The sequence below is a fragment of the Pseudomonas sp. Mn2068 genome (assembly GCF_049319725.1).
In the GTDB taxonomy this organism is placed as follows: Bacteria; Pseudomonadota; Gammaproteobacteria; order Pseudomonadales; family Pseudomonadaceae; genus Aquipseudomonas; species Aquipseudomonas gingeri.
In genome coordinates, this window is the sequence record NZ_JBMOUG010000004.1 from 172,519 (window position 1) to 229,357 (window position 56,839).

Here is a 56,839-nt window from a genome sequence, read left to right on the forward strand (position 1 = left end):
CCTGGTCCGGCCACACACGCCGGACCTCGGCGTGGGCGATCCACGGCATGGTTTCCAGCTCGGCGCGCATGCTCGCCAGGTCGATGGTGAAGAAGCTCGCCGCGACGTACGGCGCGATCCGCTGCTGCACCGCCTGCTGGCTGATGTAGCTGAGGTCGCCCTGGACGTTGATCTTGCTGATCGGCCGATCCGCATAGGGCAACAGGCGCTGGGCGCCCTCATAGGTGCCGAAGCCCAGGGCCACCAGCAACACCGGCCACATCAGGCGCTTCAGGAAGCCGAAATTGGCTTTTGGCAGGCGCACTGACATCGGCTCTTTAGCCACCATTCGGCTGGCACCCCGCGGCACCGGCTTGTTACGGCCGGAAGCGGGTGGCTGATGACGAATCTGCGCGCCGTGCATGGTTTAACCTCGCGGCTCTGATTGGCTGGCGGCATGAGCGGCAACGCTCTCGGCCAGGATCGCCAGCACCAGTTGCTGGAAATCCAGACCGGCCGCCCGTGCCGCCATCGGCACCAGACTGTGGTCAGTCATGCCCGGGGCGGTGTTGACTTCCAGGAACCAGAACTGCCCGTCGGCGTCCTGCATCACATCGGCACGCGCCCAACCGGCGATACCGAGCGCCTCACAGGCTTTCGCCGTGAGGTCCATCAGTTCTTTTTCCTTGTGACTGTCGAGGCCGCACGGGATCCGGTACTGGGTATCGGAAGCCAGGTACTTGGCGTCGTAGTCGTAGAACGAATGCGGGGTGCCGAGGGCGATCGGTGGCAGGATCTGCCCACGCAGGGTGGCGATGGTGAACTCCGGACCCTGGATCCATTGTTCGACCAACACTTGCGAATCGTAGGCGGCGGCGGCTTTCCAGGCGACGATCAACTCATCGACGCCGGTCACCTTGGCCATCCCAATACTGGAGCCTTCATGGGCAGGTTTGACGATCAAAGGGAAACCCAGTTCCGCGCCGGCGCGAATACAGTCGGCCTCCGAGCTCAACACGGCATGACGGGGCGTCGGAATCCCCAGGCTGTGCCAGACCTGCTTGGTACGCAATTTGTCCATGGCCAGGGCCGAAGCGAGAATGCCACTGCCGGTGTAGGGAATGCCCAGGCACTCCAGCAGCCCCTGCATGCTGCCGTCTTCACCGCCGCGGCCGTGAAGAATGATGAAGGCACGGTCGATCTTCTCGTGCAGCAGGCGCTGCAGGAAGTCGTCACCCACGTCGATGCCGAACGCATCGACACCAGCGCTCTGCAGGGCCTCGAGCACCGCATTGCCGGACTTCAGCGAGACTTCGCGCTCGGCGCTCTTGCCACCGAACAGCACGGCGACACGGCCGAAGGTCTTCGGCTCGAGGGTCGAGAACAGGTTGGCGTAGGCAGCGGTCATTTCGATTTCCCCGGGCTGACTGCGGCAACGGCGCCGGCGAACAACGAACTCTTGAGCAACTGCGGGGCGAGACCGCCGATATCACCGGCGCCCTGGCACAGCAGGATGTCGCCCGGCAGCAGCAACGGCTTGACCAGCGGGGCCAGTTCCACGCCACGCTCGATATAGATCGGGTCGAGCTGGCCGCGCTGACGGATGCTGCGGCACAGCTGGCGGCTGTCCGCCCCCGGGATCGGCTCTTCACCGGCCGGGTAGACTTCCATCAGCAACAACACATTGGCGTCGGCCAGCACCTGGACGAAATCGTCGTACAGGTCGCGGGTACGGGTATAGCGGTGTGGCTGGTAGACCATCACCAGGCGGCGTTCCGGCCAGCCACCGCGTACAGCCTTGATCACCGCCGCGACTTCGGTCGGGTGGTGGCCGTAGTCGTCGACCAGCATCACGCTGCCGCCGTCCACCGGCAATTCGCCGTAGACCTGGAAGCGCCGACCCACGCCCTGGAAGCCCGACAGACCCTGGACGATGGCCTCGTCGCTGATGCCCTCGTCGGTGGCGATGGCGATGGTCGCCAGGGAGTTCAGGACGTTGTGGTTGCCCGGCATGTTCACCGAGACGTTCAGCGGTTCGCGGTCACGGCGCAGCACGGTGAAGTGGGTCTGCATGCCAGCCTGGCGGATATTGATCGCGCGCACGTCGGCGTCTTCGTGAACCCCGTAGGTCACGGTCGGACGGGCGATCTGCGGCAGAATCTCGCGCACCACCGGGTCGTCCAGGCAGACCACGGCCAGACCGTAGAACGGCAGGTTGTGGAGGAACTCGACGAAGGTCTTCTTCAGTTTGTTGAAGTCACCTTCGTAGGTGTCCATGTGGTCGGCGTCGATGTTGGTGACCACCGCGACCAGCGGCTGCAGGTGCAGGAAGCTGGCATCGCTCTCATCGGCTTCGGCGATCAGGTAGCGGCTGGTGCCGAGCTGGGCATTGGTGCCCGCGGCATTCAGGCGGCCACCGATGACGAAGGTCGGGTCCAGGCCGCCGGCGGCGAACACCGAGGCGATCAGGCTGGTGGTGGTGGTCTTGCCGTGGGTACCGGCAACGGCAATCCCGTGGCGATAGCGCATCAGTTCGGCGAGCATCTCGGCCCGTGGCACCACCGGGATACGCCGCTCCAGGGCGGTCGCGACTTCCGGGTTGGATTTGTTCACGGCACTGGAAACCACCAGCACATCGGCGCTGGCGGCGTTCTCGGAACGGTGACCGATAAAGATCTGCGCGCCGAACGACTCGAGCCGGTCAGTGACCGGCGAGGTTTTCAGGTCGGAACCGGAGACTTCATAGCCCAGGTTCAACAGCACTTCGGCGATCCCGCACATCCCCACGCCGCCGATACCGACGAAGTGGATACGGCGGATACGGCGCATTTCCGGTTGCGGCATGGCTTTCTGATTCTCAACCATGGGCCACCTCCAGGCAGATCTCGACGACGGTGCGGGTAGCATCGGGCTTGGCCAGGCGGCGTGCGGTGCTCGCCATGGTGTTCAGTCGTTCCGGTTGCATCAAAACCTCTGTCAGGCGTGCCGCCAGGTCGGCGGCGCCAGTCGTTCTTTGCGGCAGCAGGAAGGCAGCGCCCTCCCCGGCCAAATATTCGGCATTGCGGGTCTGGTGGTCGTCGATCGCATGGGGCAAGGGCACCAGCAACGAGGGCAGACCGGCCGCAGCCAGTTCACTGACGGTCAAGGCGCCTGCGCGACAGACCACCAGGTCGGCCCAGCCATAGGCTTGGGCCATGTCTTTGATAAACGGCGCCACCTGCGCCTCGACGCCGGCCGCCTTGTAGCGTTCGGCGGTGACTTCGTCATGATTGCGGCCGGCCTGGTGGAAAACTTCCGGGCGGTATTCGGCCGGCACCTGGGCCAGGGCCTCCGGCAGCAACTTGTTCAACGGCTCGGCACCGAGGCTGCCGCCGAGGATCAGCAGGCGCGCGCGACGACCGGCGAGGGTCTGGCGCGGGGTTTCCAGGAACAGTTCGGTGCGTACCGGATTACCGGTGGTCCGACGTTTTCCAGAGGCGCCGAAGGTGTTCGGGAAAGCTTCGCAGACCCGGGCCGCCAAGGGCACCAGCAGCCGATTGGCGGTACCCGCCACGGCATTCTGCTCATGCACGATCACCGGTACGCCGGCCATGCGCGCGGCAACTCCACCCGGGCCGGTGACATAACCACCGAAGCCCAGCACGCAGACCGGCTGCAACTGGCGGATCACCTTGCGCGCCTGCCAGACGGCTTTGAGCAGGACGAACGGCGCCTTGAGCAGCGACAGCTTGCCTTTGCCCCGCAGCCCCGTGACGTTGATCAGGTGCAGCGGCAATCCGGCAGCCGGTACCAACTCGTTTTCGATGCCCCGTGGCGTGCCCAGCCAATGCACGGTGTAGCCCCGCGCCTGGAATTCGCGGGCACAGGCCAGCGCCGGGAACACGTGGCCACCGGTACCGCCGGCCATGATCAATACGTTAGCGCCCATGGGGAGTGTCCTCCGCAAAGTCGCTTTCATCGAATTCCATCTCTTCGCTGCCCAGGTGGGTTCGACTCTCCCACTCGATACGCAGCAACAGGCCGAGACAGGCACAGCAGATCACCAGCGAGCTGCCGCCATAACTGAGGAACGGCAAGGTCAGGCCCTTGGTCGGCAGCAGACCGACGTTCACGCCGATATTGATCAGGAACTGACCAATCCACAGGAACGCCAGGCCGTAAGCCATATAGGCGGCGAAGAACTGCTTGGCCTTCTCGGCCCACAGACCGATGTACATCGCCCGCACGCTGACGAACACGAACAGCGCGACGGTGCACAGGGAGCCGACGGCACCCAGCTCTTCCGCCAGCACGGAGAACACGAAGTCGGTGTGGGCTTCCGGCAGGTAGAACTGCTTCTGCACGCTGTTGCCCAGGCCGACCCCCAGCCACTCGCCGCGACCGAAGGCGATCAGCGCCTGGGTCAACTGATAGCCGGAACCGAACTGGTCGGCCCAGGGATCGGTAAAGGTGGTCAGGCGCGCCATCCGGTAGGGTTGCGCCTTGATCAGCACCACCACCGCGACCACTGCCAGCAAGACCATCAGGCCGAAGCGCAACAAGCCGACGCCGCCGAGGAACAGCATTGCCGCCGCCGCGCCCATCATGACCACGGTGGCGCCGAAGTCCGGCTCCATCAACAACAGGCCGGCCATCGGCAGCAGCACGATGAACGGCTTGAAGAAGCCCATCCAGCTTTCCCGTACTTCCTTCTGCCGGCGTACCAGGTAGCCGGCGAGATAGATCACCACGAAGACCTTGGCGATTTCCGAAGGCTGCACGTTGAAGAAACTGAAGCCGATCCAGCGCATCGAGCCGTTCACCTCACGACCGATGCCCGGCAGCAGCACCATCACCAACAGGCCGAAGGCGCCCACCAGCATCATGAAGCCCATGCGCTGCCAGGTGGCGATCGGCACCATCATCGTGGCGATACAGGCGCCCAGGCCGATGACCAGGTAGATGAGGTGGCGAATCATGTGATACAGCGCGTTGCCCGACTGCACGGCGGCCACTTCGGACGAAGCCGAGGTGATCATCACCAGCCCGAGGCCGAGCAACGCCAGGCAACCGGCGAGCATCGGGAAATCGACGTCGACGCCACGCCCGGTAATGATCGGCGATGGATAAGGCTTGATGATATTGAAGTTCATACCAACCCCTCCACGGCCTGGGCGAACAGGCGTCCGCGTTCTTCATAGTTCTTGAACATGTCGAAGCTCGCGCAGGCCGGCGACAGCAATACCGCGTCACCCGGCTCGGCCAGTTCGGCACAGCGTTGCACGGCATCGTCCAGGCTCTGCACACGGACCAGCGGCACGTCATCGCCAAGGGCCTTGGCCAGCAGCTCGCTATCCCGGCCAAGCAGGACCACCGCCCGGCAGTTGGCCGCGACCGGGCCGCGCAGGCCGCTGAAATCGGCGCCCTTGCCATCGCCACCGGCGATCAGTACCAGCTTGCCGGCGATGTCGCCGCCCAGGCCTTCGATAGCGGCCAGGGCCGCACCGACGTTGGTGGCCTTGGAGTCGTTGTAGTAATTCACGCCCTTCAGTTCGCGCACCCATTGGCAGCGGTGCTCAAGACCGGCGAATGTCCGCAGGCTCGACAGCATGGCGTCGAACGGCAATCCCACGGCATGCCCGAGTGCCAGGGCCGCGAGGGCATTGGACTGGTTGTGGGCACCACGGATCTTCAGTTCGCTCACCGGCATCAGGTTCTGGAATTCGAAAGCCAGGTATTTCTCGCCATTTTCCTCACGCAGGCCGAAGGCCTTGAAGTCCGGCTTGCCGAGGCCGAAGGTCCAGCACGGCAGGCCTTCGCTCATCAGCGGACGGGACAACGCATCCTGGCGGTTGACCACCACCTGTTTCGCCCCTCGGAAAATCCGGTGCTTGGCCAGGTGATAAGCCGGCAGGCCGCTGTAGCGGTCCATGTGGTCTTCGCTGACGTTGAGCACGGTCGCCACTTCGGCGCCCAACTGATCGGTGGTTTCCAGCTGGAAGCTCGACAGTTCCAGCACGTACAGCTCGACATCGTCGCTGAGCAGGTCCAGCGCCGGGGTCCCGAGATTGCCGCCGACCGCCACGCGCTTGCCGGCCGCCGCGGCCATTTCGCCGACCAGGGTGGTCACGGTGCTCTTGGCGTTGGAACCGCTGATGGCGACGATCGGCGCCTTCGCGTTACGCGCGAACAGCTCGATATCGCCGGACAGCTTCACGCCACGAGCCGCGGCCGCCTGCAGGGCCGGGGTCGCCAGGGCCAGGCCGGGGCTCACGTAGAGCTCGTCGGCGCGGCAGAGGAATTCGACGTCCAGCTCGCCACAACGCACTTCCACCTGTGGATAGTCACGACGCAGCGTGGCCAGTTCCGGTGGGTTGTCCCGCGTGTCGGCCACCGCAAAGGCAACGCCCCGGTTCGCCAGGAAGCGAACCAGGGACATGCCGCTCTTGCCGAGGCCGACAATGATGCGGAAGTGGTCAGAAGCGATCAGCGACACGTGTTCTACCTCAGCTTCAGGGTGGCAAGGCCGATCAACACGAGAATCACGGTGATGATCCAGAAACGGACAATCACGCGCGGCTCGGGCCAGCCCTTGAGTTCAAAGTGGTGGTGAATCGGCGCCATACGGAAAACCCGGCGGCCGGTCAGCTTGAAAGAGGCAACCTGGATCACCACCGACAGGGTTTCCATCACGAACACGCCGCCCATGATGAACAGGACGATTTCCTGGCGGACGATCACCGCGATGGTGCCCAGGGCGGCACCCAGCGCCAGGGCGCCGACGTCGCCCATGAAAACCTGGGCCGGATAGGTGTTGAACCAGAGGAAACCGAGGCCGGCACCGATCAGCGCGCCACAGAACACGATCAGTTCGCCCGCGCCCGGCACATAGGGAATCAGCAGGTATTCGGCGAATTTCACGTTACCCGACAGGTAGCAGAAGATCCCCAGCGCGCCGCCGACCATCACCGTCGGCATGATCGCCAGGCCATCGAGGCCATCGGTGAGGTTGACCGCGTTGCTCGAACCGACGATCACGAAGTAGGTCAGGATCACGAAGCCCACGCCCAGCGGGATGCTGACGTCCTTGAGCATGGGCACGATCAGGGTGGTTTCCACCGGAGTCTGTGCGGTCATGAACAGGAAAATCGCCGCGCCCAGGCCGAACACCGACTGCCAGAAATACTTCCAGCGGCTGGGCAGACCACGGGAGTTCTTTTCGATCACCTTGCGATAGTCGTCGACCCAGCCGACAGCCCCGAACAGCAGGGTGACCAGCAGCACCACCCAGACATAACGGTTGTGCAGGTCGGCCCACAGCAGGGTGCTGATACCGATGGACGACAGGATCAGCGCGCCCCCCATGGTCGGCGTGCCGGACTTGGAGAGGTGCGATTGCGGGCCGTCATTGCGAACCGATTGGCCGATCTGCAGGCTCTGGAGGGTACGAATCATCCACGGGCCGAGAAACAGCGACAGAGACAACGCGGTCAGCACCCCGAGAATCCCGCGCAGGGTCAGGTACTGAAAGACCGCGAAGCCTTTGTAGAACTGTTGCAGATACTCCGCTAGCAGCAGCAGCATTAATGCGTCTCTCCCTTATGCACATGAGGCGCAGGCCCGCACAAAGCCGCGACGATGTTTTCCATCGCAGCGCTGCGCGAACCCTTGATCAAAATGGTGGTATTGGTGTCTTGTTCGGCGCCCAGCGCCTCGATCAGATCGGCCTGGGTGGCGAAATGACGAGCCTGCTGGCCGAATGCGTTGACGGCGTGGACCATCATCGGCCCCACCGCATACAGCGCTGAAACCTTGCCGGCGGCATAGGCCCCTACTTCACGATGTCCCTGCTCCGCCCACTCGCCCAACTCGCCGATATCCCCGAGCACCAGAACGGTGCGGCCGGAAAAGCCGGCGAGTATATCAACGGCCGCGCACATCGAGGTGGGGTTCGCGTTGTAAGTGTCATCGATGACCCGCACGCCGTTGCTGGCCAGTTGCGCGACTGCCCGGCCCTTGACCGGCTGGACAGCTTCCAGCCCGGCAACGATGCCCGGCAGGGAAATACCCAGCGCATGGGCCGCCGCCGCCGCCGCCAGGGCGTTGGCGACGTTGTGGCTGCCCAACAGATTCAGTTGCACGGGCGCGCTGCCGTCGGGGCCGTGCAGTACGAACTGCGGGCAACCGCGCGGATCGCGGGAAATATCGCTGCCATGGAAGTCGGCGGCGCTGTTGCCCAGGGCAAAGCTCAGCACCTTGCGCGCACCGGCACGGGCTTTCCAGATGGCGAAGGCCTTGTCGTCCAGATTGAGTACGGCAACACCATCGGCCTGCAGGCCCTCGATGATCTCGCCCTTGGCCTCGACGATCTTGTCGGGGCCGCCGAACTCGCCGACATGGGCGGTTCCGGCATTGTTCAAGATGGCCACATGAGGCTTGGTCATGGCGACGGTGTAGGCGATTTCGCCGATGCGCGAAGCGCCCAGTTCAATCACTGCAGCGCTGTGTTCCGGCGCCAGTTCGAGCAGGGTCAACGGCACACCCAGTTCGTTGTTCAGGTTGCCGCGGGTCGCCAGCACCAGCCCTCGGGTACGCAGGATGCTCGCGAGCATCTCCTTGACCGTGGTCTTGCCGCTGGAGCCGGTGATCGCCGCCACCGGCCGGGTAAACCGGGCACGGTTCAGGGCACCCAGTTGGCCGAGCGCCAGGCGGGTATCGCGCACCAGCAACTGGGGCAGTTCGGTTCCCGGGACTTCACGTTCGACCAACGCCGCGACGGCGCCCTTGGCCGCCACATCGTTCAGGTAATCGTGCCCGTCGAAACGCGGACCGGTCAGGGCGACAAACAACTGGCCCGGCTGGATGGCCCGGCTGTCGATGCTCACTCCGGAGAAACTCGCGTCCGCCGAGACAAGACGCCCCGACAGGTCATTGGCGACGGCACTCAACTGCATGGCTTCAAGCATGTGCGGCCTCCCAGGCTTGCAGTGCCTTCGATGCCTCGACCAGATCGGAGAAGGCATGGCGTTCGCCATTGATTTCCTGGTAATCCTCATGGCCCTTGCCAGCCAGGACGATCACATCGTCGGCCTTGGCCGCGGCGATCAGTTCGGCAATGGCCAGGCCACGACCGGCCACGAAGCGGACGGCATCGGCGGCGACAAAACCCGCGCGGATATCGTCGAAAATCCGCAGGGGATCTTCGGTCCGGGGGTTGTCGTCGGTGACCAGCACGCTGTCGGCCAGGCGCTCGACCACTTCCGCCATCAACGGACGCTTGCCGCGATCACGGTCGCCGCCACAGCCGAACAGGCAGCGCAACTGCCCCTTGGCATGTGGGCGCAGGGCCAGCAGGACTTTTTCCAGGGCGTCCGGGGTGTGGGCGTAATCCACCACCACCAGGGGACAGGCGCCGCCGCCCAGGCGCTGCATGCGACCGGCCGGGCCTTCGAGCTGTGGCAGCACCCGGAGAATCTCATCCAGCGCGTAATCCAGCCCCAGCAATGCGCCCACTGCGGCCAGGACGTTGCTCAGGTTGAAACGCCCCAGCAGCGTGCTGCGCAGGTGGTGTTCACCTTGCGGGGTCACCAGGGTGGCGCGCACACCTTCGTCGCCGAACTGCGCATCGCGGCAATACAGATAGGCGCCGCTGTCTTCCAGGCTGTAGCTGATCAGCCGGGATTCGTGTTCCTGCGCTGCCAGCTGACGACCGAAATCGTCATCGATATTGATCACCCGGCAGCTCAGGTCGGTCCAGCCGAACAACTTGGCCTTCTCGGCCCCATAGGCTTCCATGGTGCCGTGGTAATCGAGGTGATCGCGGGAGAGGTTGGTCAGCACCGCCACGTCGAACGCCAGCGCGCTGACGCGGCCCTGGTGCAGGCCGTGGGAAGACACTTCCATGGCAATCGCCTTGGCACCGGCTTTCTTCAGGTCAGCCAGGGTCGCCTGGACGGCAATCGGGTCCGGCGTCGTATGCAGGCCGCTGTGCAGGGCACCATAAAAACCGGTACCCAGGGTGCCGACGATCCCACAGTGCTGGCCGAGCAGGTCCAGGGCCTGGGCAACCAGTTGGGTGACGCTGGTCTTGCCGTTGGTCCCGGTGACACCCAACAGGTTCAATTGACGACTCGGGTCGCCATAGAAGCGCCCGGCGATATCCGACAACTGTGCCGCCAGGCCCTTGACCGGGATCAGCGGGATATCAGTGATCGGCAGGACAGTGGCGCCTTCCACTTCATAGGCAACCGCCGCCGCGCCGCGCTGCAGGGCGTCGGCAATATGGCTGCGGCCATCGACCTTGCCGCCCGGCACCGCCAGGAACAGGTCGCCGGCACGCACTTTGCGGCTGTCGAGCGCCAACTCGCGAATCAGCAGATCGCGGCCGGCGTGAGGAAAGATCTTGTTCAGGCTCAGGGACATTAACCACGCCCTCCTTTTACAGGTACGGGTGCGGCAATGGCTTGCTGCTGCGGAATGCTCGACAGGTCATCCGGGCTGACGTTCATCAGCCGCAGGGTGCCGGACATCACCTTGCTGAAGACCGGAGCCGAAACCAGGCCGCCGAAGTAACCGGCCTTGCTCGGTTCGTCGATCACTACCACGATGGCGTAGCGCGGATCGCTCATCGGACCGAAACCGGCGAACAGCGAGCGGTAGGAGTTCTCGGCATAGCCCTTGGTGCCGACCGATGTCTTGCGCGCGGTACCGGACTTGCCGGCGACATGGTAGGCCGGGACTTTGGCACGCCAGACACCCCGCGGAGCCTCGATCACCTGCTGCAGCATGCCTTGCATGGTCTTGGCGACATTTTCCGGGATGACCTGGGTGCCCTCGGGCATCTTGTCGGTCTTGATCAGGGTCAGCGGGACGATCTTGCCGTTGTTGGCCAGCGCCGAGAACGCGTGCACCAGCTGGATGGCGGTCACCGACAGGCCGTAGCCATAGGACAGGGTCGCCGTCTCGGCCTTGCGCCACTCACGGTAGTTCGGCAGGTTGCCGACACGCTCGCCGGGGAAACCGAGGCCGGTGTCCTGGCCCAGGCCGACTTTCTGCATCACGCGGAAAATCGCCTCGCCACCGATATCGAAGGCGACCTTGCTCATCCCCACGTTACTGGAGTTGATCAGGATGCCGGTCAGGTCGAGCACCGGGCCTTCGGTCTTGGATACGTCACGAATGGTGTACTTGCCCAACTGCAGGGTGCCCGGATAGACCTCGACCGTGTCGGAAGGCTTCCAGCGCCCGGTTTCCAGGGCGGCACTCATGGAGATCGGCTTCATGGTCGAACCCGGCTCGAACACGTCGATCATCGCGCGGTTGCGCATCATCGCCGGCTGCAGGTTGCGACGGTTGTTGGGGTTGTAGGTCGGCTGGTTGACCATGGCGAGGATCTCGCCGGTCTTCACGTCCATGATCACCAGGCTGCCGGCCTTGGCGCCGTTTTCCACCAGGGCGTTGCGCAGTTCGCGGTTGGCCAGGTATTGCAGGCGCAGGTCAATGGACAACGCCAAGGGCTTGCCGGCCTTGGCGTTCTTGGTGACCTGGACATCCTTGATCAGCCGGCCGCGCCGGTCCTTGATCACCTGTCGCTTGCCCGGCACCCCGGCCAGCCACTCGTCGTAGGCCAGCTCCACCCCTTCGCGACCATGGTCGTCGATATCGGTAAAGCCGACCATGTGGGCCGCCACTTCGCCGGCCGGATAAAAACGCCGGAATTCCTCGATGCCATAGACACCGGGAACCTTAAGATCGAGCACGGCCTGGCCCTGCTCCGGGGTCAGGCCGCGAACCAGGTAGATGAATTCCTTGTTGGCCTGTTGTTCCAGGCGTTCGGTCAGCAGCTTCGGGTCCTGCCCGAGCGCCATGGCCAGTGCCGGCCAGCGGTCCTTGGCCAGTTGCATTTCCTTGGCGTTGGCCCACAGCGTGGTCACCGGCGTACTGACCGCCAGGGGCTCGCCGTTACGGTCGGTGATCAGACCACGGTGCGCGGGAATCGGGATATGCCGCATGCTGCGCGCATCGCCCTGGCCGATCAGGAACGCGCGGTCGATGACCTGCAGGTCGACGATCTTCCAGCCGATATAGCCGACCATGATCGCCAGCGCGCCGAGGACCACGCGGAAGCGCCACGGATAGAGTGCGCCCTCGAGTTTCATCATGGCGCCACCATCCTGACTTCGGATGGGCTGGGGATGCGCATCTTCAGTTGTTCGGTGGCCAGGGTCTCGATCCGGCTATGGGCCGTCCAGGTGCTCTGCTCGAGGATCAGGCGGCCCCATTCGGCCTGGGCCTTGTCACGCACACTCAGTTCGCCATACAACGAATTGAGCAATTGACGATTCCAGTGCGCGCTGTAGGCCACGCCGATGGCGGAGACCAGCACGGCGATAAACAGCAGGAACATGAAAAAGCTTCCGCCGGGAAGTGGCTTGGCGTAGAGCTTGCTCACCGCAACTTCTCCGCGACCCGCATCACGGCGCTGCGCGCGCGTGGATTGGCCTTGAGTTCGGCTTCGGAGGCGAACTGCGCCTTGCCGTGTACCTTGATACGCGGCTCGAACGCCTGATGACGTACCGGCAGGTTACGCGGCAGATTGTCACCCTCGCCCTTGACCAGGCGTCGCATGAACAGCTTGACGATACGGTCTTCCAGCGAGTGGAAACTGATCACCACCAGGCGGCCACCGACTTCCAGGGCATCGAGCGCCGCTTCGAGGCCGGTTTCAAGATCGCCCAGTTCATTGTTGACGTGGATGCGCAGCCCCTGGAAAGCCCGGGTAGCCGGGTTCTTGCCCTTTTCCCAGGCAGGATTGGCGACCTTGAGCACTTCGGCCAGGTCGGCGGTACGTTCGAAAGGCTTGATTGCACGGCGCTCGACCACGGCCCGGGCCATGCGGCCGGAGAATCGCTCTTCGCCATATTCCTTGAAGACACGGGCGATTTCTTCTGCCGGTGCCGTGGCGATGAACTCGGCGGCACTGATCCCGCGCGACGGATCCATGCGCATGTCCAGCGGGCCGTCGTTCATGAAACTGAAGCCGCGCTCCGGGTCGTCCAGTTGCGGCGAGGACACCCCGAGGTCGAGCAGGATGCCGTTGACCTTGCCCGCCATATTGCGTTCGACGATCTCCGAACCCAGCTCGGCAAAGCTGCGCTGCACAACGACAAAGCGGCCGTCTTCGGCCGCTAGCGCTTGCCCGGTGGCAATCGCCTGTGGATCCTTGTCGAAACCGAGAAGTCGGCCATCCGGCCCGAGCTTGCTGAGAATCAGCCGGCTATGCCCGCCACGACCGAAAGTGCCGTCCAGATAGCAGCCATCAGGACGTACGGCGAGAGCCTCGACGGCTTCGTCAAGCAGTACGGTGATGTGGTTGAAGCCGCTATCAATAGTCACAGGATCAGATCACGCAGTTCATCAGGCATCGCGCCCGGTTGTTGAATGGCCGCCAGGTCAGCTGCAGATACAGCATTCCAGGCGTCCTCGTCCCACAGTTGAAACTTGTTCAGTTGGCCCACCAGCATCGCGCGCTTGTCCAGCTTCGCGTACTCGCGCAGGCGCGGCGGCACCAGGAAACGGCCGCTGCCGTCGAGTTCGAGATCGACGGCATTACCAATCAGCAGACGTTGCAGACGGCGGTTCTCTTCCCGCAGCGACGGCAACGCACGCAACTTGGTTTCAATCAGTTCCCACTCATCGAGCGGGTACACACACAAGCAGGGATCCACCGCATCAATGGTGACGATCAATTGTCCGGAACTACGCGAATCGAGCTCGTCACGGTACCGGCTCGGCATGGCGAGACGGCCCTTTGCATCGAGACTGATAGCGTTAGCTCCGCGAAACACAGATGCGTTTCTCCAAATATTAGCGTTTTACGTTCAAAAAACCCACTTCATGCCACTTTCCGCCACTTGTGCACACTATAGGAATGCGCCCACCACACCGTCAAGGCGCGGTCCTAAGGAAAAGCCTTACAGAACGGAGATTTAGGAGCATAAAAGGAGACTTTGGGACAATTCGGAGAGGGTTTTGCCAGACAAACTTCATGCAGCTCAAAAATTTGAGGTCTGAAGTTAAAGTGATTTGTTAAGAGTAAGATTTTTTCGGTATTACAAATGCGCTTCTGCCAGCGATTGCGAGCAGGGAGGGAAAGAGGTGGAGAGTCGATCTGTAAGCCGGGTTCTGTCGAGGACAGTCATTCCTCTACGATGGCCATCACTGGACATCTTTAGCAACCTACCCGGTTCCAGCGCGGGCCACGCCTAGGAACCCTATTTGGTCTTGCTCCGAGTGGGGTTTACCTAGCCACGAACTGTTGCCAGACGTGCGGTGCGCTCTTACCGCACCTTTTCACCCTTACCGGCACCGAAATGCTTAGGCGGTTATTTTCTGTGGCACTTTCCGTAGGCTCGCGCCTCCCAGGCATTACCTGGCACTCCGCCCTATGGAGCCCGGACTTTCCTCCCCCCTCTAATTTTCATAGAGGGCAGCGACTGTCCAATCGACTCTCCGCCGCGAAGGTTACCGGCACATGACACGAAGGACAAGCTTTAAAGCCGCCACTGTCCCGATAAGCCCGGCCACAGGGATTCCGGTCACTTTACCCAGGAAAAACCCGACACCAACCATGGATCAATCCCACCTCCAAATAAGTCAGTCGTTTTTCTGTTTCTCGAGCGCGACCTGATACAGCACATTCTTGCGCACACCGGTGATTTCCGCCGCCAGGGCCGCGGCACGCTTGAGTGGCATTTCCTTGAGCAGCAGATCGAGGATACGCATGGCTTCGGCACCGACCGCATCGTCGGTTTCCGGCGCAGTCCAACCGGCAACCAGGACCACGCACTCGCCCCGTTGCTGATTGCTGTCGGCCTCGACAAAGCCGCGCAACTCGCCCAACGGCAAGCCCTTGAGCGTCTCGAAGGTCTTGGTCAGCTCGCGCCCCAGCAACGCCGGGCGTTCCGGGCCGAACACCAGCTCCATGTCCTGCAGGCATTCGAGGATCCGGTGCGGCGCCTCGTAGAAGATCAGGGTCCGTGGCTCTTCCTTCAACAGTTCCAGGCGCGAGCGACGTCCGACCGCCTTGGCTGGCAGGAAGCCTTCGAAGATAAAGCGATCGGACGGCAACCCGGCCGCCGACAGCGCCGCAATAAGCGCACAGGCACCGGGCACCGGCACCACCTTGATCCCCGCGGCCCGGGCCTGGCGCACCAGGTGATAACCCGGATCGGAAATCAGCGGCGTGCCGGCGTCGGAGATCAGCGCAACGTCCTCGCCCGCCAACAGCTTGGCGATAAAACGGCTACCCTCATCACGTTCGTTGTGCTCGTGACAGGCCGCCAGCGGCGTGGCGATACCGAAGTGCTGCAAGAGTCGCAACGAGTGCCGGGTGTCTTCCGCCGCGATCAGCGACACATCGCGCAGTACTTTCATGGCACGCGCACTGATGTCATCCAGGTTACCGATGGGTGTCGCCACCACATAAAGCGAGCCCATCGCGGAATTCAAAGCACCTGGAGCAGTCAAAGCGCACACCTCAAGAAGAACGAAAAACCCATTGTAGCGCGTAGAGGCCCTGCCGATACGCTCCACAACCGCAAGCCCGGCTGGTCCGACCGGGGAATTTGCCGTCACGGACATGCTTTGTACGACCTAATTTGATGGTTTCACGCCAGCAACATCGCGCCCCGGCCAGTGCTTGGGTACAATTCCACGCTAATTTGATCGAGTATCAGGAACACTTACATGATCGCTTGCCTGCGGCTGTTCTCTGCCCTCTGCCTTGCTGCCTTGTTGGCGGCATGCGCCAGCTCGCCCTCCTCCAGCCTTGGCGAACTTCCACGGACCCCGGATGCCACCATCGAGCAACTGCTCGAACAGGCCTCCACCAGCAAAACGCCGGACAAGGCCGCGTTGCTGCGACTGACCGCCGCTGATCTGGCCTACCGCCAGAAAGACACCGGTCGTGCGTCGCAGATCCTCGCCCAGGTACCGCTGGACCAGCTCAAGCCGGCCCAGCAGGTGTTTGCCAGCACCCTGGCCGCCGAACTGGCGATGACCCGCAACCAGCCCAAGGCAGCGCTGGCGGCATTGAACCATCCAAGCCTGGAACGCCTTGGCGAACTGCCGGTGGACCAGCAGATCCGCACCCAGACCGTCCGTGCCCGTGCCCTCGAAGCGGATGGCCAGACCCTGGCCGCGGCTCGCGAGCGTATCTTCATCGCGCCACTGCTCAGCGGCGACGCCGCCCGGGCCAACCACGAGGCGATCTGGGCATTGATCGCGGCACTGCCGACCGATCAACTGCAACCAACCGGCAGCGACGACCTCAGCGGCTGGCTCGGCCTGGCTCTGGCGGTCAAGACTTCCGGCACCCTGGAACAGCAGCAGGCCGCCATCGACACCTGGCGCGCGCAGAACCCCAAGCACCCGGCGGCCCTGCAATTGCCGCAACCGCTGGTCAAGCTCAAGGAACTGGCCAGCCAGCCACTGAACAAGATCGCCCTGCTGCTGCCGAACGACGGCCCGCTGGCTTCCGTCGGCAAGGCGCTGCGTGAAGGCTTCATGGCCGCTCATTACCAGGCCCAGCAGGCCGGACAAAAACCACCGGTCATCGAGTTCTATGACAGCTCGCGCCTGGGCTCCCTGGATGATTTCTATCGCAAGGCCCAGGCCGCCGGCGTGCAACTGGTGATCGGCCCGCTGGAAAAACCCCTGGTCAAGCAACTCAGCGCTCGCCCGCAACTGCCGATCACCACCCTGGCGCTGAACTACAGCGAAAGCACGCAAAACCCGCCGCAACTGTTCCAGTTCGGCCTGGCTGCCGAAGACGAAGCCCGTGAAGTGTCGCGTCGGGCCCGTGCCGACGGCCTGCACCGCGCCGCGGCCATGGTGCCGAAAGGCGAATGGGGCGATCGCGTACTGAAAGCCTTCCGCCAGGACTGGGAAGCCAACGGCGGCACCGTGGTCGGTGTCGAACACGTCGATCAGCCGGTTGCCCTGGCCCAGCAGATTGCCGACCTGTTCCAGTTGCGTCAGAGCGAAGGACGCGCCAAGAGCCTGCAAAGCACCGTGGGCGGCCAGGTCGCCGCCCAACCTTCGCGCCGCCAGGACATCGAGTTCATTTTCCTCGCCGCGACACCGCAACAGGCCCAGCAGATCAAGCCGACCCTGAACTTCCAGTACGCCGGTGACGTGCCCGTGTACGCCACCTCGCACCTGTTCAGCGCCACAGGCGACATCAACCAGTACAACGACATGAACGGCATTCGCTTCTGCGAAACCCCATGGCTGCTGGATGCCAACGACCCACTGCGCAAACAGGTCACCGCCCAATGGCCACAAGCCGGCGGCAGCCTGGGACGCCTGTATGCCATGGGCGTCGACGCCTACCGACTGGCCCCGCGCCTGGGTCAGCTCAAGGCCCTGCCGGACAGCCGCATCGAAGGCCTCTCCGGCAGCCTGAGCATGGATCAGGGACAACGGGTCGAACGCCAGCTGCCCTGGGCCCAGTTCGTCAGCGGCCAGGTCCAGCGCCTGCCGGACACACCGCGCTGATGCCCGATGGCCTGCACCTGAAAAGCGGCAAGGATGCTGAGAGCCTCGCGCTCCGGCATCTCGAACACCAAGGGCTGCGCCTGCTGGCGCAGAACTGGTTATGTAAACGCGGCGAGCTTGATCTGGTCATGCTCGACGGCGATACAGTAGTATTCGTCGAAGTTCGTTATAGAAAAAACACCCAATGGGGTGGCGCCGCGGGCAGCATCGATGCCCGCAAGCGCAAGAAGTTAATATTCGCGGCGCAGTATTTCCTGCAACGCGAGTCACGCTGGGCCAGTCGCCCCTGCCGTTTCGATGTGATCGCCATAGAGGGCGACCTGGAAGCAGCACCCCAGCTGAACTGGCTACGGAATGCCTTCGACAACTGACCCCTGGTTGTCGAGCCGGTTACTTTTCATTCACCGATTTTGCTCTTTGCTTTGCGGGCTGCACATTCTTGTGCCGGGCAGCCTCCGGGAAACCCCGGACAGCGCCCGCCCAGGCAGCTTGAAAACGCAGCATTGCGCGCGTAACGCTAAAGGCGCCCAGCCTGCAGTAGTTTTCAAGCTGCCTGGCAGCCGCCCTACTTAAGGTCACAATTAGATGGACATGCAATCCCGAATTCGCCAGCTTTTCCAGGCCAGTATCGACACCAAGCAACAGGCGATGGACGTTCTTGCACCTCACATCGAGCAAGCCAGCCAGATCATGGTCAACGCCCTGCTCAACGAAGGCAAAATGCTTTCCTGTGGCAACGGCGGCTCGGCGGGTGATGCCCAGCACTTCTCCTCGGAACTGCTCAACCGCTTCGAACGCGAGCGACCGAGCCTGCCGGCCATCGCCCTGACCACCGACAGCTCGACCATCACCTCGATCGCCAACGACTACAGCTACAACGAAGTCTTCTCCAAGCAGATCCGCGCGCTCGGCCAACCCGGCGATGTCCTGCTGGCGATTTCCACCAGCGGCAACTCCGCCAACATTATTCAGGCAATCCAGGCCGCACATGATCGCGAAATGGTTGTCGTAGCCTTGACGGGACGTGACGGTGGCGGCATGGCTTCGCTGCTGCTGCCCGAGGACGTGGAAATCCGCGTCCCCGCCAACGTCACCGCACGTATCCAGGAAGTCCACCTGCTGGCGATCCACTGCCTGTGCGATCTGATCGACAGCCAACTGTTCGGGAGTGAAGAATGACCGTTAATCGCCTTAGCCTGCTGGCTTTGACCCTGTGCCTGGGCATCAGTGGTTGCAGCTCGGTACTGACCGCAACCCGCGACGAGCCGATCAATGACGATCGGGGCACCCGCACCTTCGGCAGCAAGATCGACGACTCACTGATCCAGACCAAGGTCGAGGTAAACGTAGCCAAGACCGACCCGGCCCTGGAAGTGTCTTCCCATATCGTCGTGACCAGCTTCAACGGCATCGTCCTGCTGGCCGGCCAGACGCCCAGCGAAGAGCTCAAGGCCAAGGCCGAGCAAGCCGCCGCCGCGGTTCAACGGGTGAAGAAAGTGAACAACGAGCTGCAGGTCCTCCAGCCCTCCTCGTTCGCCGCCCGCAGCAACGACACCTGGTTGACCAGCAAGATCAAGGCACAGATGCTGACCGACAACACCATCCCCGGCTCGCGCATCAAGGTGGTGACCGAGAATGGCATCGTCTACCTGCTGGGCCTGGTCACACAACAGGAAGCGACCCGCGCAACCAACCTGGTGCAGGGTGTTGGCGGGGTACAGAAGATCGTCAAGCTCTTCGAGTACATCGACTGATCCGGCTCATCACTGTGGGAGCCGGCTTGCCGGCCTCATCGCTGGCAAGCCAGCTCCTACGGGGATCGCGACAGGTCGGAAATACGATGTAAAAAAGGCGCCTCGGATGAGGCGCCTTTTTTATTACTTCACTACCTTCAGGCTCGGCCGGCCGCTGGGACGCGGTGGCTCCGACCCCGACGGCGGACCGTCATCATCCGGCTCGACTTCTTCGTCGTCCTCCAGGGGCGACTCGAGATCGAACACCATGCCCTGGCCATTCTCCCGGGCATAGATCCCCAGGATGGCCCCGATGGGCACGTACAGCGTATGCGGCACACCGCCGAAACGCCCTTCGAAACTGACCGCTTCGTTATCCATGTGCAAGTGGCGCACGGCACTCGGCGAAACATTCAACACGATCTGCCCGTCACTGGCGAAACCCTGCGGCACCTGGACCGAGGGGTACTCGGAATTGACCAGTATGTGCGGGGTGCAATCGTTATCCACTATCCATTCGTACAGGGCACGAACCAAATAAGGACGACTGGAGTTCATCAAACGGCTCCTTAGCGCATATCGCGTTCGACACCAGACAGACTTGCCTGGAAAGCCTCACGCGCAAACTGGCGCTCCATATAATCGAGCAGCGGCTTGGCCGGCCGCGGCAATTCAATACCCAGAATCGGTAGACGCCAGAGTATCGGTAATAGACAGCAATCCACCAGACTTTGCTCCTCACTGAGGAAGAATGGCTTGTCGGCGAACAGCGGAGAAACCCCGGTGAGGCTCTCGCGCAATTCCTTGCGAGCCTGCACGCGTGCCGGCTCCTTGGTCCGCGAATCCAGGATCAGGTCCACCAATCCGCACCAGTCGCGCTGGATGCGGTGCATCAGCAGCCGGCTGTTGGCCCGCGCCACAGGATAAACCGGCAGCAGCGGTGGATGCGGGTAGCGCTCATCCAGATATTCCATCACCACCGTCGACTCCCACAACGCCAGGTCACGATCGACCAGGGTTGGCAGGCTGCCGTAAGGGTTCACTTCGATCAGCTTCGGCGGCTGACGACCCGCCTCGACACTGATGATCTCGGCGCTGACACCCTTCTCCGCCAGCACAATGCGCACTCGATGGGAATAGTGGTCGGCGGGGTCGGAGTAACAGGCCAACCGGTTGGTCACGCCCATGGCGGTCCTCCTCGCTTGTTGAAATTATCGGAAACGGAAAACGCGCGCGCCCAAGGGAAGCCTCCCGTAGCGGCAGGACCTGCGATGGATGACACCGTTGCCGGCTTCATCCTGCCTGTCCCACTTGCTACATCTTCAGAGGCACCCTTGGGCGCGCACGATTGACAGCTATATTACAACGTTATCAGTGCACATCCTTCCAGTATTCGCGCTTGAGCAGATAAGCGAACACGAAGAAGAAGGCCAGGTACAGCAAGACGTAGGTACCGATGCGCTGATGCTCCAGCTTCACTGGGTTGGCCGAGTAGGCCAGGAAGGTCACCAGGTTCTTGACCTTCTCATCGAACTGCTCTTCGGTCAGGCTGCCGCTTTTCGGCACGATGGTCAGCTGATCGCACGCCTCATGGGTCAATGGCGTACCGGTCAGCGGATCATACTGCTTCTTGCCGTCCTCGACGATCTGGACCTGCTTGCAACCGACGACCTGGCGACCTTGCAGGCCCACCAGCACGTTCGGCATGCCGACATTCGGGAAGACCTTGTTGTTCACACCCCATGGACGCGCAGGATCTTCATAGAAGGACCGCAGGTAGCCATACAGCCAGTCGGTCCCACGCACCCGTGCCACCAGGGTCAGGTCGGGCGGAGCCGCACCGAACCAGGCCTTGGCATCCGCCGGCTGCATGCCGATGTTCATGTGGTCGCCGATCTTGGCGCCGGTGAACACCAGGTTCTTGAGCATCAGGTCATGGGGAATCCCCAGGTCGTCGGCAACACGCTCATAACGCTGGAACTTGGCGCTGTGGCAACCCATGCAATAGTTGGCGAAGGTCCGCGCACCGTCCTGCATGGCAGCCTTGTCGGAAACGTCGATATCGACTTTTTCCAGTTCCGGACCACCATGTTCGGCGGCAAAAGACAGTACCGGCAGCGCCGCAAGCAACAAAACAGCAAATAGTTTTTTCATCAGCCAGTCACCCTTTCCGGAACCGGTTTGGTCTTCTCGAGCCGGGTATAGAACGGCATCAGAATGAAGTAGGCGAAGTACAGGAAGGTACAGACCTGCGACAGCAACGTACGCTCGGGGGTCGGCGCCAGAACGCCCAGCACGCCCAGGATCACGAACGAAATACAGAACACCACCAGCCAGATCTTGCTCATCCAGCCCTTGTAGCGCATGGACTTGACCGGACTGCGATCGAGCCATGGCAGGACGAACAGCACGGCAATCGCGGCACCCATGGCGATCACGCCCATGAGCTTGTCGGGAATCGCCCGCAGGATCGCGTAGAACGGCGTGAAGTACCAGACAGGGGCGATATGCTCCGGCGTCTTGAAGGCGTTGGCCTGTTCGAAGTTCGGTTTTTCGAGGAAATACCCCCCCATTTCCGGGAAGAAGAACACGATGGAACAGAAGATGAACAGGAACACCACCACGCCGACGATATCCTTCACGGTGTAGTACGGATGGAAGGCGATGCCGTCCAGCGGTACGCCGTTCTCGTCCTTGTGCTTCTTGATGTCGACGCCGTCGGGGTTGTTCGAACCGACTTCGTGCAGCGCCAGTACGTGCAACACCACCAGGCCGAGAATCACGATCGGCAGGGCCACCACGTGCAGGGCGAAGAAGCGGTTCAGGGTGATCCCGGAAATCAGGTAGTCACCACGGATCCACTGGGTCAGGTCGTTGCCGATGACCGGGATCGCACCGAACAGCGAGATGATCACCTGGGCGCCCCAGTAGGACATCTGCCCCCACGGCAGCAGGTAGCCCATGAAGGCCTCGGCCATCAGCGCCAGGTAGATCAGCATGCCGAACAGCCACACCAGCTCGCGCGGCTTCTGGTACGAACCGTAGAGCAGGCCACGGAACATGTGCAGGTAGACCACGATAAAGAACGCCGAAGCGCCTGTGGAGTGCAGCAGGCGCAGGATCGAGCCGTACTCGACGTCACGCATGATGTATTCGACGGAGGCGAACGCCTCTTCCGCCGAAGGGGTGTAGCTCATGGTCAGCCAGACACCGGTGACGATCTGGTTGACCAGGACGAGCAGGGCCAGGGAGCCGAAGAAGTAGAAGAAGTTGAAGTTTTTCGGCGCGTAATACTTGCTGAGATGGTCTTCCCACATCTTGGTCGCGGGGAAGCGAGCATCCACCCAATCCATGAACTTGCTCATTGCGCGTTCTCCTTGTCGACGCCGATGACGATAAGTTCGTCGGTCTCATAGGAATGCGGCGGAACCGGGAGGTTCAAGGGCGCGGGCTGGGACTTGTAGACGCGCCCCGCCAGATCGTAGTGGGAGCCGTGGCAAGGGCAGAAATAGCCCCCTACCCACTTGGGCCCCAGATCGGCAGGTGCCACTTCCGGACGGAATGTCGGCGAACAACCCAGGTGCGTACAGATACCGATCAGCAGGAGGATTTCCGGCTTGATCGAACGCGTCTCTGGATCAACGTAGGTTGGTTGTGTCGAGTTCTTGGACTGGGGATCGGAAAGTTGATCTTCGATCTTCTTCAGATTACCCATGATTTCCGGGGTGCGGCGAACGATGAATACCGGCTGGCCACGCCATTCAGCAATCATCTGCTGTCCTGGCTCGATCTTGCTGACATTCACTTTCACCGGTGCGCCTGCGGCTTTCGCCTTGGCACTGGGAAACCATGACCCCACGAACGGGACCGCAGCCCCCACCGCTCCTGCAGCCCCTACCACGGACGTGGCTGCTACGAGGAAGCGACGTCGGCCTGCATTCACGCCGTCATTGCTCATTCAGTCCTCTCCCATCAGCTTTGTGGCCTGTTAAATCAGGCGTCTACTAAGTAAAAACTTTGTACTTATAAAAATTTTGCCGAATGGTAATGAAAAGCCCCACCCCTGACAAGGTAATTACCGGGCCCACACTGCCCCAAGCCTTGTAGTATAGGGGGTCTACGGATGTGGCAAGTTGTCACAGCAAATATTTCGCCCATAAAAAAAGCCCGGTTCCACAAGGGAACCGGGCTTTTTCTGAAGCCGAGAGCGAATTAACGCTTCGAGTACTGCGGACGCTTACGCGCTTTACGCAGACCGACTTTCTTACGCTCAACTTCGCGGGCATCGCGAGTTACGAAGCCGGCTTTACGCAGTGCACTGCGCAGAGTCTCGTCGTAGTCCATCAGGGCACGAGTGATGCCGTGGCGGATTGCGCCAGCCTGACCACTCACACCACCACCGATGACGGTGACGTAGATGTCGAATTTCTCGACGGTCTCGGTCAGTTCCAGCGGCTGGCGAACTACCATGCGGGCAGTTTCGCGACCGAAGAAGGTGTCCAGGGTGCGGTTGTTGATGGAGATGTTACCAGTACCCGGACGCAGGAAGACGCGCGCAGTTGCGGTCTTGCGACGGCCAGTACCGTAATTTTGAGTCGCCGACATATTGAACTACTCCGTTAAATCTTCAGTTCTTGAGGCTGCTGAGCGGTATGAGGGTGCACAGCGCCCGCATAGACTTTCAGCTTACGGTACATGTCGCGACCCAGCGGGTTCTTGGGCAGCATGCCCTTGACCGCGGTCTCGATCACGCGCTCTGGCGCCTTGGCGATCAGCTTTTCGAAGTTGATCGACTTGATGCCGCCCGGGAAACCGGAGTGGGAGTAGTACATTTTATCGGTGGTTTTGGCACCGGTAACACGAACCTGCTCGGCATTGATGACAACGATGTAGTCACCGGTGTCGACGTGCGGAGTGTATTCGGCTTTGTGCTTGCCACGCAGGCGGCTCGCGATTTCGGTGGCCAGACGACCCAGGGTCTGACCAGCAGCGTCGACGATAAACCAGTCGCGCTTAACTGTTTCCGGTTTAGCAGTAAAAGTTTTCATTCTTTATAGCCTCAGGGGCCGCCTGTAAATAAGACGGCGGATCTTACTGAATAGTGCGTACTTTGACAAGGTCAAAGGCAGCCGGATACAGACGCTTTCGGGGGCTCGGGTCGGCGCGTCCGTTCAACGGCAAGATTCTTTGGCGGCGGCGCATCACTTCCACTGCATAAAGAGGTGCGTAATTATGCAGATTGCGAAAAAAATTTCAACCTGCTTTTATGGTCGTTTTCCCACAGGAGCAGCCAATGGAATACCGTCAGCTAGGCCGGACCGATCTGAACGTGAGTGCAATTTGCCTGGGGACCATGACCTGGGGCGAGCAGAACACCGAGTCCGAGGCCTTTGCCCAGATCGAGCGCGCCAAGGCCGCCGGCATCAACTTCATGGACACCGCCGAGATGTACCCGGTACCGCCCAAGGCTGAAACCTACGCCAGCACCGAACGCATGATCGGCAACTGGTTCAGGCAGCGCGGCGATCGCGCCGACTGGATCCTGGCGAGCAAGATCGCCGGTCCGGGCAACGGCATCGGCTACATCCGCGACGGCAGCCTCAAGCACAACCGCCAGCATATCGTCCAGGCCCTCGATGCCAGCCTCAAGCGCCTGCAGACCGACTGGATCGACCTGTACCAGTTGCACTGGCCGGAGCGCAGCACCAACTTCTTCGGGCAATTGGGCTACAAGCACAAGGCCGACGAGGACTTCACGCCGATCGAGGAAACCCTCGAAGCGCTGGACGAGCAGGTCAGGGCCGGCAAGATCCGCCATATCGGCCTGTCCAACGAAACGCCATGGGGCACCATGAAGTTCCTGCTCGAAGCCGAACGTCGCGGCTGGCCGCGGGCGGTGTCGATCCAGAACCCCTACAACCTGCTCAACCGCAGCTTCGAAGTCGGCCTGGCGGAAGTCGCCCTGCGCGAACAGTGCGGCCTGCTGGCCTATTCGCCGATGGCGTTCGGCTTCCTGTCGGGCAAGTACGAAGGCGGCGCCCGCCCGGACAAGGCTCGCCTGAGCCTGTACAGCCGCTTCAGCCGTTATTTCAACCCGCAGTCGGAAGCCGCGTGCAGCCGTTATGTCGCCCTGGCCCGTGAACACGGCCTGGACCCGGCGCAAATGGCCCTGGCGTTCGTGACCCGGCAACCATTCGTGACCAGCAACATCATCGGCGCGACCACGCTCGAACAGCTGGACAGCAACATCGCCAGCGCCGAGCTGAAACTGTCCGAGGAAGTGCTGGCCGGGATCGAGGCGATCCACAAGGATCATCCGAACCCCGCGCCGTAAGCGACCGCCCGTGCCGCTCGGGGCAGGCCCCCTCCCACCGATGCCAGATGACTGTGGGAGGGGGCTTGCCCCCGAAGCGCCTGTCGCTCTCAAGGACCTCTTCGCGAGCAAGCTCGCTTCTACAGGGATTGCGCCCTCCACCTGTCACAGCGAACGGGCAATGATCTCCTTCATGATCTCGTTGGTCCCCGCATAGATCCGCTGCACCCGCGCGTCCGCCCAGGCCCGGGCCACCGGATATTCCCACATGAAGCCGTAGCCGCCATGCAACTGCACGCATTCGTCGAGCACCTTGCATTGCAGGTCCGTGCCCCAGTACTTGGCCATGGCCGCCGTCGGCACATCGAGCTTGCCTTGCAGATGCAGCTCCAGGCAGCGGTCGACGAATACCCGGCCGATCTGGATCTCGGTGGCCATTTCCGCCAGCTTGAAGCGGGTGTTCTGGAAATCCGCGATGGACTTGCCGAAGGCCTTGCGCTCGCGGGTGTATTCCAATGTCCACTGCAACGCCGCCTCGGCCGACGCCAGGCCACCCACGGCCACCGTCAGGCGCTCCTGTGGCAACTCCTGCATCAGGTAGGCGAAGCCCATGCCGGCCTGGCCCAGCAGGTTCTCTTTCGGCACCCGGACATCCTGGAAAAACAGCTCCGAGGTGTCCTGGGCCTTCATCCCGACCTTCTCCAGACGCTTGCCCTTGGCGAAGCCCGGTGTATCGGCCTCCACCAGAAACAGACTGGTGCCCTTGGCCCCTGCCTTCGGATCGGTCTTGGCGACCACGATCACCAGGTCGGCGAGAAAGCCGTTGGTAATAAAGGTCTTCGAACCATTGAGGACGTATTCGTCGCCATCCAGCACCGCCGTGGTCTTCACCCCCTGCAGGTCGGAACCGGCACCCGGCTCGGTCATCGCAATGGCCGTGACCATCTCGCCGCTGACCAGTCGCGGCAGGTACTTGAGCTTCAGCGCTTCACTGCCGTAATGCAGGATGTAGGGCGCGACAATATCCGAGTGCAGCGAGAAACCGATCCCGCTCAAACCCAGGCGGCTGATCTCCTCGATCACCACCGCGCTGTAGAGAAAGTCCGCCGCCATGCCGCCGTAGGCTTCCGGCAAATGGGAACAGAGCATCCCCGCCTCCCCCGCCTTGTTCCACAGCTCACGGTCGATGTACCCGCGTTTCTCCCACTGAGCATGGAAGGGCTGCGCCTCCTGCTCGAGAAACTTGCGCACGCTGCTGCGAAAAAGCTCGTGCTCGGAACTGAACAGGGTTCTGGGAATCATGCGGGTACCTTGCAAACACGCGGAAGCCGGGATTGGCCCGTTGAGCCTATGCCAGTGTTTTACCTTGAACCACTGGACACATACGACAAAAAATAAGACGATCCAGCCGTCTGTTGACCACTTTCCCCTATAAGAACTTTCCACTAATAAGAACAATGGAATTATGGCTAATCCACTCTCGACGCCCTTGCGGCGCGTCAGCATCCTGGCTATCGATCGGGTATTCGCCTCGACCCTCATGCAGGCCAAGGATTTTTTCCATCTCGCCAGCCTGCGCTACGGCAAGCAGCTGGGCCAGGGCCTCACCCCGGTCTTCGAGACACGTCTGGTCAGCCCCGACGGCCAGTCCGTGCGCAGCTTCAGCGACGTCATCCTGCCCGTGGACGGCGGCCTGGAAAACGCCGATGTGATCGTTCTGCCGGCCTTCTGGGACGACTTCGACACACTCTGCCAGCGCTACCCGCAGGTCCTGCCCTGGCTACGTGAGCAACACGCCCGCGGCGCCGTGCTCTGCGGCGAAGCCACCGGTGTCTTCTGGCTCGCCGAAGCCGGCCTGCTCGACGGCAAGGAAGCCACCACCTACTGGCGGTTCTTCAACGCCTTCAGCGAACGTTTTCCCAACGTCTACCTGAACCAGGACAAGCACCTGACCGACGCCGACAACCTGTACTGCGCCGGCGGCACCACCTCGGCCTGCGATCTCTACATCTACCTGATCGAGCGCTTCTGCGGGGCCAACGTCGCCCAGGCCGTGGCCCGCGACATCCTTTATGAAGTGCAGCGCAGCTACGCGCCGGGACGCATCGGCTTCGGCGGCCAGAAGCTGCACCAGGACGTGATCATCCTGCAGATCCAGCAATGGCTGGAGGAGCACTTCGCCGACAAGTTCCGCTTCGAGGATGTCGCCCGCGAACACGGCATGAGCATCCGCAACTTCATGCGCCGCTTCCAGACCGCCACCGGTGACAAGCCATTGCACTATCTGCAGCGCTTGCGCATCGAGACGGCCAAAGGCCTGCTGTCCGGCACCCGCAAGAGCATCAAGACCATCAGCTACGAAGTCGGCTACGACGACGCCAGCTTCTTTGCCCGGCTGTTCCGCCAGCACACGGAGCTGTCACCGAACCAGTACCGGCAACAGTTCCAGCAGGCAGCCTGAAGCCGGACGCCGGCCCGAGGGCAACGGCGTCCCGTGGTTTCGTCGGGAACAGGAAGGTTCTGCTCAGACGTGGCGCCGGCAGGCGCCACGAACACGGTCTTACGGCTTGTGCGCCCGCGAGAGGAACTCGTGGGACTGCATTTCCAGCAGGCGGCTGAGGGTCCGCTGGAATTCGAAGTTCAGGCGACCACCGGTGTACAGGTCCTTGAGCTCGACTTCCGCGGAGATGATCAGCTTGACATTGCGGTCGTAGAACTCGTCGACCATGTTGATAAAGCGCCGGGCGATATCGTCGGTGGTGACGCTCATCTGCTCGACACCGCTGAGCAACACGGCATGGAAGATCTTGCCCAGCTCGATGTAGTCGTTCTGGCTGCGCGGGCCGTCGCACAGTTCGCGGAAGTCGAACCAGGCCACATCGTCACAGGTACGGATCGCCCGGATCTCGCGATTCTCGATCATCAGCACATCGTTCTCGACCGCCTGGGTGCACTCCGGCGTCAAGGCACGGAAGCTTTTACGCAGGCTCTCGTGAGCGGCTTCGTTGAGCGGGAAGTGGAACAGTTCGGCCTGCTCCAGATGACGCAGGCGATAGTCGACGCCACTGTCGACGTTGACGATCTCGGTGTTCTGCTTGATCAGCGCAATCGCCGGGAGGAAACGCGCGCGCTGCAGGCCGTCCTTGTACAGGCCGTCCGGCACGATGTTCGAGGTCGCCACCAGGGTCACGCCGTTCTTGAACAACTCTTCCATCAAGGTGCCGAGAATCATCGCATCGGTGATATCGGAGACGAAGAACTCGTCGAAACAGATGACCCGGGTCTCGGCGGCAAAACGCTTGGCGATGAGCGTCAGCGGGTTTTTCTCGCCGTGCAGGGTCTTCATTTCCTCGTGCACCCGCTTCATGAAGCGGTGGAAGTGCGTGCGGGTCTTTTCCTTGAACGGCAACGCTTCGAAGAAGGTATCGACCAGGTAGGTCTTGCCACGGCCGACGCCGCCCCAGAAATACAGGCCCTTGACCGGTGCCTGGTCTTTCTTGCCGAACAGTTTGCCGAGCAGGCCCGGCTTGTTCTGCGAAGCCGCGACCAGATCGTCGTACAGGCGCTGCAAATGGCGCACTGCCGTTTCCTGGGCCGCGTCGTGAAAGAACTCGGGGCGTTTCAGATCAGCTTGATATCGTTCTAGGGGCGTCATAATTTCGTTAGCAAGGTAACAAAAACGGGCGGTCACTTTAGCGACGGCCCGTGGGAATGGCAATCGGCCCTTGGTCGGGCCGACGTTCGATTAGTCCTGAACCGGGGTCAGGGCAACCCGCAAAGCCTCGATGGCCGCATCACGGGCCGCTTCGTCGGCGAAGATCGGGCTGTCCGCCACGCACTCGCCTTCCAGCCACACGCTGAAGCTATTGGCCTCGGTGCGGATATCCAGCGCCTGGCCCGATTGCAATTGCTTGGTCACCCCACCCGCCGTCTTGCCGTCGGCAAAGTTGCACGACAGCAGCAGTTGCTCGCCATCGGCAGCCAGCAGACGGAAACGGAAACTGTCGTCTTCCCGGAAGCTGACAAAACGCGCAGCCTTGGCGGCTTTCTTCTTGCCGGTCTCGGCGACCTGCACCTGGTTGACGAACGACCGCAGGCCGACCGCCTCGCGCAACTGGGCGAGGAACGGCGTGGCAACACTACGGGCTTTCTTCGCGCCGGCCTGGAGGATGTCTTCCAGGTCCGATGGGCGGGAAATCAGTTCGTGGTAACGCTCGCGCTTCTCGCTCAACTCACCGTCGAGCAACTGGAACAGGCGGTTCTTCGCCTCGCCCCAGCCCAGGCCGCCCAGCAGCTCATGGCGGAACTCGTCAGCTTGCGCGGCGGTGGAGAACGCCTGGAACAGGGTGAACAGGTGCGAGTTGTCCGGGTCCTTGGCTTCGCCCGGCGCGCGGGAGTCGGTGACGATCCGCGAGATCGCGTCCTTCATGTCCTTGGCGCTGGTGAACAACGGGATGGTGTTGTCATAGCTCTTGGACATTTTCCGGCCGTCGAGGCCCGGCAGCGTGGCGACGCTTTCTTCGATCAGCGCTTCGGGCATGGCAAAGAACTCCTTGCCCTGGCCGAACAGGTGGTTGAAGCGCTGGCCGATATCCCGGGCCATTTCCACGTGCTGGATCTGGTCGCGGCCGACCGGCACCTTGTGCGCGTTGAACATCAGGATGTCCGCCGCCATCAGCACCGGGTAGCTGTAGAGACCCATGGTGATGCCGGCGTCCGGGTCTTCACCCGACTCGACGTTCTTGTCCACCGAGGCCTTGTAGGCGTGGGCACGGTTGAGCAGGCCCTTGGCCGCGACACAGGTGAGCAACCAGGTCAGCTCGGGGATTTCCGGGATGTCCGACTGACGATAGAAAGTCACGCGCTCCACATCCAGGCCACCGGCCAGCCAGGTCGCGGCGATTTCCAGGCGCGAGCGCTGGATGCGCAACGGGTCATCGCACTTGATCAGCGCGTGATAGTCGGCCAGGAAGTAGAAGGAATCGGCATTGCTGTCACGGCTGGCAAGGATCGCCGGGCGGATGGCGCCAGCGTAGTTGCCCAGGTGCGGGGTGCCCGTGGTGGTGATGCCGGTGAGGATACGTGTACGAGTCGTCATGGGTAATCGCTTAGGTCAGACTGCTGTCAATTCAGGAGGCGCGGCAGGATCAGATCCTTCAGATCGGTCAACTTGCCATGAAAAAAGTGTCCGCATTCTGCCACTTTCAGCAGCTCATGGGGACGTTCAAGGGCATCGGACCAGTCGTAGACCAGTTGTGGATCGATCACTTCGTCGGTTTCCGGCTGGATCAGGGTCAGCGGGCAGCCTTCCGGCAAGCGGTCCACGGCACGCAGGCGCATCACCGCGGCAGCCACCAGGAACAGATGCTTGAGCGACTGACCACGGGCTTCCAGGCGGCCGCCGAGGGTCGCCGCGACAAAGCCACCGAAGGAGAACCCGAACAGCGTCAGCGGCAGTTCCGGGTGTTTCTCCAGCAACCATTGTGCGACGGCTTCGGCATCATCGACTTCACCGGTGCCCATGTCATGGCTCCCGGCACTGGCGCCGACACCCCGATAGTTGAAACGCAGGGTGATCAATCCGGCATCGCGGGCGGTGCGCTGCAGGGTCGAAACGACTTTATTGAGCATGGTCCCGCCCTGCACCGGGTTGGGGTGGCAGATCAGCGCCAGCCCGCGGGGCTCGGGGGTATCCAGGTACAAGGCTTCCAGTTGGCCGACCGGGCCATCGATGAACAAAGGGGTTTCGCGCATAAGCAAGGAATGAACTCCGTGACCTCTCAAGGGGTCGACTCGTCTAGCTAAAAGTCTCTGCCTGACATCATTGCGACCTTAAGATCGCGGTATACAGCGCAGGTCCGAGCCGTTAACGTAAAGCAAAGCCGTTTATAGAGGAAGGACTCGTGGAACACTCGCTCTTAGTTTGGTTGTTGCCGACTCTTGCCCTGGTTGCCGGTGTCGCCATTGGTTTCCTGGTCGCCCGTCTGGTGCCGAGTGCCGCGCCCAGCAGCACACAGCGTCAGCTGGACGATATCCAGGAACGTTTCGACAGTTACCAGAACGAGGTGGTCACCCACTTCAACAGCACCGCGGCACTGGTCAAGAAACTCACCCAGAGCTACCAGGAAGTGCAAGACCACCTCGCCGAGGGTGCCAACCGCCTGGCCCTGGACGAGCAGACTCGCCAACGCCTGCTCGCCGCCCTGCACGCCGATGCTGCACAGACACCACGGGAACGCCTGACACCGCCTCGCGGCAACCAGGAACCGCCGCGCGACTATGCCCCGAAAGCGCCGAACGCCCCCGGCATGCTCGACGAGCATTACGGCCTGAAGAAGTAACCCGGCTTCAAGCGCCACAAAAAAGCCCGCCCGATCATTGATCGGGCGGGCTTTTTTTACACCCTGAATTCAGTCAGGTGTCATGGGTACTGCTGGACCGGCTGGCCGTACTGCTGACCCTGCTGGTACTGCGGCTGGCCCTGTTGCTGATACTGACCTTGTGGCTGCTGACCTTGCTGGCCGTAATTCTGGCCAGGAATGGCCCGCAGGTTGACTTCCACGCGGCGGTTCTGCGCGCGGCCGTTGACATCGGCGTTGCTCGCAACCGGATTATCCGGACCGGCACCACGGGCCGACAGGTTGGCCCCGCTCACGCCCTGGGAGGTCAGGTAGTTGGCAACGCTCTGGGCGCGGCGCTGGGACAGGTCCATGTTCAGCTGGCGGCTGCCGGTGCTGTCGGTGTAGCCGACGATCTCGATCTGGTTCTGGTTGAACTCCTTGAGGGAGTTGGCCAGGTTGTTCAACGGCTGATAGAAGCTGCTGGCGATCGCATCGGAGTTGGTCGCGAACGTGATGTTGCCAGGCATGATCAGCTTGATCTGATCGCCCTGGCGCTGCACCTGCACGCCGGTGTTGGCCATGCTCGCACGCAGCTTGGCTTCCTGCTTGTCGGCGTAGTAGCCATAGCCGGCGGCACCCGCGCCACCGACCAGGGCCCCGATCAGCGCCCCCTTGCCACGGTTGTTGTGATCGATGGCGGCGCCCGCGACGGCACCGGCCAAGGCTCCAAGCCCGCCGTACTTGGCAGTTTTACTCATACCCGAGGAGCCTTGCTCCGCCTGTCCCTGGTTGTCATACGGGTTTTGCGATGCACAGCCGGACAGCATGGCAACGGCGGTAGCGACGATAATCAAACGACGCGAGGTGAACATGGATCTAGCTCCTACTCATTTGGGGTGCAAAGGCCGTTGGCGATAGACCGTTGCTGGCGTTGGAACACGACAGACGGTAAAAATTCCATGAAACCTGTCAGGCGCGAACAAACGGATTTTCACGCATCTCGTCACCCAACCGGGTATCGGGACCATGTCCGGTCACCACCGTCGCCTCCTCGTCCAGCGTATACAGGCGCTGCTTGATCGAACGCACGATGGTCGCCTGGTCACCACCCCACAGGTCCGTGCGCCCGACACCACGACGGAACAGGGTGTCGCCGGCAATCAACAGTCTAGCCTCGGAAAACCAGAAGCTCATGGAACCGGGCGTATGTCCCGGCGTATGCAGGGCCACGCCACAGCCACAGGCCAGTTCCTCGTCATCGGCCAGCCATCGGTCCGGCGACGGCACCGGCGTGTAGGGCACGCCGAACAGGCTGCATTGCATCTCCAGGTTGTCCCAGAGGAACTGGTCGTCCTTGTGCAGGTGCAGGGTGGCGCCGGTCTTCTCCTTCAGTTGTCCGGAGGCCAGGAAATGATCCAGGTGCGCATGGGTGTGGATGATGCTGACGACCTTCAGGCCCAGGGCCTCGAGCCGGGCCAGGATCAATTCGTGATTGCCCCCCGGATCGACGACGATGGCCTTTTTCGTGATCGGGTCGCCGATGATCGTGCAGTTGCATTGCAACGGGCCGACAGGGAAGGTTTCGCGGATCAGCGCGGGTTTTGCGAGGTCCATGAGGAGTTCCTGCAATAAGCGGGTCAGGCAATAAAAAACCCCTGAGCGGTCCAGGCGCCGAAGCATCCGGACCGACAAGGGCCGCATCGCGAAAAGTATAAGGGCCGCTCCCGGCCCCATCAAGAAAACGGCCCGGCCGCCACGTCCCGGGACGCGTCGCCACGCCCTCCCGCGCCAAATGCCGCCTGCAACTGCTCGACACTGCGCGTCAGCAGTTCCTTGAGTTCGGGCAGCCATTGCGGATCGCCCAGCACCCGGGCAACGGCAGCGGCATCGCCATACAACAGCTCGCGCTCCAGGGCACCGGCACGCACCGACAGCGCCTGGGCACCCATGGTCCCGGAACTGCCCTTGATCGCGTGCAACACGGCAGCCACGGCCGGCCCGTCACGGTCCTGCAGATGGGCGGGGAGCAACGCCAACTGTTTTTCCAGCTCCGTGCCAAAGCTGTACAACACGGTGCAGATCAGCTCGAAGTTGCCGCCGAAGCGGCTCATGATCGACTGACGCGGTTCGATCACCGTCTCCGTCGAAGCTTCCGGCGCCTCGCTCATCGTCAGCGGCCGGGGCGCTTCGCGTCCGGTCTGGATGCGCAAGGCCAGCACCAGTTCTTCCAGATCGATAGGCTTGCTCACATGGTCGTTCATCCCCGCCGCCAGGCAGGCTTCGCGGTCGCTGTTGGACGCGTTGGCGGTCATCGCCAGGATCGGCAACAGGGCGAACTGCGGGTGCCGGCGGATGTGTCGCGTGGCCTCCATGCCATCGATATCCGGCATCTGGATATCCATCAGCACCGCATCGAACGGTGTCGAGGCCGAGAGGACCATGCTCACCCCCTCCAGCCCGCCTTCCGCCAGGCTGACCTGGGCCCCCTCGCCTCTCAGCAGCTCATCGGCGACCTGGCGATTGAGGGCGTTGTCCTCCACCACCAGCAGGCGCATGTCGGCCAGGCGCCGGGAGCGGGCTACCGGCAAGTCCTGCACAGGCGGTTCACTCACGCTGAAGGCACGCTGGACCGCATCGGCCAACTGCCGGGGCGTCACCGGCTTGGTGAGGAAGCCCACGAAGGGGGCATCGCCCTCATGGTGCACATCCGCCAGGACTTCACGCCCATAGGCGGTGATCATGATCACCATCGGCGGCGGCACGGCCTGCTCCTGCAGACTGATCAGCCGGGCGGCGCTGAGGCCGTCCATGTCCGGCATGCGCCAGTCCATCAGCACCACGTCGTAGGGTTCGCCGCGCAGTTGCGCCTTGCGCACGCCTTCGACCGCCAGTGTGCCGCCACTCACCGTGTCCGCCGTCCAGCCCAGGGAGCGCACGGTACGCAACAACAGTTCACAGGCCATCGAGTTGTCGTCGGCCACCAGCAGGCGCATCGCCGAATCGACACCGGGGCACGACAGCCGCAGCGGTTCCTCACGGGCCACCTCCAGACTGATATCGAACCAGAACCGGCTGCCGACGCCCACTTCACTCTCGACCTGCAACTCGCCGCCCATCAGGCCCACCAGCCGCTTGCAGATCACCAGGCCCAGCCCGGTGCCGCCGAACCGGCGGGTGGTCGAGGCTTCGGCCTGGGTGAAACCGTCGAAGATGCGCTGCAGTTGCTCGGTGCTGATCCCGATGCCGGTATCGCACACTTCGATCCGCAACTTCACCATGTCCTCGAACCGTTTCAGTTGTCGGACACTGACCACCACCTGCCCCTGCTGGGTGAACTTCAGGGCATTGCCCGCCAGGTTGATCAACACTTGTTGCAGGCGCAGGCTGTCGCCCACCAGACTGCCGGGCAGGTCGGAATCGAGGTCGAACATGACCTCGACCTCCTTGCTGCCCTGGTTGCCCGCCAAGACCACCGCCAGGTCGCGCATCAGCGGTTCGAGTTCGAAATGATGCGGATCCAGACGCAGCTTGCCGGCCTCGATCTTCGAGTAGTCGAGGATATCGTTGAGCAGGCCCAGCAATGACTTGGCCGCCGTCTGGGCCTTGACCACGTAGTCGCGCTGACGGGCATTGAGGTCGGTGTGCTGCACCAGTTGCAGCATCCCCAGCACCGCGTTCATCGGTGTGCGGATCTCATGGCTCATATTCGCCAGGAAGAACGACTTGGCCGCACTGGCGCTGTCGGCCCGGTCCTTGGCCCGCAGCAGGTGCGACTCCAGCTCGCGCTGGGTGGTGATATCCCGGTTGATACCGGTGACCCGCAACGCCCGCCCCTGTTCATCACGCTCGATCTGCGCACCGGCCTGGATGAAGCGTATGCGACCGTCAGGCCCCTGCAGCCGGAAGATCGGGTCATAGACCCGCTCCCCGGCTACCGCCGCCGCCAACTGCGCGGCCACGGCCTCGACGTCCGCGGGGTGGACCCGCTCGTACCAGTGGGCATAGTTCAGCCCGTTGTCACGCAAGCTCGTCGGCTGGCTGTAGAACTCGAACATGCGGTCGTTCCACTGCAGCGTGTTGTCCGCCAGCGTCCAGGTCCAGATACCCAGTTCGGCGACATCGGCGGCCATCAGCAACTGGTCGCGAATCACCCGGGTCGCCTGCAGGCTCAGTTCCAACTGGTGCTCGGCCGCCTTGCGCTGGGTGATATCGACGGCGATGCCCAGGTAGCCGGTCAGTTGCCCCTCGTCGTCGCGCAGGGAGGTCACCACCAGGGTCACCGGGACATGGGAGCCGTCCTTGCGCACATAGGTCCACTCGCGGGTTTCCGAGTGTTCGAATTCCGGCTTGTGGGCAAAGACCCTGAAACCTTCGATGACCTGCGCATACTCCACACTGAGCTCGGCCCCACGGTCGATGACTTCCTGGGCCACGTGAAGAATCGCCGGGGTGGCCTTGCCCAGCACTTCCTCGGCGCGATAGCCGAGCATGTGCTCGGCACCTTCGTTGAATACACTGATCACTCCATCCAGGTCGGTGGCGATGATCGACACCTCGGAGGCCGAACGCAGCACGCTGCTGAACAGCAGGTTGATCCGCCGCAACTCCGCGGTCCGCGTCGCCACCTGCTCTTCCAGGCTGGAGTTGAGTTCGAGAATCCGCGCCTCGGCGGCCTTCTGCGCGGTGATATCGCGCAGGATCTTCGAGACGCCGCTCACCCGGCCAGCGGCATCGCAGATAGGCGAAACATTCACCGAGACATTGACGCGACGATCGTCCTTGCAACGCCGCAGGGTATCGAAGTTGGTGATCGTCTCGCCCCGGGCGATACGCGCCAGGATCTCGACCTCTTCCGAAGCCAGTTCGGACGGTACGATCAGTTCCACCAGCGGCCGCCCCACCGCTTCCGCGGCGGTATACCCCAACAGCGTCTGCGCACCGCGGTTCCAGCTGGTCACCACGCCCTGCAGGGTCGTACCGATGATCGCGTCGGCCGAGCTCTCGACGATCGAGGCCAGGCGCCCCTGTTCGGCGATCACCTGCAGGCGGCGCTGGGAACTGACCCCGGCAATGGCGGCCAGCGCCGCCACCAGCAGGGTTGCCAGCACGCCGAGGGCAAACACCATCGTCGGCGATAGCAGATGCAGGCGCTGCACGAACAGAGGCAGGGCCTCCAGTTCGATCTGCCAGCGCCGCCCATAGACCTCCCGCTCCACGGTGTGGGTAAGCAGCCCGGTCGGCTGCACGTCCGCCTCATGAAGCGTCTGGTAGAACTGCACCGCCGGCCCTGGCCCGGTGATGTCCCTGAGCCGCAGGTTCACCGCCTCGCTTTCCGGGATCAGACCGGCCAGGACGCTCTCGATCAGCAACGGCGCATAGCTCCAGCCGACAAGCGCGGCCGCCCTCTCGGCCTCGTTTTGCGGCACGACACCACTTTTATAGATCGGCAGCAGGATCAGGAAGGATTGTTGTGGCTTGCCCACTGCCTGTACCAGGGTGATCGGCGAGGTGAGGCGCACCTCCCCGGTCCGCGCGGCCATCCGCGCCGCCTCGGCCCGGTCAGGCTGCGAGGCGATATCCAGGCCGAACGCCGGTGCCTGCCCGGTGCCGGGTTCCAGGTACTGGATGACATACAGGTCGCCCTCGTGTGGCGCGAACTGGCGAATGCTGAAGTCCGGGGCACCGTCGGCACGGGCGCGTCGCAGGAATTCATCGAGGTCCTGCACCCGCACCAGGCGGATAAAACCGAATCCGCGGGCACCGGGAAACTCCCGCGGCACGTCGCGCATCAGGCTGTAGCGATGGAACGTCTCGCGGGTAATGCCGTCCTCGCCGGCGGTGACAACCGCGCCGCGGGTGCCGCGCAGGCCGTACTGGTACAACTGCAGCCGGCTGGCCACCGACTGCACCGCGCTTTCGGCGGCGGCACCGAGGGCCTCGCGGGTGCGCTGCTCGTTGCTGTGCTGCAGGATCAGGCAGCCCACGATAGTCGCCACCAGCCCGAGGGCCAGGAGCAACACGACACGTCCATTCAGGGCATACAGGCTGGCTCGTTTCAACGCAGGCTCCCTTGATGACTACGGTGATCCCGAAGGCCGGGATATCGCTGATCGACAATCGCGGCCCATGCGCTCATGGCGTTTGCGGCCAGGCGGACAACACGTCGCAGATCCGGGCAAACGGAACCGGCCGGCAGTAGAGATAGCCCTGCATGATCCGGCAACCGTGTTCCAGCAGCAGGTCAGCCTGCTCCCGGGTCTCCACGCCTTCGGCGACGAGTTCCAGGCCCAGGGCCTGCCCCAGCTTGATGATCGCCTCGACGATGGCCAGGTCGCTCTTGTCGGTGAGCATGTCGCGCACAAAGCTCTGGTCGATCTTCAGGACATCGATGGGAAAGCGCTTGAGATAGGCCAGGCTCGAATAACCCGTGCCGAAATCGTCGATCGCCACGTGCACACCCAGGGCCTTGAGTGCCACCAGGGTTTCGCGGGCGTTGTCGATATCCCGGGCCAGCACCCCCTCGGTGATCTCCAGTTCCAGCCACTGCGGCGCCAGGCCGGAGTCGAGCAGGATGCCCTTGACCATGCCGAGGAACGACTCTTCGCGAAACTGCACAACGCTGATGTTCACACTGACGCAGATCGGGTGGCCCAGTTCGTGGAGTTTGCGGGTGTCCTTGCAGGCCTGGAGCAGCACGTACTTACCGATGGGAATGATCAGCCCGGTTTCCTCGGCCAGGGGAATGAAGTCCGCCGGCGGCACCAGGTTGCCATTGCCGTCGTGCCAGCGGATCAGCGCCTCCATGCCGACCACGCGGTGCTCGCGGGCATCGACCTTGGCCTGGTAGAAGACCTCGAACACCCCGTCTTCGATGGCCTCGCGCATATGCCGCTCAAGCAGGTGCCGGGCGCGCATGCCACTTTCGATGGCCGGGGAAAAGAACTGGTAGCAGTTACGCCCGGCCTGCTTGGCCTGGTACATCGCGGCATCGGCGTGACGGTACAGTGACTCCAGGTCGTCGCTGTCCTCCGGGAAGACCCCGATACCGATGCTCGCGCTCAGGTCATAGCGGTTGCCCTGCAACGAAAACGGGCTGGAGATGGTGGTCAGCACCTGTTCGGCGAAATCGCCCACGGCCTCGAAACCGTCCACCTCCGACAGCAGGATGATGAACTCGTCGCCGCCCTGCCGGCTCAGCGTATCCATGCCGCGCAGGATCATCGACAGGCGCGTGGCGACATACTTGAGCATCTGGTCGCCGACCGAGTGCCCCATGGAGTCGTTGATGGCCTTGAAGTTGTCCAGGTCCAGCAACAGCATCGCCAGCCGCCCATGATTGCGCCGGGCCATTTTCAGCGCCTGCTCGGCCCGGTCCTGCAGCAGCATGCGGTTGGGCAGGCCGGTCAGTGCGTCATGATTGGCCAGGCGCTTGGCTTCGTTGCGCAGGGTGATATGGGCATTGATATGGGCCCTGGCCACCGGCAGGTTCAGGGGTTTCTGGATAAAGTCGATCCCCCCGTAGCCCAGGGCCTGGAGCTCATAGTCGGCCTGGGCGTGGGAGGTGACGAAAATCACCGCGGCGTCGGACAGCTTGGGGTCGGCCTTGAGTTCCTTGCAGACCTCGAAGCCGTTCATGCCGGGCATCTCGATATCGAGCAGGACCACATCCGGGCGACACTGACGGGCCACGCGCAAGGCTTCTTCGCCGCTGGTGGCGACATACACCTGCGCCAGGTCCCGCACCGACTCGCTGAGAATGAGCGCATCCGTCTTCTGGTCATCGACGATCAAGACGACCGGAGCGGGGCTGAAGGTGATCTCGCGCATTCCTTGCTCCCAGGCAATTCCCTTGTGATTCACGACCAAAGAGCACTGATAGGCCCTCTACCCTCAAGCCGACACAGGACATGCCGCGTACTCAAGGCACAGCAAGAAAGCTCAGGCGTGTATTGGTTATAGCGCAGACAAGGCATATAGCCACCCCTGCCGGAGGGATTCTTCACCGGTCTGCCAGCCGGACCGCAGGTGTCACGCAGACTGTCAGCGCGGCTCGCCCAGCAGCCCCAGCTCCTGCGCCCGCGCCACGGCCTGGGTACGGCGCTCCACCCCCAGCTTGCTGTTGATATGGCTGGCGTGGGTTTTCACGGTGTGCAGGGAAATAAACAGCTGGTCGCTGATTTCCTGGTTCGAGCAACCCTGGGCAATCAAGTGCAGGACGGCCAGTTCGCGGGTACTCAGGTGCTCACTGTGCGGCAGGCTTTCCACCGGCTCGCGCACGGTTTGCGCCGGCAGCAGTTCCAGCAGGCTCTGGCGCAGGGGCGTATCGGGCCCCAGCAACAGTTGCTCGCGCATCCAGTCCGGATGGGCCGTGGCCAAGGCCTGGAACGGCAGCAGGGCGCCACCGGTGGTCGCTTCCACGGCACGGGCAAACAGCGAACGGGCCCGAGCCTCCCTTGACCCGGCCAACTCCAGCATCACCAGCTGGTTCCAGGCCAGCATGCTCAGCAGTTGCCCGCCGCTGACCTGGCCCTGCTCCACCAGTTTGAGCAAGCGTTGCCGGGCCGCCTCGGGCTTGCCCTGGAGCGCCTCGAGCTGTGCCTGTTGCAACTCGATATGTGCCGGCAGTTGCGGATGGAACTCGGGGGCGGCAGCCGCCTGCTCGCCGTTGTAGGTCTGCCCCAGGCGCCCGAGCCAGGCTTCGGCCAGGTCGACCCGCCCCTGTGCCAGCCACAGCTCGCATTTCACCAGGGTAATCATCGCCAGATAATAGATCGGCGGGACATCCCAGATATGCATCAGCCGTTCGGCTTCGGCGAGCTCGGCAAAGGCCTTGGCGAACTCGCCGTTGCGGCCCTCCTGGTTGGCGATCACACAGTGCCCCACCAGGACACTGATATCGCGGCAGGCCCGCGCTTCATGCAACCCGGCCAGCAGGCGCTGGCGCCCGGCTTCAGGTTGCAGGCGCAGGTTCAGCAGATAACCTTCGTACAAGGTCAGACGTGCCCGCGCCGCATACAGGCGTTGCGCGGGCAGGCCCTCCAGGCGCTGCAAGCCCTGGCGGACTTCATCCAGCGCCCGCAGCACTTCGCCGCGCGCCTGCAGCACCCGTGCCCGATCGTAATGGGCCAACGCCTCGAACAGCGGGTTGCCGACCCGCTGGGCCAGCTCCAGCGACTCACGGTTCAGCGCCCGTGCACGCCACAGGTCACCCTCGGCGATCGCCAGGTTGGACAATGTCGACAGGCATACCAGGCGCTGGCCGTAGCGCTTGTGGGGCAGGCTGAGCAAGGCTTCGCCGCAATAGGCCAGGGTCAGTTCGCGGTCGCCGCGCCCCCGGGCAATGATGCCGCTCAAGGCCAGCCACTGGGCCAGCATGGATTTCTGCGCCGTGGCCGAGGGCGCCGGCAGGAAGTTGCTCAGGTGACTGGCCAGTTCCTGCGCCGCATCCAACTGGCAGGCCAGGCCCAACGCCCAGGCATACAGGACGATCAACCGTGGCGAGCTGATCAGCAGGCTGTCGGGCAGGTCCATCTTCCAGCGCAGCAGCATGCCGACATTCTGCTCGGCCAGCAGTTGTTCTTCGGACAGGTTCTGCACCAGGTTGGCCGCCACATCCAGGTGACCGGCACGCAACGCCTGCTCCACCGCTTCATCCAGCAGGCCCTGGGCACTGAACCAGCGGCAGGCGCGCAAATGCAGGCTGGCGGTCGGGACCAGGGTATTGGTCGCGGGACGGGTGCGCAGCAGGTCGGAAAACAGGTGGTGATAGCGAAACCAGCGGCCGTGCTCGTCCAGCGGCACCAGGAACACCTGATGGGATTGCAGGTAGTCGAGGATCTGCGCACTGTCGTGGGATTCGCGGATGGCGTCGCACAACTCGCTGCAAAACCGCTCCTGGGGGGCGGTGTCGTAGAGGAACGCCTGGACATGCGCCGGCAGGAAGTCGATCACCTCTTCCAGCAGGTAGTCGCGGATCAGCCCTTCACCGCCGTGCAGGACCTGGGGCAAGGTGTTGTCGTCAGTGGCCTGCGCCGCCGCCAGCAACCAGAAACGCAACCCGGCGACCCAGCCTTCGCTGCGCTCGATCAGGGTCTGCAGGGCTTCGCCACGCAACGAGCTGCTATGGCGGTCGAACAGGGCCATGGATTCGCCGAGGGTCAACCGCAGGTCCTGCTCGTTCAACTCGAGCAGTTGCCGCGACAGGCGCAGGCGCGCCAGGTGCCACTCGGGGCGTTGCCGGCTGGTGACCAGCACCAGCAATCCGGCGGGCAGGTGATTGAGGAAAAACTGCAGGCAACGATCCAGCACCGGGCCCTGGGCCAGATGGTAATCATCCAGCACCAGCAACAACGGCGTGCTGGCCGACAGATGCACCGCCAGCTCGTCGAGCAGCCCATCCAGCCACTCTTCGAAGGCAAACGGCTGGTGCCGCTGGCGCATTTTCAACAGCCCCAGCGCCTGGCCGCCAAGGTGCGGGAAGTACTGCTGGAGGCCATCGAGCAGGCGTTCGAGAAAACGTCCGGGATCACTGTCCCGTGAACTGAGCCCCAGCCACAGGCTCTGCCAATGCCCGGGCAGGCTCTGGCAAAACTCCACCGCCAGCGAACTCTTGCCAAAACCGGCCGGGGCACTGACCAGCAGCAGACGACCTTCCAGCCCGGCACTCAAGCGCTCGCACAGGCGCGGCCGCAACACATAACCCTCGGGCAATGGCGGTCGGTAGAAACGTCCTTCGAGTGCAGGTATGGCAGGCCCCATTGGACCTTGCATACGGGACAGATCAGTCATGGCCGGCTCTTGTTGAACGCTGTTATCGGCGGGGCGCATCAGCGCAGACTAGCGGTAAACGTCGCCGCACTGAAGGCTTTTTATCGTAAATGTGTCGAAATGCCTTTATCCGGAAATATCTCGCCACAGTTTCCCGCCGGACAAAAAAACGCCCCGAACCGGTCGGGGCGTTTTCAGCAGAGGATGCGCCTCTGCCCTGCAACGGGTATCAGCGAACGCCGTCCTGGCGCAGGGCCGCCGGGGTGAAGTCGCTGGTGGTGGCGGTGAAGCCGAAGTCATACGCCTGCTTCTCTTCGTTCTTCATGCCCAGCGCCAGGTAGCGGCCGGACTGCAGGTCGTAGAGGGTTTCCAGGGCATACCACGGCACTTGCTTGTCGTAGTAGTTCTCGGCATGGGCCTCGGCCACGCGCCACAGTTGACCACGACCGTCGTAATGGTCGATCACCGCCGCCTGCCAGGTGTCTTCGTCGATGTAGAAGTCACGCTTGGCGTAGATGTGGCGCTGGCCTTCCTTCAGGGTCGCGACCACATGCCAGACACGGCGCAGCTCGTAGCGTGCCAGGTCCTGGTTGATGTGGCCGGCCTTGATGATGTCGGCGTACTTGAGTTTCGGATCGTCGAGCTTGTAGCTGTCGGAGGCGATGTACATCTCTTTCTTGCCTTCAAGCTTCCAGTCGTAGCGATCCGGCGCACCGTTGTACATATCCAGGTTGTCGGAAGTGCGCAGGCCGTCGGCGGCGGTACCCGGACCGTCATAGGAGACTTGCGGGGCACGACGTACACGACGCTGGCCGGCGTTGTAGACCCATGCCGAACGCGGCTCCTTGACCTGGTCGAGGGTTTCATGGACCAGCAGCACGCCACCGGCCAGACGCGCCGGCGCGGTCACTTTCTGCTTGAAGTAGAACAGGATATTGCCCGGGTTGGCCGGATCGTAGTCCTTCATCTTGTCGCGGAAGACGAACTGGTCCTGGAAGTACACCAGGCTGAACGAACCGTTGGCCTGCGGCGTGGCCTGGGTCACCAGGCGGGTCACGCTGCCGCCACGATAGCGGGTGATGTGGTTCCAGATCACTTCCACACCGCTTTTCGGGATCGGGAACGGCACGGCGGTCTTGAAGTTTTCCAGGCCGTTGCCGCCGCTGACCAGATTGGTCTTGGTGGCGTTTTCCTTGATGGCGGCGAACACGTCATCCGGCACGGTGGCGCCGCGATGGGACGGGTAGACCGGCATCTTGAAGGTGTCCGGGTAACGCTTGAACATCGCGTATTGGCCCGGCGCCAGCTGGTTCTTGTACTGCTCGACGTTCTGCGCGGTGATGGTGAACAGCGGTTTTTCACTGGCATACGGGTCGGACAGGAAACCCTTGCTGTCCACCGTGCCAATGTTCTTCGCCATCGGCGCCCAGGCCGGAATCGTACCTGCCGCGTTACCGGCCTTTTCCGCGCCCATCGGGGTCAGGGTGGTGCCCAGCTTCGCCGCTTCATCGGCGGACACCGCCGCCATCACGCCGGTGGCCAGCAACGACAATCCGAGTACGCCGACCTGCAACAGATTCTTGGTTATCTTCATGTTCTTGTTCTTCCTGAAATTCAGCGTACTTAGAAGTTCACACCGACGCTCAGCGCCACGAAGTCACGGTCATCCACCGTGCTGTAGTCGCCACCGAAGAAGTTGGTGTACGCCAGGCTCGCGGTGTAGGTGTTCTGGTATTCGGCATCGAGGCCCAGGCTGACGGCCTTGCGGCCTTCCTCGAAGTTGCCGCCAGGGCCTGGCGAGTAACCGTTGACGTCATGAGACCAGGCCACGTTCGGCTTGAGGTTTACCCCGGCGAAGACATCCGGATACTCCCAGATGGCCCGGGCGCGATAGCCCCAGGAGGTCGCGGTAGTGAAGCCGTCGTTGTTGCAATTGGCAGTGCGGTTGTCCGCACTCGCGCCGGGACCTGCTCCCTGGATGGTGCCTGCGTTGAGGGTCGCACAGAGCGGACCTGCGCCAGGGCCAAATACCGGATCACGTCCGTAACGGGCCTTCGAACTGCTTTCCAGGCCACCGACATGAGTCACGCCCACTTCACCGACCAGAGTAAGGCGACTGGCGCCCATGACCTGATCAAAAAAGTGCGTGAAGGTTGTCTGGAACTGGGTAATTTCCTTGCGACGATAACCATGCAGGTCCTGGTCCGGTACGCCTTTCAACGGTGAGGCAGCACTCAGGTTTGGTAACGGGGTGACGCCGGCATAGAGAATATCGGTGGTGTTGAGTTGAACAGGCGCATTTGGACGGTAGCTGAGCTCACCACTCCAGGCCGTACCGGTAGGCAAGGTGGTGGAAAAGCTCAACCCGTACAGGCGTATGTCTTCTGGGTACTCAATAAAGTATTTGGAGTTACCCGCGATAGCCAGAGGACGTAAGGCCGCTGCCGCCCCTGGCAGGAATGTCACGGCACTCGAGTAAGCGGAAGCCGGTGCCCCTGTAGCGCTGAAAATTGGCGCCCGGCTGTGGTAATTCATGAAGTAGGCACCAAACTCGGTGTCCAGCGGCTCAAAGTTATAGTGAAAGGCAACACCAAACTGACCGCTGTCTCGTGCATCGCGATCCGCACCACGCTTGACCAGTACCCCTTCCTCATTGATATCGAGCCCGAATCGGGCCAATCCCGCCAGGGCGCCCGGAGTAGCGGCAAGGGTTGAGCGCTTGGACAGCAAGCGCAGGTTATCCGAACAGCCGTCGGCAACCACATCCGGCTGCGAGAAGAATGTGCCGCAGTTATCCACCACGGTCTGGTCCCATTCCAACTGATAGAACGCCTCGGCCGACAGATTGTCGGTCAGGGTCTGGGACACATAGAACATGTTGACCGGGATCAGGCCTTCCTTGATCTCGGCACCCGGACGGCGGAATGCCGACACGTCGATCGGGTTGATGGAGTTGATGCCGCCACCGATAAAGGTGCTTTCACCCCAGCTCACCACCTGCTTGCCGAAACGCACGGAACCCGGCTGATCGGCGATGGAGTAGTTGTGGTACACGAAGGCGTCGAGAATCTGCCCGCCGGACGACTTGGCGCCTTCCTTGCGGTTGTCGTTGCTGACGTTCTTGAAGTCCAGGTCTTCATCCTGCAGCTTGAAGTCGTACCAGTACTTGCCGCGCACGAACACGCCGGTATCGCCGTATTTCAGTTCCAGGTCATGGATGCCCTTGAAGATCTTCGAGAAAGTCTGCCCGGCCTTGAAGTTCAGGTGTCCGTCATCGGAGGTCTGCGACAGGCCCTTGCCGCCGTTGTTGACACCGATCAGATCCTTGTTCGGATTCTGTGTCGACCAACTGGCGCCCAGGGACAGGGACGAGTCGAAACTCCCCTCGATTTCCCCGATATTGAAACTGACGCCGAATGCAGGGCCGGCGAGCGTAGAGGCGAGGCTGACGGCCAGGGGCAGCTTCGCCCGGCGCCAGAACTGGTTTACTGAGATCATCGACGCTACTCCATGTGCTTTATTGTTATGGCAGATATCCAGAAACGCCCGGGGCAAACAGCAACCATCACTCCCCACTCACCCAGGGCGGCATCGCTGTATCGCGCGCCTGCTCCGTTCCTGAAAAATCCTTGAGCGGACTATAGCCAGCAGGTAGTACTGCTTGATCCCTCTAAAGTGTGATTTGCAGTCACCAACCACTCTGGAACAGCCCTTTCGCCAAGCTCGCCGATACCGGCTCGGCAAGAATGGCTGAAAAAACCGATTTGGCAAGGCAAGCGCTTGCTTGGTGGGGCTGCCACGCCCTTTCGGGCGTGGCAAGGAGGACTCAAAGAGTCGAGAGGAAGGTACTGTTGCTCGCCTGCCATTCGACGATGTCGAGGCGGATGCGCTTCTTGTCGAGCTTGCCGACGCTGGTCTTGGGAATTTCAGTAACAAGGGCGATCTGGCTCGGGATCGCCCACTTGCTCAGATGGCCCTGCTCAACGAACGGCTTGAGGTGCTCCTTGAGTTCCCGGGCGCCGATCTCATGGCCCTCGCGCAGCACCAGCAGGGCAAACGGGCGCTCGCCCCATTGCGGATCGGCGATCCCCACCACTGCTACTTCGCGTACCGCCGGATGGCGGCTGACCAGGTCTTCGAGGGCCAGGGACGAGACCCACTCGCCTCCGGTCTTGATCACATCCTTGATCCGGTCGCGGATGTCGATCACCCCCATGCTGTCGAGCGTCGCGACATCGCCGGTGTGCTGCCAACCCCCGGCCCAGAGCTCCGCGCCCTTCTGCGGTTCGTTGAAATACCCCTCGCTCAGCCAGGGCGCCCGCAGCACCAGTTCACCCTGGCTTTCCCCGTCGGCCGGCAGGAAGTTGCCCTCGGCGTCCATGATCGCCGCTTCCACCAGGGGACCCGGCACGCCGGCCTTGATCCGGTAGGTGGTGCGTTCGTCCTCGGTGCCCGCCATCAACTCCTCGTTGAGGTGGGCGCAGGAGACCAGCGGGCCGGTTTCCGACATGCCGTAGGCCGCGGTCAACTGGATGCCGCGGGCCTTGGCGGCTTCGTACAGCGTGCGGTTCAGCGCGCTGCCGCCGATCACCATCTTCCAGCCCTTGAAGTCAGTGCCCTGGGCCGCCTTGGCATTGAGCACCATCTGCAGGATGGTCGGCACGCAATGGGAGAACGTGACCTTCTCCTTGCGCCACAGCTCCACCAGGAACTCCGGATCGTAGCGACCCGGGTAGACCTGCTTGAGCCCGAGCATGGTCGCCACATACGGCAGGCCCCAGGCATGCACGTGGAACATCGGCGTGATCGGCATGTACACGTCATTGGTGCCCAGCAGGCGCACGCTGTCGACACTGCCCATGATCGTCGCCACGCCCATGGTATGCAGCACCAGTTGCCGATGGCTGAAATACACGCCTTTCGGATTGCCGGTGGTACCAGTGGTGTAGAACGTGGTGGCGACCGAGTTCTCGTCGAAATCCTGGAAGTCGTAGACCGGGCTCGCCGCCGCCAGCAACTGCTCGTACTCGCCGACCAGGTTCGGCAGGTCGGCCGTGGTGACGTCGGTATCGGTCAGCAGCAGGGTTTTCTCCACCGTGGTCAGGTTCCCGGCAATCGCCTGGTAGAGCCCGACGAACTCGCTGTTGACCAGCACGAAGCGGTCGACCGCGTGGTTCATGGTGTAGAGGATCTGCTCCGGCGACAGGCGCACGTTGATGGTGTGGATCACCGCACCGATCATCGGAATGGCGAACATGCATTCCAGGTAGCGATGGCTGTCCCAGTCCATCACCGCCACCGTGTCACCGGCCTTGACCCCGGCCGCCGTCAGCACGTTGGCCAGCCGGGCGACACGCTCACTGAGGGTCGGATAGCTGTAGCGCACCTTGTCGCGGTAGATGATTTCGCGGGTCTTCTCGTAACGGCTGCCGGACATCAGCAACCGCTTGATCAAGAGCGGGTATTGATACGCACCTTCGGCGGGTGGAATTACGCGGGTCTGCAACATGGACGTCCCTTTGTCTGACTGCACGGTCGTGGCTAAAGATAGGCACTCTAGAGCCGTCGCGCACGCGCTAAATCACCCAAAGGAATGATTTGCAGACAGACGTGAATGCTAGCTTTAAGCCAGCATCCACACTGAAACCGTCATATTTCAGGCGACCTGCCCGGCAGGCTGCTGGGCCGGGGTTCTTGGAAACACCAGCGCGGCGATGAAGGTCAAGGCGCCGAACCCTGCCAGGATCAGGTACAGCCCGGCAAAACCCTGGCGTGGCTCGACATAGGCGATCAGGGGAATCGCCGTGGCGCTGGCGCCGAACGACAGGCAGTAACGCAGGGCGAATACCCGTGATTGCCATTGCGGGGCCACGAAGTTGGCGACCATCGCGTCATTCACTGTTACCTGGCCGAACACCACGAACATCAACGCCGCCCCCAGGACCATCACCGACAGGCCATCAACCTGGGCCAGGCCAAACAGCAACGGGGCCTGGCACAGGGTCAGAAGCACGAACGGCCACTTCAGGCTGACACGGTCGATCACCCGACCGATGCTCAACTGTGCGACAGCCCCGAAGGCATAGGCCAGGCTGACGATCAGCCCCAGGGTCTGTGGCGACGCGAACAACTCATGCAGGCGCTCCTGGAACAGTTTCGGGTAAGTCATGGTGGTGGCGTTGAACACCACACCGCCGGTGGCGGTCACCAGCGCCAGCACGGTAAACACCATGACCATGGAAATCTGCTGGCCATTGGCGCCCTTGAGCTTCACATGAGGGCGCACGGGAATCGGCTCCTCACGCACCTGCAAGGCAAACAGCACGCCCAACAGGAGCGAGATGGCCCCTGGAATGATAAACGCCGCGCGCCAGCCGAAATGCGCCACCAGCAGTCCGGTGATCAAGGCGGAAAACGCCACCCCGAGGTTGCCCCACATGCCATTGATACCGATTTCCCGACCGCGGTTCTGGGCGTAACTGACCAGCATCGCGGTGCCCACCGGGTGATAGATCGCGGCAAACACACCGATCAGGGTCAGGCCCAGGGTCAGCATCGGGGCGGTGCTGCTCAACCCGGTAAACACCGAGGCCGCGCCGATGCCGAAAAAGAACAGCAGCATCATGCTGCGACGACTCCAGCGATCACCCAGCCAGCCCGCCGGTAGCGAACAGGCGCCGAAGGCAATGAAGCCGCCCAGGGACAGGCCGATCATCCCGGCGAAATCCAGGCCGAAGGTCTGGCCCATGCCGAGCACGGCTGCGGGGAAGATCAGCATGAACATGTGATCGATCACATGGGCGGCGTTGATGTAGCGGATTACGTTTCTGGGTTGATTCATCACGGCACGCTTCAGGAAAGTTATCGGTGCCTTATGCTAAGTTGGCCATAAAGTGCATTTCTGCCATATAACTCATCAAACCAGACAGACTGGAAGAAGCGGACATGTTGATCAGTCACTTCCTGCACGGCCCCGTCAGCGCTCATCCCCGCGACTATGCCGACGGCGCCCACCAGGAATTGCACCGCCACGAGGAAGCGCAGTTGCTCTATGCGGTATGCGGGGTGATGCGCCTGGTCACGAACCAGGGCGCCTGGGTCATTCCCCCGACCCGGGCGGTGTGGATTCCACCGCTGGTGGAGCATGAGATCTTCATGAGTGGCGAGGTGCGCATGCGCTCGCTGTTTATCGCCGCCGAGCATTCGCCGGCCAACCTGCAAGGCTGCTGCGTGCTCGCCGTCACACCGCTGTTGCGCGAACTGATCGTGCGGGCGGTACAGGGCCCGAAGCAGGCGAAGAATCCGCTGATCCAGCAACTGATGCTGGAGGAACTGGCGTCACTGGAGAACCTGCCGCTGCACATCCCGATGCCGACCGACCGGCGCCTGCAACGGATCTGCCTGGCACTGCTGCAGACCCCGGATCATCCCAACACCCTGGAAGACTGGGCACTGCAGGTCGGCGCCAGCACCCGGACCCTGGCCCGGCTGTTCCAGCAACAGGTACAGATGAATTTCAATGCCTGGCGCCAGCAATTGCGCCTGATGGAAGCCTTGCCACGGCTGCTGGCCGGCGAAAGCGTACAGCACGTGGCGAAGGTGTTGGGCTATGGCAGTGCCCGGGCGTTCAGTGCGATGTTCCAGCGCCTGCTCGGCGAGAGCCCGCGGGAATATGTCGTCAATCTGAACCAGTTCAGCGGGATCAATGCATCTCGGTAAAGGCCAGCTTCACGCCGATGGCGATCAGTACCGCCCCCATGGTCCGGTCGAACCAGTGGCCCATGCGGGCGAAACCGGCACGCACCCGCTGCTGGCTGAAGAGCATCGCCACCAGGCAGAACCACAGCGCGGTCGCCGCCGCCAGGTACACGCCGTAGCCGGCCTGGACCAGCAGCGGGGTATGCGGGTTGATCACCACGGTGAACAACGACAGGAAAAACAAGGTCGCCTTGGGATTCAGGCCATTGGTCACGAAGCCCGAGGTAAAGGCACCACGCGCCGTGCGCTCGCCCACCTGCAACGCCAGGTCATCCGTTGCGGGCTTGGCCGGCTTGGCGCGGATCGCCTTGAAGCCGATATACAACAGGTACGCCGCCGCCAACCATTTCAGGGCATTGAACAGCACGATCGACTGCGACACGATCAGGCCGATGCCCAGCAGCGAATAGCCCACATGCAGGAAGATCGCGGTACCGACCCCCAACGCGGTCCAGGTGCCGGCGCGACGACCGTGGGTCACGCTTTCGCGTACCACCACGGCAAAGTCCGGGCCGGGACTGGCCACCGCCAGCAGGTGGATCAGCGCAACGGTCAAGAATTCAGTCAGGTACATGGACACGTCCGTGGGCTCCTCGGTAACTAAATATGTCATCTGGTAGGCTGGCTACCTTACGCCTTCATTCGACAGCACAAAAGGTACAGTTGATGAGCCACCCTCGCCGCGCGGTATTTCTCGATCACCCTTCCCTGGACCTCGGCGATCTCGACCTCGAACCTCTGCGCGCCTGCTTCGACGAACTGCGCCTGTGCGCCCGGACCACGCCAGAGAACGTGCGGGAGCACCTGGCTGGCGCCACCGTCGCCATCAGCAACAAGATCCCGTTGAACGCCGAAACCCTGGCCGCCTGCCCCGACCTGAAGCTGATCCTGATTTCCGCCACCGGCACCAACAACGTCGACCTGGCGGCCGCCCGGGCGCGGGGTATCACCGTGAGCAACTGCCAGGGCTATGGCACGCCTTCGGTGGCCCAGCACACGCTGATGTTGCTGCTGGCCCTGGCGACCCGCCTGAGCGACTACCAGAAAGCCGTCGGTGAAGGCCGCTGGCAGCAGGCCCAACAGTTCTGCCTGCTGGATTTCCCCATCGTCGAACTGGAGGGCAAGACCCTCGGCCTGCTCGGCCACGGCGAACTGGGCGGTGCCGTGGCGCGGCTGGCCGAGGCCTTCGGCATGCGCGTGCTGCTGGGGCAGATTCCCGGTCGGCCGGCGCGGGCAGATCGTGTTCCGCTGGCCGAACTGCTACCACACGTCGACGCCCTGACCCTGCATTGCCCCTTGAACGAACACACCCGCCACTTCATCGGTGCCGCCGAACTGAGCCAGCTCAAGCCCGGGGCATTTGTCGTCAACACCGCGCGCGGCGGACTGATCGACGAACAGGCCCTGGCCGATGCGTTGCGCAACGGTCACCTCGGTGGCGCCGCGACCGATGTACTGAGCGTCGAGCCGCCGAGTGCCGGCAATCCCCTGCTGGCCGGCGATATCCCGCGCCTGATCGTCACCCCGCACAACGCCTGGGGCAGTCGCGAAGCCAGGCAACGCATCGTCGGCCAACTCGCGGAAAATGCCCGGGGCTTCTTCAGCGGTGCAGCGCTGCGGGTCGTCAGTTGATAAACTGCCGCACTTTTTTTCAGGGAGCAGACCATGGATCCGCGCAGTGAAGTACTGCTTCGTCAGGCTGAATATTTCCAGGGCAAGCTGCTGCTGGCAGGCTTGCCCGCCGACGATCTGCTCGGGCGCCTGCCCAATGCCCACGGCTGGTGCTGGCACGCCGGCGATCAGGCGGCACTCGAGGCACGCTTCGAAGGCCGCAGCCATTTTGGCGTGAACATCCCCGAGGTCCCGTTCGACAGCGCTGTGGTGTTCCTGCCCAAGTCCAAGGACCTGACCGACTACCTGCTCAATGCCGTCGCCTCGCGCCTGCCCGGCGGCGACGTGTTCCTCGTCGGTGAGAAACGCAGCGGGATCGAAGGCGCGGCCAAACAGCTCAACCCCTTCGGCAAGCCGCGCAAGCTCGACAGCGCCCGGCACTGCCAGCTATGGCAAGTCACCGTGGGCGAGGCGCCGGCGGCCAAGCCGCTGGAAAGCCTGGCCCGGCACTACCAACTGGATCTGACCGAAGGTCCGTTGAAGGTGGTCAGCCTGCCCGGTGTCTTCAGCCATGGCCGGCTGGATCGGGGCAGCGCCCTGCTCCTCGATCACCTGGACAAACTGCCCAGCGGCCAGTTGCTGGACTTCGGTTGCGGTGCCGGCGTGCTCGGGGCGGCCGTCAAGCGGCGCTACCCGCACAACAACGTGATCATGCTCGACGTCGACGCCTTCGCCACCGCCAGCAGTCGCCTGACCCTGGCGGCCAATGGTCTGGAAGCAGAGGTACTGACGGGGGACGGAATCGACGCCGCACCCATGGGTTTGAGTGCGATTCTGAGCAATCCACCGTTCCATGTCGGGGTCCATACCGACTACCTGACAACGGAAAACCTGCTGCGAAAAGCAGCCAAACATCTGAAAAACGGCGGCGAACTCCGGCTTGTCGCCAATAGCTTCCTGCGCTACCAGCCACTGATCGAGGAGCATCTGGGGGCCTGTGTGACCAAAGCCGAGGGACAGGGTTTTCGAATCTACAGTGCCAGGCGCGGCTGAAAAATAAACGCTTGCGCAATGGATTTTGCCTAGGCAGAATCCGCTCCGTCCTAGGGGAGTAGTCTCCCACGAGCGCCACGCTCGTCCGGCATGCGTCAACATACTTGGTCCTCAGACCATGGCGCATGCGACCCACGGTTCGCACAGACGAACCCGGGGTTTGACAAGACCTATGACACGAACACCTTACCCGGGGCGGGAAGGCTGTACGTGTCATAGCCGTGTCGACCCGCCCCTTAGGAAAACCTGATGCTGGATTCTCTCCTCGTTCCCACCGCAATCGTTGCCTTGGCCGAAATCGGCGACAAGACGCAACTGCTCGCGCTCATCCTCGCAGCCCGTTTTCGCAAGCCCTGGCCGATCATCGCCGGCATCGTCGCCGCCACCCTCGCCAACCACGCGGCGGCAGGTGCCGTAGGCGCCTGGTTCGGCAGTTTCTTCTCGGATGCGGTACTGCACTGGATCCTCGCCGCCAGCTTCACCGCCACCGCGCTGTGGACCCTGGTGCCGGACAAGATGGACGATGACGAAGCCAGTACCTCACGCAAGTTCGGCCCGTTCCTGACCACGCTGATCGCGTTCTTCCTCGCGGAAATCGGCGACAAGACCCAGATCGCCACGGTGATGCTGGCCGCGCAGTATCCGGAATTGTGGCTGGTGATCATCGGTACGACCCTGGGCATGCTGATCGCCAACGTACCGGTGGTGCTGGCGGGCAACTTCGCCGCGGAGAAACTGCCGCTGACCCTGATCCGCCGCCTGGCCGCCTCGGCGTTCTTCATCCTGGCGATCGTCGCGGTGTACAAGGCCATGCAAAGCAGCGGCTGGCTCTGAGCCTCCCCGTGCCGGGAGCCTGAAAAACACCAGGTAACCCGTAGGGGCCTGGCTTGCCAGCGATAACGATGCGCGCCGCACCGACGCCATCGCCAGCAAGCCGGCTCCTACAAGGACAGGGTCCGGCTTTGATCGAACGGTATGGCGGGACTGCAAGCTCAGGACTTGCGGGCCTGCTGATACAACGGCATCACCTTCGGAATGGCCGCTTCCAGAGAAGCGATCCGACTGGTGGACGCCGGGTGGGTACTCATGAATTCCGGCGGCGAACCTTCCGCCGCCTTGCTCATCTTGTTCCACAGGCTGATGGCCGCGTTCGGGTTGTAACCGGCCCGCGCGGCCAGCTCCAGGCCGATCAGGTCCGCTTCGTTCTCATTGGCGCGACTATTGGGCAAGGTCATGCCGTAGTTCGCCACGGTATCGGCCAGCGCCAGGCTGTCCTGGCTCAGGCCGAACAAGGCACCGGCGCCCTGCTTCGCCATCTCGATCCCGTAGGCCTTGGACATCGCTTCCCGGCCGTGCTCACGCAGGGCATGGGCGATCTCATGGCCCATCACCGCGGCGATCTCATCGTCGCTCAGCTTGAGCTTATCGATCAGCCCGCTATAGAAGATGATCTTGCCGCCGGGGCCACAGTTGGCATTGAGTTCGTCGCTCTTGATCAGATTGACCTCCCATTGCCATTGCGCGGAATCCGGACGGAATGTCGGGGCCTGGGCAATCAGCCGGTTGGCGATCGCCTGGACCCGCTTGGCATTGGCGCTGGTCTTGTCCAGCACGCCCTGGCCTTTCGCCTCCCCCAGCGTCTTCTGATACGACTGGGCGTACATCTGGTCGACTTCCTGGGTCGACAACATGCTGAACATATACTGCTTGCGCTCAACCCCGACGGCACCGCCGCTGGTGGTATTGACCGCCTGGCAGCCGGCGAGCAGCAGGCCCGCCGTCAGCGCACACAAAACCAATCGTCTAGCCATGAGCACTCTCCCTGAAAACTGCCGGCTATCCTAGGCGGTGATTTGTATCAACGCCAGATACAAACCATCTGTAGTCCCGGATTTCAGACGAACCTCAAACATCTGTAGGAAAAAATTCACGATCAACGCCATCCCACGGCCCGTCGAGCCCGGCGACATATCCATTTGCGACATGGGCACATCCAAAACAGCCATTTCCCGCAGGCTCCCTAATGCCCGCCGAACGCCCAGCCGATACAGCATGGCAGACGTCATTCCTTGCGTCCGGAGCCCTCATGAAATTCAAGTCGATTCAGTTTTCCGTCGCCGCACTGGCCGGGGCCATTGTCCTCAGCGTGGTCGCCGCCCTCGTGGTCTATGCCTTGTTATCCGGGGCCAAGACCCAGGACATGGTGCAGCAGCGCACCCAGGAACAGTTCGAGCAGGTGATCGAACAGCGTCTCAACGCCCTGGCCAGGACCCAGGTCAGCCAGATCCAGCGTGAACTCGAAGCGCCGCTGCTGATCGCCGGCGGCCTGGTGCGCGTCAACGCGCTGATCGGCACCAACGACGCCGACGGCAAGCCGGTACTGAGCGTCAGCCGTGAGCAACTGATCAACTTGATCAAGGAAAACGTGCAGCAGAACCCGAAAGTGCTCGGCGCCTATATCGGCTGGGAAAAGAACGCCCTGGATCACAACGATGCCGCCTATCTCGACAACACCAAGGCCGGGGCCGCGAAAGATGGTCGCTTCCTGCCCTGGTGGTTCCGCAACGACGACGGCAGCCTCGGCTTCTCAACCCTGGTGGATGTCGATGACCAGAAGCTCCTCTCCACCGGCGTGCGCGCCAGCGAGTACTACCTGTGCTCCAAGGAAACCCACAAGACCTGCGTGATCGACCCGGCTCCGTACAAGGTCGGCGACAAGATGGTGATGCTCGCGTCCTTTATCGAGCCGATCATGCTCAATGGCGCATTCCAGGGCATCGTCGGTGCCGACCTGTCGGTGAACTTCATCCAGGACATGCTGGTGGCGGCCAACCAGAAACTCTACGGCGGTGCCGGCAACATGGCCCTGGTGGGCACCAACGGCCGCCTGGTCGCCTATACCAAGGACCCGAGCAAGTTCGGCGAGAAAGTCAGCGATATCCTCGATGCCGAAAAAGTCGCGACCATGGGCAAGCTCAATCGTGGCGAAGTCACTTATAACGTCGACAAGGCCAAGGGCCTGATCGAGCTGTACCTGCCCTTCGGCATCGGCCAGAGCGATGCCCGCTGGACCCTGATGATGCAACTGCCGCTGAACGCGGTGATGGCCGACCTGCAGAAACTCCAGGGCGACCTGAACGACCAGCGCAAGGCCGATGTGTTCGGCATGGCGGTGGTCGGTCTGGTCATCGCCGGGCTGGGCCTGCTGGTGATCTGGCTGGTGGGTCACGGAATCGCCCGGCCGCTGAAGCAGATGGTCGCCATGCTCGACGATATCGCCCAGGGCGAAGGTGACCTGACCCGCCGCCTGACCAGCGATCGTGCCGACGAACTCGGCTCCATCGCCAAGGGCTTCAACACCTTCCTGATCAAGCTGCAGGCGATGATCACCCAGGTGGTGACGTCGGTACAGAGCGTCAGCGATTCCTCCGAGCACACCGCCGATATCGCGATCCGCACCAACCAGGGCGTGCACAAGCAGATGGCCGAGATCGACCAGGTCGCCACCGCGGTGCAGGAAATGACCGCCACCGCCCAGGACGTGGCCCGCAATGCGACCCAGGCGGCCCAGGCGGCCAGCCATGCGGACATGGCCGCCAGCGACGGCATGCGCATCGTGCGCGACACGTCCACCTCCATCGGCGCCCTCGCCGTGGAAATCGGCCGCGCGGTGGGTGTGGTCCAGACCCTGGCCAAGGACAGCGAGAACATCAACGCGATCCTGATCGCCATCCGCGGGATTGCCG

At 62.6% G+C, this 56,839-nt stretch carries 49 protein-coding genes, 1 other RNA gene, 1 pseudogene and 1 riboswitch (2 of these 52 running past the window's edge); of the genes and pseudogenes, 13 read left to right on the forward strand and 38 right to left on the reverse strand.

The window, feature by feature from the left end; translation table 11 throughout:
- The 15 genes from ACL9RJ_RS11485 to rsmI form a co-directional block, all read right to left on the reverse strand.
- Positions 1-403: the 5' portion of a cell division protein FtsQ/DivIB gene (locus ACL9RJ_RS11485; RefSeq protein WP_042934305.1), read on the reverse strand. The gene continues 467 nt to the left of window position 1, outside the view; the window shows 403 of its 870 coding nt (coding positions 1-403); its start codon is at positions 401-403; its stop codon lies off the left edge, out of view.
- A 3-nt stretch (positions 404-406) separates the two neighbouring features.
- Positions 407-1,387: a D-alanine--D-alanine ligase gene (locus ACL9RJ_RS11490; protein WP_177106552.1), complete on the reverse strand. Its 981-nt coding sequence runs from the start codon at positions 1,385-1,387 to the stop codon at positions 407-409.
- Entirely contained in the window at positions 1,384-2,844 is a 1,461-nt protein-coding gene (murC, locus tag ACL9RJ_RS11495; RefSeq protein ID WP_017123609.1) for a UDP-N-acetylmuramate--L-alanine ligase, read from the reverse strand. The genes ACL9RJ_RS11490 and murC overlap by 4 nt, the downstream gene beginning before the upstream one ends.
- Entirely contained in the window at positions 2,837-3,907 is a 1,071-nt protein-coding gene (gene murG, locus ACL9RJ_RS11500) for an undecaprenyldiphospho-muramoylpentapeptide beta-N-acetylglucosaminyltransferase (protein ID WP_422765259.1), read from the reverse strand. The genes murC and murG overlap by 8 nt, the downstream gene beginning before the upstream one ends.
- The gene (gene ftsW, locus ACL9RJ_RS11505; protein ID WP_017123608.1) at positions 3,897-5,111 is read right to left on the reverse strand and encodes a putative lipid II flippase FtsW; all 1,215 of its coding nucleotides are present in this window, start codon (positions 5,109-5,111) and stop codon (positions 3,897-3,899) included. Before ftsW ends, murG begins: the two co-directional genes overlap by 11 nt.
- On the reverse strand, positions 5,108-6,454 hold the full coding sequence (murD, locus tag ACL9RJ_RS11510) for a UDP-N-acetylmuramoyl-L-alanine--D-glutamate ligase (RefSeq protein WP_017123607.1): 1,347 nt from the start codon (positions 6,452-6,454) through the stop codon (positions 5,108-5,110). The genes ftsW and murD overlap by 4 nt, the downstream gene beginning before the upstream one ends.
- Before the next feature lie 5 nt (positions 6,455-6,459).
- A complete protein-coding gene (gene mraY, locus ACL9RJ_RS11515) occupies positions 6,460-7,542 on the reverse strand; it encodes a phospho-N-acetylmuramoyl-pentapeptide-transferase (protein WP_017123606.1) in 1,083 nt (360 codons plus the stop codon).
- A complete protein-coding gene (locus ACL9RJ_RS11520; protein ID WP_017123605.1) occupies positions 7,542-8,924 on the reverse strand; it encodes a UDP-N-acetylmuramoyl-tripeptide--D-alanyl-D-alanine ligase in 1,383 nt (460 codons plus the stop codon). The genes mraY and ACL9RJ_RS11520 overlap by 1 nt, the downstream gene beginning before the upstream one ends.
- Positions 8,917-10,380 carry a UDP-N-acetylmuramoyl-L-alanyl-D-glutamate--2,6-diaminopimelate ligase gene (locus tag ACL9RJ_RS11525; RefSeq protein WP_422765260.1) on the reverse strand — a complete coding sequence of 488 codons (1,464 nt, stop codon included), beginning with the start codon at positions 10,378-10,380 and terminating at the stop codon, positions 8,917-8,919. The genes ACL9RJ_RS11520 and ACL9RJ_RS11525 overlap by 8 nt, the downstream gene beginning before the upstream one ends.
- Positions 10,380-12,116 carry a peptidoglycan D,D-transpeptidase FtsI family protein gene (locus ACL9RJ_RS11530; RefSeq protein WP_167331612.1) on the reverse strand — a complete coding sequence of 579 codons (1,737 nt, stop codon included), beginning with the start codon at positions 12,114-12,116 and terminating at the stop codon, positions 10,380-10,382. Before ACL9RJ_RS11530 ends, ACL9RJ_RS11525 begins: the two co-directional genes overlap by 1 nt.
- Positions 12,116-12,409 carry a cell division protein FtsL gene (ftsL, locus tag ACL9RJ_RS11535; protein ID WP_017123603.1) on the reverse strand — a complete coding sequence of 98 codons (294 nt, stop codon included), beginning with the start codon at positions 12,407-12,409 and terminating at the stop codon, positions 12,116-12,118. Before ftsL ends, ACL9RJ_RS11530 begins: the two co-directional genes overlap by 1 nt.
- A complete protein-coding gene (gene rsmH / locus ACL9RJ_RS11540) occupies positions 12,406-13,353 on the reverse strand; it encodes a 16S rRNA (cytosine(1402)-N(4))-methyltransferase RsmH (protein ID WP_377650860.1) in 948 nt (315 codons plus the stop codon). The genes ftsL and rsmH overlap by 4 nt, the downstream gene beginning before the upstream one ends.
- Entirely contained in the window at positions 13,350-13,805 is a 456-nt protein-coding gene (gene mraZ, locus ACL9RJ_RS11545) for a division/cell wall cluster transcriptional repressor MraZ (protein ID WP_026013246.1), read from the reverse strand. Before mraZ ends, rsmH begins: the two co-directional genes overlap by 4 nt.
- Before the next feature lie 310 nt (positions 13,806-14,115).
- An RNA gene (gene rnpB, locus ACL9RJ_RS11550) (RNase P RNA component class A) lies at positions 14,116-14,469 on the reverse strand.
- Positions 14,470-14,613: 144 nt separating this feature from the next.
- On the reverse strand, positions 14,614-15,456 hold the full coding sequence (rsmI, locus tag ACL9RJ_RS11555; protein ID WP_017123599.1) for a 16S rRNA (cytidine(1402)-2'-O)-methyltransferase: 843 nt from the start codon (positions 15,454-15,456) through the stop codon (positions 14,614-14,616).
- 249 nt (positions 15,457-15,705) lie between these two features.
- On the opposite strand from rsmI, the gene ACL9RJ_RS11560 reads away from it, so the two are divergent.
- The 4 genes from ACL9RJ_RS11560 (at position 15,706) to ACL9RJ_RS11575 (ending at position 19,271) form a co-directional block, all read left to right on the forward strand.
- On the forward strand, positions 15,706-17,517 hold the full coding sequence (locus ACL9RJ_RS11560; RefSeq protein ID WP_017123598.1) for a penicillin-binding protein activator: 1,812 nt from the start codon (positions 15,706-15,708) through the stop codon (positions 17,515-17,517).
- Positions 17,517-17,888 (forward strand): YraN family protein, encoded by a 372-nt coding sequence (locus tag ACL9RJ_RS11565; protein WP_017123597.1) that lies wholly within the window; start codon positions 17,517-17,519, stop codon positions 17,886-17,888. The genes ACL9RJ_RS11560 and ACL9RJ_RS11565 overlap by 1 nt, the downstream gene beginning before the upstream one ends.
- 214 nt (positions 17,889-18,102) lie before the next feature.
- Entirely contained in the window at positions 18,103-18,696 is a 594-nt protein-coding gene (locus tag ACL9RJ_RS11570; RefSeq protein ID WP_017123596.1) for a phosphoheptose isomerase, read from the forward strand.
- Complete coding sequence (locus tag ACL9RJ_RS11575; protein ID WP_017123595.1) at positions 18,693-19,271, forward strand: BON domain-containing protein; 579 nt, start codon at positions 18,693-18,695, stop codon at positions 19,269-19,271. The genes ACL9RJ_RS11570 and ACL9RJ_RS11575 overlap by 4 nt, the downstream gene beginning before the upstream one ends.
- Before the next feature lie 123 nt (positions 19,272-19,394).
- Here ACL9RJ_RS11575 and ACL9RJ_RS11580 read toward each other — a convergent pair whose 3' ends face one another.
- The 7 genes from ACL9RJ_RS11580 to rplM all read right to left on the reverse strand — a co-directional run bounded on the left by ACL9RJ_RS11580 (position 19,395) and on the right by rplM (position 24,298).
- Positions 19,395-19,808, reverse strand: a complete 414-nt coding sequence (locus tag ACL9RJ_RS11580; RefSeq protein WP_017123594.1) for a ClpXP protease specificity-enhancing factor — start codon at positions 19,806-19,808, stop codon at positions 19,395-19,397.
- Positions 19,809-19,819: 11 nt separating this feature from the next.
- Positions 19,820-20,437, reverse strand: coding sequence for a glutathione S-transferase N-terminal domain-containing protein (locus tag ACL9RJ_RS11585; RefSeq protein WP_017123593.1), 618 nt, complete (start codon positions 20,435-20,437; stop codon positions 19,820-19,822).
- Between the two features lie 184 nt (positions 20,438-20,621).
- Positions 20,622-21,404: a cytochrome c1 gene (locus ACL9RJ_RS11590; protein ID WP_017123592.1), complete on the reverse strand. Its 783-nt coding sequence runs from the start codon at positions 21,402-21,404 to the stop codon at positions 20,622-20,624.
- On the reverse strand, positions 21,404-22,615 hold the full coding sequence (locus ACL9RJ_RS11595; protein WP_017123591.1) for a cytochrome b: 1,212 nt from the start codon (positions 22,613-22,615) through the stop codon (positions 21,404-21,406). The genes ACL9RJ_RS11590 and ACL9RJ_RS11595 overlap by 1 nt, the downstream gene beginning before the upstream one ends.
- Entirely contained in the window at positions 22,612-23,208 is a 597-nt protein-coding gene (petA, locus tag ACL9RJ_RS11600; RefSeq protein WP_042934291.1) for a ubiquinol-cytochrome c reductase iron-sulfur subunit, read from the reverse strand. The genes ACL9RJ_RS11595 and petA overlap by 4 nt, the downstream gene beginning before the upstream one ends.
- Positions 23,209-23,462: 254 nt before the next feature.
- Positions 23,463-23,855, reverse strand: a complete 393-nt coding sequence (gene rpsI / locus ACL9RJ_RS11605; protein WP_017123589.1) for a 30S ribosomal protein S9 — start codon at positions 23,853-23,855, stop codon at positions 23,463-23,465.
- A gap of 14 nt (positions 23,856-23,869) precedes the next feature.
- On the reverse strand, positions 23,870-24,298 hold the full coding sequence (gene rplM, locus ACL9RJ_RS11610; protein ID WP_017123588.1) for a 50S ribosomal protein L13: 429 nt from the start codon (positions 24,296-24,298) through the stop codon (positions 23,870-23,872).
- A 245-nt stretch (positions 24,299-24,543) separates the two neighbouring features.
- On the opposite strand from rplM, the gene ACL9RJ_RS11615 reads away from it, so the two are divergent.
- Complete coding sequence (locus ACL9RJ_RS11615; RefSeq protein ID WP_017123587.1) at positions 24,544-25,584, forward strand: NADP(H)-dependent aldo-keto reductase; 1,041 nt, start codon at positions 24,544-24,546, stop codon at positions 25,582-25,584.
- Between the two features lie 144 nt (positions 25,585-25,728).
- Here ACL9RJ_RS11615 and ACL9RJ_RS11620 read toward each other — a convergent pair whose 3' ends face one another.
- Positions 25,729-26,865: an acyl-CoA dehydrogenase family protein gene (locus tag ACL9RJ_RS11620; protein ID WP_017123586.1), complete on the reverse strand. Its 1,137-nt coding sequence runs from the start codon at positions 26,863-26,865 to the stop codon at positions 25,729-25,731.
- Positions 26,866-27,103: 238 nt separating this feature from the next.
- Here ACL9RJ_RS11620 and ACL9RJ_RS11625 point away from each other — a divergent pair, with 238 nt between their 5' ends.
- Positions 27,104-28,024, forward strand: a complete 921-nt coding sequence (locus ACL9RJ_RS11625) for a GlxA family transcriptional regulator (RefSeq protein ID WP_177084570.1) — start codon at positions 27,104-27,106, stop codon at positions 28,022-28,024.
- A 99-nt stretch (positions 28,025-28,123) separates the two neighbouring features.
- Here the strand turns inward: ACL9RJ_RS11625 and zapE are convergent, their stop codons facing one another.
- The 3 genes from zapE to ACL9RJ_RS11640 form a co-directional block, all read right to left on the reverse strand.
- On the reverse strand, positions 28,124-29,218 hold the full coding sequence (gene zapE, locus ACL9RJ_RS11630; RefSeq protein WP_177106546.1) for a cell division protein ZapE: 1,095 nt from the start codon (positions 29,216-29,218) through the stop codon (positions 28,124-28,126).
- A 90-nt stretch (positions 29,219-29,308) separates the two neighbouring features.
- A complete protein-coding gene (locus tag ACL9RJ_RS11635; protein WP_017123583.1) occupies positions 29,309-30,661 on the reverse strand; it encodes a tryptophan--tRNA ligase in 1,353 nt (450 codons plus the stop codon).
- A gap of 26 nt (positions 30,662-30,687) precedes the next feature.
- Entirely contained in the window at positions 30,688-31,317 is a 630-nt protein-coding gene (locus ACL9RJ_RS11640) for an alpha/beta hydrolase (RefSeq protein ID WP_017123582.1), read from the reverse strand.
- A gap of 149 nt (positions 31,318-31,466) precedes the next feature.
- Here ACL9RJ_RS11640 and ACL9RJ_RS11645 point away from each other — a divergent pair, with 149 nt between their 5' ends.
- Positions 31,467-31,904: a YhcB family protein gene (locus ACL9RJ_RS11645; RefSeq protein WP_042934286.1), complete on the forward strand. Its 438-nt coding sequence runs from the start codon at positions 31,467-31,469 to the stop codon at positions 31,902-31,904.
- 80 nt (positions 31,905-31,984) lie between these two features.
- Here the strand turns inward: ACL9RJ_RS11645 and ACL9RJ_RS11650 are convergent, their stop codons facing one another.
- The 9 genes from ACL9RJ_RS11650 to ACL9RJ_RS11690 all read right to left on the reverse strand — a co-directional run bounded on the left by ACL9RJ_RS11650 (position 31,985) and on the right by ACL9RJ_RS11690 (position 49,512).
- Positions 31,985-32,776, reverse strand: coding sequence for an OmpA family protein (locus tag ACL9RJ_RS11650; protein ID WP_017123580.1), 792 nt, complete (start codon positions 32,774-32,776; stop codon positions 31,985-31,987).
- A gap of 97 nt (positions 32,777-32,873) precedes the next feature.
- On the reverse strand, positions 32,874-33,518 hold the full coding sequence (locus ACL9RJ_RS11655) for an MBL fold metallo-hydrolase (RefSeq protein ID WP_017123579.1): 645 nt from the start codon (positions 33,516-33,518) through the stop codon (positions 32,874-32,876).
- 119 nt (positions 33,519-33,637) lie between these two features.
- The gene (locus ACL9RJ_RS11660) at positions 33,638-37,963 is read right to left on the reverse strand and encodes a hybrid sensor histidine kinase/response regulator (protein WP_177084143.1); all 4,326 of its coding nucleotides are present in this window, start codon (positions 37,961-37,963) and stop codon (positions 33,638-33,640) included.
- A gap of 73 nt (positions 37,964-38,036) precedes the next feature.
- Entirely contained in the window at positions 38,037-39,731 is a 1,695-nt protein-coding gene (locus ACL9RJ_RS11665; protein ID WP_177084140.1) for a two-component system response regulator, read from the reverse strand.
- 213 nt (positions 39,732-39,944) lie between these two features.
- Positions 39,945-42,692, reverse strand: a complete 2,748-nt coding sequence (locus ACL9RJ_RS11670; protein ID WP_422765261.1) for a LuxR C-terminal-related transcriptional regulator — start codon at positions 42,690-42,692, stop codon at positions 39,945-39,947.
- A gap of 208 nt (positions 42,693-42,900) precedes the next feature.
- Entirely contained in the window at positions 42,901-44,265 is a 1,365-nt protein-coding gene (locus tag ACL9RJ_RS11675; protein ID WP_177106541.1) for a DUF1329 domain-containing protein, read from the reverse strand.
- A gap of 29 nt (positions 44,266-44,294) precedes the next feature.
- Positions 44,295-46,169, reverse strand: coding sequence for a DUF1302 domain-containing protein (locus tag ACL9RJ_RS11680; protein WP_422765262.1), 1,875 nt, complete (start codon positions 46,167-46,169; stop codon positions 44,295-44,297).
- 328 nt (positions 46,170-46,497) lie between these two features.
- Positions 46,498-48,180 carry a fatty acid--CoA ligase gene (locus ACL9RJ_RS11685; protein ID WP_177117762.1) on the reverse strand — a complete coding sequence of 561 codons (1,683 nt, stop codon included), beginning with the start codon at positions 48,178-48,180 and terminating at the stop codon, positions 46,498-46,500.
- 147 nt (positions 48,181-48,327) lie between these two features.
- Positions 48,328-49,512, reverse strand: coding sequence for an MFS transporter (locus ACL9RJ_RS11690; RefSeq protein ID WP_103032574.1), 1,185 nt, complete (start codon positions 49,510-49,512; stop codon positions 48,328-48,330).
- Positions 49,513-49,616: 104 nt separating this feature from the next.
- On the opposite strand from ACL9RJ_RS11690, the gene ACL9RJ_RS11695 reads away from it, so the two are divergent.
- Complete coding sequence (locus ACL9RJ_RS11695; RefSeq protein WP_017123571.1) at positions 49,617-50,390, forward strand: AraC family transcriptional regulator; 774 nt, start codon at positions 49,617-49,619, stop codon at positions 50,388-50,390.
- Here the strand turns inward: ACL9RJ_RS11695 and ACL9RJ_RS11700 are convergent.
- A complete protein-coding gene (locus ACL9RJ_RS11700; protein ID WP_017123570.1) occupies positions 50,374-51,003 on the reverse strand; it encodes a LysE family translocator in 630 nt (209 codons plus the stop codon). The two genes, ACL9RJ_RS11695 and ACL9RJ_RS11700, sit on opposite strands and share 17 nt — an antisense overlap.
- Positions 51,004-51,095: 92 nt before the next feature.
- Between ACL9RJ_RS11700 and ACL9RJ_RS11705 the strand changes: the two genes are divergently transcribed.
- The 3 genes from ACL9RJ_RS11705 to ACL9RJ_RS11715 all read left to right on the forward strand — a co-directional run bounded on the left by ACL9RJ_RS11705 (position 51,096) and on the right by ACL9RJ_RS11715 (position 53,927).
- Complete coding sequence (locus ACL9RJ_RS11705) at positions 51,096-52,061, forward strand: 2-hydroxyacid dehydrogenase (protein WP_422765263.1); 966 nt, start codon at positions 51,096-51,098, stop codon at positions 52,059-52,061.
- A 33-nt stretch (positions 52,062-52,094) separates the two neighbouring features.
- Positions 52,095-53,093, forward strand: a complete 999-nt coding sequence (locus ACL9RJ_RS11710; RefSeq protein ID WP_422765264.1) for a methyltransferase — start codon at positions 52,095-52,097, stop codon at positions 53,091-53,093.
- A gap of 40 nt (positions 53,094-53,133) precedes the next feature.
- Positions 53,134-53,255: riboswitch (yybP-ykoY riboswitch) on the forward strand.
- A gap of 87 nt (positions 53,256-53,342) precedes the next feature.
- Positions 53,343-53,927: a TMEM165/GDT1 family protein gene (locus ACL9RJ_RS11715; RefSeq protein WP_177084128.1), complete on the forward strand. Its 585-nt coding sequence runs from the start codon at positions 53,343-53,345 to the stop codon at positions 53,925-53,927.
- Between the two features lie 158 nt (positions 53,928-54,085).
- Here the strand turns inward: ACL9RJ_RS11715 and ACL9RJ_RS11720 are convergent, their stop codons facing one another.
- Together ACL9RJ_RS11720 and ACL9RJ_RS11725 are read right to left on the reverse strand one after the other, a co-directional pair.
- Entirely contained in the window at positions 54,086-54,904 is an 819-nt protein-coding gene (locus ACL9RJ_RS11720) for a M48 family metallopeptidase (RefSeq protein WP_042934278.1), read from the reverse strand.
- A 30-nt stretch (positions 54,905-54,934) separates the two neighbouring features.
- Positions 54,935-55,159: a hypothetical protein gene (locus tag ACL9RJ_RS11725; protein WP_146049124.1), complete on the reverse strand. Its 225-nt coding sequence runs from the start codon at positions 55,157-55,159 to the stop codon at positions 54,935-54,937.
- Positions 55,160-56,259: 1,100 nt separating this feature from the next.
- Between ACL9RJ_RS11725 and ACL9RJ_RS11730 the strand changes: the two are divergent.
- Together ACL9RJ_RS11730 and ACL9RJ_RS11735 are read left to right on the forward strand one after the other, a co-directional pair.
- Positions 56,260-56,460: pseudogene (locus tag ACL9RJ_RS11730) on the forward strand (HAMP domain-containing protein); the annotation flags it as partial.
- Between the two features lie 114 nt (positions 56,461-56,574).
- Positions 56,575-56,839, forward strand: the start of a protein-coding gene (locus ACL9RJ_RS11735) for a methyl-accepting chemotaxis protein (RefSeq protein WP_370590970.1). The gene runs 479 nt beyond the window's last position; only the first 265 of its 744 coding nucleotides appear in the window; its start codon is at positions 56,575-56,577; its stop codon lies beyond the right edge, outside the window.

Excerpts from the sequence above, each read along its gene's own strand:
- ACL9RJ_RS11625 (WP_177084570.1), top strand. The coding sequence starts at position 27,104 with ATGCAGGCCAAGGATTTTTTCCATCTCGCCAGCCTGCGCTACGGCAAG.
- ACL9RJ_RS11525 (WP_422765260.1), bottom strand. The coding sequence starts at position 10,380 with ATGTCCCTGAGCCTGAACAAGATCTTTCCTCACGCCGGCCGCGATCTG.
- zapE (WP_177106546.1), bottom strand. The coding sequence starts at position 29,218 with ATGACGCCCCTAGAACGATATCAAGCTGATCTGAAACGCCCCGAGTTC.
- murG (WP_422765259.1), bottom strand. The coding sequence starts at position 3,907 with ATGGGCGCTAACGTATTGATCATGGCCGGCGGTACCGGTGGCCACGTG.
- ACL9RJ_RS11530 (WP_167331612.1), bottom strand. The coding sequence starts at position 12,116 with ATGAAACTCGAGGGCGCACTCTATCCGTGGCGCTTCCGCGTGGTCCTC.
- ftsW (WP_017123608.1), bottom strand. The coding sequence starts at position 5,111 with ATGAACTTCAATATCATCAAGCCTTATCCATCGCCGATCATTACCGGG.
- ACL9RJ_RS11580 (WP_017123594.1), bottom strand. The coding sequence starts at position 19,808 with ATGAACTCCAGTCGTCCTTATTTGGTTCGTGCCCTGTACGAATGGATA.
- ACL9RJ_RS11575 (WP_017123595.1), top strand. The coding sequence starts at position 18,693 with ATGACCGTTAATCGCCTTAGCCTGCTGGCTTTGACCCTGTGCCTGGGC.
- mraY (WP_017123606.1), bottom strand. The coding sequence starts at position 7,542 with ATGCTGCTGCTGCTAGCGGAGTATCTGCAACAGTTCTACAAAGGCTTC.
- ACL9RJ_RS11570 (WP_017123596.1), top strand. The coding sequence starts at position 18,103 with ATGGACATGCAATCCCGAATTCGCCAGCTTTTCCAGGCCAGTATCGAC.
- ACL9RJ_RS11725 (WP_146049124.1), bottom strand. The coding sequence starts at position 55,159 with ATGACGTCTGCCATGCTGTATCGGCTGGGCGTTCGGCGGGCATTAGGG.
- ACL9RJ_RS11675 (WP_177106541.1), bottom strand. The coding sequence starts at position 44,265 with ATGAAGATAACCAAGAATCTGTTGCAGGTCGGCGTACTCGGATTGTCG.
- ACL9RJ_RS11635 (WP_017123583.1), bottom strand. The coding sequence starts at position 30,661 with ATGACGACTCGTACACGTATCCTCACCGGCATCACCACCACGGGCACC.
- ACL9RJ_RS11690 (WP_103032574.1), bottom strand. The coding sequence starts at position 49,512 with ATGAATCAACCCAGAAACGTAATCCGCTACATCAACGCCGCCCATGTG.
- ACL9RJ_RS11705 (WP_422765263.1), top strand. The coding sequence starts at position 51,096 with ATGAGCCACCCTCGCCGCGCGGTATTTCTCGATCACCCTTCCCTGGAC.
- ACL9RJ_RS11665 (WP_177084140.1), bottom strand. The coding sequence starts at position 39,731 with ATGCGCGAGATCACCTTCAGCCCCGCTCCGGTCGTCTTGATCGTCGAT.
- ACL9RJ_RS11490 (WP_177106552.1), bottom strand. The coding sequence starts at position 1,387 with ATGACCGCTGCCTACGCCAACCTGTTCTCGACCCTCGAGCCGAAGACC.
- ACL9RJ_RS11720 (WP_042934278.1), bottom strand. The coding sequence starts at position 54,904 with ATGGCTAGACGATTGGTTTTGTGTGCGCTGACGGCGGGCCTGCTGCTC.
- murC (WP_017123609.1), bottom strand. The coding sequence starts at position 2,844 with ATGGTTGAGAATCAGAAAGCCATGCCGCAACCGGAAATGCGCCGTATC.
- ACL9RJ_RS11520 (WP_017123605.1), bottom strand. The coding sequence starts at position 8,924 with ATGCTTGAAGCCATGCAGTTGAGTGCCGTCGCCAATGACCTGTCGGGG.
- ACL9RJ_RS11680 (WP_422765262.1), bottom strand. The coding sequence starts at position 46,169 with ATGATCTCAGTAAACCAGTTCTGGCGCCGGGCGAAGCTGCCCCTGGCC.
- rpsI (WP_017123589.1), bottom strand. The coding sequence starts at position 23,855 with ATGTCGGCGACTCAAAATTACGGTACTGGCCGTCGCAAGACCGCAACT.
- ACL9RJ_RS11590 (WP_017123592.1), bottom strand. The coding sequence starts at position 21,404 with ATGAAAAAACTATTTGCTGTTTTGTTGCTTGCGGCGCTGCCGGTACTG.
- ACL9RJ_RS11650 (WP_017123580.1), bottom strand. The coding sequence starts at position 32,776 with ATGTTCACCTCGCGTCGTTTGATTATCGTCGCTACCGCCGTTGCCATG.
- ACL9RJ_RS11695 (WP_017123571.1), top strand. The coding sequence starts at position 49,617 with ATGTTGATCAGTCACTTCCTGCACGGCCCCGTCAGCGCTCATCCCCGC.
- ACL9RJ_RS11640 (WP_017123582.1), bottom strand. The coding sequence starts at position 31,317 with ATGCGCGAAACCCCTTTGTTCATCGATGGCCCGGTCGGCCAACTGGAA.
- ACL9RJ_RS11670 (WP_422765261.1), bottom strand. The coding sequence starts at position 42,692 with ATGACTGATCTGTCCCGTATGCAAGGTCCAATGGGGCCTGCCATACCT.
- ACL9RJ_RS11585 (WP_017123593.1), bottom strand. The coding sequence starts at position 20,437 with ATGGGCGTGACCAACCGGTTGGCCTGTTACTCCGACCCCGCCGACCAC.
- ACL9RJ_RS11620 (WP_017123586.1), bottom strand. The coding sequence starts at position 26,865 with ATGATTCCCAGAACCCTGTTCAGTTCCGAGCACGAGCTTTTTCGCAGC.
- ACL9RJ_RS11565 (WP_017123597.1), top strand. The coding sequence starts at position 17,517 with ATGCCCGATGGCCTGCACCTGAAAAGCGGCAAGGATGCTGAGAGCCTC.
- rplM (WP_017123588.1), bottom strand. The coding sequence starts at position 24,298 with ATGAAAACTTTTACTGCTAAACCGGAAACAGTTAAGCGCGACTGGTTT.
- ACL9RJ_RS11595 (WP_017123591.1), bottom strand. The coding sequence starts at position 22,615 with ATGAGCAAGTTCATGGATTGGGTGGATGCTCGCTTCCCCGCGACCAAG.
- ACL9RJ_RS11700 (WP_017123570.1), bottom strand. The coding sequence starts at position 51,003 with ATGTACCTGACTGAATTCTTGACCGTTGCGCTGATCCACCTGCTGGCG.
- ACL9RJ_RS11560 (WP_017123598.1), top strand. The coding sequence starts at position 15,706 with ATGATCGCTTGCCTGCGGCTGTTCTCTGCCCTCTGCCTTGCTGCCTTG.
- ACL9RJ_RS11615 (WP_017123587.1), top strand. The coding sequence starts at position 24,544 with ATGGAATACCGTCAGCTAGGCCGGACCGATCTGAACGTGAGTGCAATT.
- ACL9RJ_RS11655 (WP_017123579.1), bottom strand. The coding sequence starts at position 33,518 with ATGGACCTCGCAAAACCCGCGCTGATCCGCGAAACCTTCCCTGTCGGC.
- rsmI (WP_017123599.1), bottom strand. The coding sequence starts at position 15,456 with ATGGGCTCGCTTTATGTGGTGGCGACACCCATCGGTAACCTGGATGAC.
- ACL9RJ_RS11715 (WP_177084128.1), top strand. The coding sequence starts at position 53,343 with ATGCTGGATTCTCTCCTCGTTCCCACCGCAATCGTTGCCTTGGCCGAA.
- ACL9RJ_RS11710 (WP_422765264.1), top strand. The coding sequence starts at position 52,095 with ATGGATCCGCGCAGTGAAGTACTGCTTCGTCAGGCTGAATATTTCCAG.
- petA (WP_042934291.1), bottom strand. The coding sequence starts at position 23,208 with ATGAGCAATGACGGCGTGAATGCAGGCCGACGTCGCTTCCTCGTAGCA.
- ACL9RJ_RS11685 (WP_177117762.1), bottom strand. The coding sequence starts at position 48,180 with ATGTTGCAGACCCGCGTAATTCCACCCGCCGAAGGTGCGTATCAATAC.